This is a genomic window from Bradyrhizobium sp. SZCCHNS3002 (assembly GCF_032377435.1).
In the GTDB taxonomy this organism is placed as follows: Bacteria; Pseudomonadota; Alphaproteobacteria; order Rhizobiales; family Xanthobacteraceae; genus Bradyrhizobium.
In genome coordinates, this window is the sequence record NZ_JAUHHY010000007.1 from 343,609 (window position 1) to 398,428 (window position 54,820).

Annotated in this window: 48 protein-coding genes (1 of these 48 cut by a window edge); 28 read left to right on the forward strand and 20 right to left on the reverse strand. The window is 66.5% G+C overall.

Annotation, left to right across the window (positions count from 1 at the left end; all coding sequences use genetic code 11):
• Positions 1-677, forward strand: the 3' portion of a protein-coding gene (locus QW845_RS17640; protein WP_315802817.1) for a neutral zinc metallopeptidase. It extends 244 nt beyond the left edge of the window; only the last 677 of its 921 coding nucleotides appear in the window; the start codon falls outside the window, past its left edge; its stop codon occupies positions 675-677.
• Between the two features lie 11 nt (positions 678-688).
• Positions 689-1,249, forward strand: coding sequence for a molybdenum cofactor biosynthesis protein B (gene moaB / locus QW845_RS17645; protein ID WP_315802818.1), 561 nt, complete (start codon positions 689-691; stop codon positions 1,247-1,249).
• 40 nt (positions 1,250-1,289) lie between these two features.
• Here moaB and QW845_RS17650 read toward each other — a convergent pair whose 3' ends face one another.
• The 6 genes from QW845_RS17650 to QW845_RS17675 form a co-directional block, all read right to left on the reverse strand.
• A complete protein-coding gene (locus QW845_RS17650; RefSeq protein WP_315802819.1) occupies positions 1,290-1,703 on the reverse strand; it encodes a hypothetical protein in 414 nt (137 codons plus the stop codon).
• Positions 1,704-1,837: 134 nt separating this feature from the next.
• Positions 1,838-2,767: a helix-turn-helix domain-containing GNAT family N-acetyltransferase gene (locus QW845_RS17655; protein WP_315802820.1), complete on the reverse strand. Its 930-nt coding sequence runs from the start codon at positions 2,765-2,767 to the stop codon at positions 1,838-1,840.
• A gap of 66 nt (positions 2,768-2,833) precedes the next feature.
• Positions 2,834-3,406: a glycosyl transferase gene (locus QW845_RS17660; protein WP_315802821.1), complete on the reverse strand. Its 573-nt coding sequence runs from the start codon at positions 3,404-3,406 to the stop codon at positions 2,834-2,836.
• 128 nt (positions 3,407-3,534) lie between these two features.
• Positions 3,535-5,139, reverse strand: coding sequence for a PEP/pyruvate-binding domain-containing protein (locus QW845_RS17665; RefSeq protein WP_315802822.1), 1,605 nt, complete (start codon positions 5,137-5,139; stop codon positions 3,535-3,537).
• Positions 5,140-5,147: 8 nt separating this feature from the next.
• Positions 5,148-7,073: a hypothetical protein gene (locus QW845_RS17670; RefSeq protein WP_315802879.1), complete on the reverse strand. Its 1,926-nt coding sequence runs from the start codon at positions 7,071-7,073 to the stop codon at positions 5,148-5,150.
• A gap of 106 nt (positions 7,074-7,179) precedes the next feature.
• Positions 7,180-9,597 (reverse strand): phosphoketolase family protein, encoded by a 2,418-nt coding sequence (locus QW845_RS17675; RefSeq protein WP_315802823.1) that lies wholly within the window; start codon positions 9,595-9,597, stop codon positions 7,180-7,182.
• A gap of 188 nt (positions 9,598-9,785) precedes the next feature.
• Here QW845_RS17675 and QW845_RS17680 point away from each other — a divergent pair, with 188 nt between their 5' ends.
• From QW845_RS17680 to QW845_RS17695, 4 genes are all read left to right on the forward strand, one after another.
• A complete protein-coding gene (locus QW845_RS17680; RefSeq protein ID WP_315802880.1) occupies positions 9,786-10,964 on the forward strand; it encodes a PA0069 family radical SAM protein in 1,179 nt (392 codons plus the stop codon).
• A gap of 19 nt (positions 10,965-10,983) precedes the next feature.
• The gene (locus QW845_RS17685) at positions 10,984-11,433 is read left to right on the forward strand and encodes a VOC family protein (protein ID WP_315802824.1); all 450 of its coding nucleotides are present in this window, start codon (positions 10,984-10,986) and stop codon (positions 11,431-11,433) included.
• A 76-nt stretch (positions 11,434-11,509) separates the two neighbouring features.
• The gene (locus QW845_RS17690; RefSeq protein WP_315802825.1) at positions 11,510-12,364 is read left to right on the forward strand and encodes a ribonuclease HII; all 855 of its coding nucleotides are present in this window, start codon (positions 11,510-11,512) and stop codon (positions 12,362-12,364) included.
• Positions 12,365-12,572: 208 nt separating this feature from the next.
• The gene (locus tag QW845_RS17695; RefSeq protein WP_315802826.1) at positions 12,573-14,081 is read left to right on the forward strand and encodes a glycosyltransferase family 39 protein; all 1,509 of its coding nucleotides are present in this window, start codon (positions 12,573-12,575) and stop codon (positions 14,079-14,081) included.
• Between the two features lie 147 nt (positions 14,082-14,228).
• Here QW845_RS17695 and QW845_RS17700 read toward each other — a convergent pair whose 3' ends face one another.
• A complete protein-coding gene (locus QW845_RS17700) occupies positions 14,229-15,047 on the reverse strand; it encodes a uracil-DNA glycosylase (protein WP_315802881.1) in 819 nt (272 codons plus the stop codon).
• Between the two features lie 304 nt (positions 15,048-15,351).
• Here QW845_RS17700 and QW845_RS17705 point away from each other — a divergent pair, with 304 nt between their 5' ends.
• The 3 genes from QW845_RS17705 to QW845_RS17715 all read left to right on the forward strand — a co-directional run bounded on the left by QW845_RS17705 (position 15,352) and on the right by QW845_RS17715 (position 20,118).
• Entirely contained in the window at positions 15,352-17,010 is a 1,659-nt protein-coding gene (locus tag QW845_RS17705; protein ID WP_315802827.1) for an electron transfer flavoprotein-ubiquinone oxidoreductase, read from the forward strand.
• Between the two features lie 241 nt (positions 17,011-17,251).
• Positions 17,252-19,048: a tetratricopeptide repeat protein gene (locus QW845_RS17710; RefSeq protein ID WP_315802828.1), complete on the forward strand. Its 1,797-nt coding sequence runs from the start codon at positions 17,252-17,254 to the stop codon at positions 19,046-19,048.
• Positions 19,049-19,215: 167 nt separating this feature from the next.
• Positions 19,216-20,118 carry a 4-(cytidine 5'-diphospho)-2-C-methyl-D-erythritol kinase gene (locus tag QW845_RS17715; RefSeq protein WP_315802829.1) on the forward strand — a complete coding sequence of 301 codons (903 nt, stop codon included), beginning with the start codon at positions 19,216-19,218 and terminating at the stop codon, positions 20,116-20,118.
• 273 nt (positions 20,119-20,391) lie between these two features.
• On the opposite strand, the gene QW845_RS17720 is transcribed toward QW845_RS17715, so the two are convergent.
• Positions 20,392-21,402 (reverse strand): polyprenyl synthetase family protein, encoded by a 1,011-nt coding sequence (locus tag QW845_RS17720; protein WP_315717243.1) that lies wholly within the window; start codon positions 21,400-21,402, stop codon positions 20,392-20,394.
• Positions 21,403-21,557: 155 nt separating this feature from the next.
• On the opposite strand from QW845_RS17720, the gene QW845_RS17725 reads away from it, so the two are divergent.
• The 7 genes from QW845_RS17725 to QW845_RS17755 all read left to right on the forward strand — a co-directional run bounded on the left by QW845_RS17725 (position 21,558) and on the right by QW845_RS17755 (position 28,092).
• Entirely contained in the window at positions 21,558-21,785 is a 228-nt protein-coding gene (locus QW845_RS17725; RefSeq protein WP_315802830.1) for a DUF2007 domain-containing protein, read from the forward strand.
• The gene (locus tag QW845_RS17730) at positions 21,778-22,542 is read left to right on the forward strand and encodes a tRNA1(Val) (adenine(37)-N6)-methyltransferase (RefSeq protein WP_315802831.1); all 765 of its coding nucleotides are present in this window, start codon (positions 21,778-21,780) and stop codon (positions 22,540-22,542) included. Before QW845_RS17725 ends, QW845_RS17730 begins: the two co-directional genes overlap by 8 nt.
• Positions 22,543-22,785: 243 nt before the next feature.
• Positions 22,786-23,688, forward strand: a complete 903-nt coding sequence (locus QW845_RS17735) for a S49 family peptidase (protein ID WP_315802832.1) — start codon at positions 22,786-22,788, stop codon at positions 23,686-23,688.
• 107 nt (positions 23,689-23,795) lie between these two features.
• Complete coding sequence (locus tag QW845_RS17740) at positions 23,796-23,987, forward strand: hypothetical protein (RefSeq protein ID WP_315802833.1); 192 nt, start codon at positions 23,796-23,798, stop codon at positions 23,985-23,987.
• Between the two features lie 129 nt (positions 23,988-24,116).
• Complete coding sequence (locus tag QW845_RS17745; RefSeq protein WP_315802834.1) at positions 24,117-25,055, forward strand: glycine--tRNA ligase subunit alpha; 939 nt, start codon at positions 24,117-24,119, stop codon at positions 25,053-25,055.
• 233 nt (positions 25,056-25,288) lie between these two features.
• Entirely contained in the window at positions 25,289-27,496 is a 2,208-nt protein-coding gene (gene glyS / locus QW845_RS17750; protein WP_315802835.1) for a glycine--tRNA ligase subunit beta, read from the forward strand.
• A gap of 2 nt (positions 27,497-27,498) precedes the next feature.
• The gene (locus QW845_RS17755) at positions 27,499-28,092 is read left to right on the forward strand and encodes a class I SAM-dependent methyltransferase (protein WP_315802836.1); all 594 of its coding nucleotides are present in this window, start codon (positions 27,499-27,501) and stop codon (positions 28,090-28,092) included.
• Between the two features lie 240 nt (positions 28,093-28,332).
• On the opposite strand, the gene QW845_RS17760 is transcribed toward QW845_RS17755, so the two are convergent.
• On the reverse strand, positions 28,333-28,686 hold the full coding sequence (locus QW845_RS17760; RefSeq protein WP_315802837.1) for a DUF1236 domain-containing protein: 354 nt from the start codon (positions 28,684-28,686) through the stop codon (positions 28,333-28,335).
• A 249-nt stretch (positions 28,687-28,935) separates the two neighbouring features.
• On the opposite strand from QW845_RS17760, the gene QW845_RS17765 reads away from it, so the two are divergent.
• From QW845_RS17765 to QW845_RS17775, 3 genes are all read left to right on the forward strand, one after another.
• A complete protein-coding gene (locus tag QW845_RS17765; RefSeq protein ID WP_012042558.1) occupies positions 28,936-29,091 on the forward strand; it encodes a DUF3096 domain-containing protein in 156 nt (51 codons plus the stop codon).
• Between the two features lie 93 nt (positions 29,092-29,184).
• Positions 29,185-32,148 (forward strand): pyruvate, phosphate dikinase, encoded by a 2,964-nt coding sequence (gene ppdK, locus QW845_RS17770; RefSeq protein ID WP_315802838.1) that lies wholly within the window; start codon positions 29,185-29,187, stop codon positions 32,146-32,148.
• Positions 32,149-32,590: 442 nt separating this feature from the next.
• Entirely contained in the window at positions 32,591-34,072 is a 1,482-nt protein-coding gene (locus QW845_RS17775) for a cell wall hydrolase (RefSeq protein WP_315802839.1), read from the forward strand.
• On the opposite strand, the gene QW845_RS17780 is transcribed toward QW845_RS17775, so the two are convergent.
• On the reverse strand, positions 34,069-35,667 hold the full coding sequence (locus QW845_RS17780) for an L-aspartate oxidase (RefSeq protein ID WP_315802840.1): 1,599 nt from the start codon (positions 35,665-35,667) through the stop codon (positions 34,069-34,071). The genes QW845_RS17775 and QW845_RS17780 overlap by 4 nt on opposite strands.
• A gap of 357 nt (positions 35,668-36,024) precedes the next feature.
• Here QW845_RS17780 and QW845_RS17785 point away from each other — a divergent pair, with 357 nt between their 5' ends.
• From QW845_RS17785 to QW845_RS17800, 4 genes are all read left to right on the forward strand, one after another.
• Complete coding sequence (locus QW845_RS17785) at positions 36,025-37,272, forward strand: MFS transporter (protein WP_315802841.1); 1,248 nt, start codon at positions 36,025-36,027, stop codon at positions 37,270-37,272.
• Between the two features lie 64 nt (positions 37,273-37,336).
• Positions 37,337-38,323 carry an MDR family oxidoreductase gene (locus QW845_RS17790; protein WP_315802842.1) on the forward strand — a complete coding sequence of 329 codons (987 nt, stop codon included), beginning with the start codon at positions 37,337-37,339 and terminating at the stop codon, positions 38,321-38,323.
• A gap of 114 nt (positions 38,324-38,437) precedes the next feature.
• Positions 38,438-39,103, forward strand: a complete 666-nt coding sequence (locus QW845_RS17795) for a hypothetical protein (protein WP_315802843.1) — start codon at positions 38,438-38,440, stop codon at positions 39,101-39,103.
• A gap of 176 nt (positions 39,104-39,279) precedes the next feature.
• Positions 39,280-39,513, forward strand: a complete 234-nt coding sequence (locus QW845_RS17800; RefSeq protein ID WP_015668557.1) for a DUF6894 family protein — start codon at positions 39,280-39,282, stop codon at positions 39,511-39,513.
• A 170-nt stretch (positions 39,514-39,683) separates the two neighbouring features.
• Here the strand turns inward: QW845_RS17800 and QW845_RS17805 are convergent, their stop codons facing one another.
• Positions 39,684-39,881 (reverse strand): hypothetical protein, encoded by a 198-nt coding sequence (locus QW845_RS17805; RefSeq protein WP_315802844.1) that lies wholly within the window; start codon positions 39,879-39,881, stop codon positions 39,684-39,686.
• Positions 39,882-40,103: 222 nt separating this feature from the next.
• Between QW845_RS17805 and QW845_RS17810 the strand changes: the two genes are divergently transcribed.
• Together QW845_RS17810 and QW845_RS17815 are read left to right on the forward strand one after the other, a co-directional pair.
• Entirely contained in the window at positions 40,104-41,792 is a 1,689-nt protein-coding gene (locus QW845_RS17810; protein ID WP_315802845.1) for a methyl-accepting chemotaxis protein, read from the forward strand.
• Between the two features lie 200 nt (positions 41,793-41,992).
• Positions 41,993-43,678, forward strand: coding sequence for a methyl-accepting chemotaxis protein (locus QW845_RS17815; RefSeq protein ID WP_315802846.1), 1,686 nt, complete (start codon positions 41,993-41,995; stop codon positions 43,676-43,678).
• A 3-nt stretch (positions 43,679-43,681) separates the two neighbouring features.
• Here QW845_RS17815 and QW845_RS17820 read toward each other — a convergent pair whose 3' ends face one another.
• From QW845_RS17820 to QW845_RS17850, 7 genes are all read right to left on the reverse strand, one after another.
• On the reverse strand, positions 43,682-46,363 hold the full coding sequence (locus tag QW845_RS17820) for a DUF2339 domain-containing protein (protein WP_315802847.1): 2,682 nt from the start codon (positions 46,361-46,363) through the stop codon (positions 43,682-43,684).
• Positions 46,364-46,551: 188 nt separating this feature from the next.
• The gene (locus tag QW845_RS17825) at positions 46,552-47,058 is read right to left on the reverse strand and encodes a tyrosine phosphatase family protein (RefSeq protein WP_315802848.1); all 507 of its coding nucleotides are present in this window, start codon (positions 47,056-47,058) and stop codon (positions 46,552-46,554) included.
• A 116-nt stretch (positions 47,059-47,174) separates the two neighbouring features.
• Positions 47,175-47,423 carry a hypothetical protein gene (locus QW845_RS17830; RefSeq protein ID WP_315802849.1) on the reverse strand — a complete coding sequence of 83 codons (249 nt, stop codon included), beginning with the start codon at positions 47,421-47,423 and terminating at the stop codon, positions 47,175-47,177.
• Positions 47,420-47,659, reverse strand: coding sequence for a hypothetical protein (locus QW845_RS17835; RefSeq protein WP_315802850.1), 240 nt, complete (start codon positions 47,657-47,659; stop codon positions 47,420-47,422). The genes QW845_RS17830 and QW845_RS17835 overlap by 4 nt, the downstream gene beginning before the upstream one ends.
• 1 nt (position 47,660) lies before the next feature.
• A complete protein-coding gene (locus QW845_RS17840; RefSeq protein WP_315802851.1) occupies positions 47,661-48,278 on the reverse strand; it encodes an HD family hydrolase in 618 nt (205 codons plus the stop codon).
• The gene (locus QW845_RS17845) at positions 48,275-48,904 is read right to left on the reverse strand and encodes a DNA-3-methyladenine glycosylase I (RefSeq protein WP_315802852.1); all 630 of its coding nucleotides are present in this window, start codon (positions 48,902-48,904) and stop codon (positions 48,275-48,277) included. Before QW845_RS17845 ends, QW845_RS17840 begins: the two co-directional genes overlap by 4 nt.
• Before the next feature lie 9 nt (positions 48,905-48,913).
• Positions 48,914-49,798: a folate-binding protein gene (locus QW845_RS17850; protein ID WP_315802853.1), complete on the reverse strand. Its 885-nt coding sequence runs from the start codon at positions 49,796-49,798 to the stop codon at positions 48,914-48,916.
• 198 nt (positions 49,799-49,996) lie between these two features.
• Between QW845_RS17850 and QW845_RS17855 the strand changes: the two genes are divergently transcribed.
• Positions 49,997-51,331 (forward strand): dihydroorotase, encoded by a 1,335-nt coding sequence (locus QW845_RS17855; protein ID WP_315802882.1) that lies wholly within the window; start codon positions 49,997-49,999, stop codon positions 51,329-51,331.
• A 173-nt stretch (positions 51,332-51,504) separates the two neighbouring features.
• Here the strand turns inward: QW845_RS17855 and QW845_RS17860 are convergent, their stop codons facing one another.
• Positions 51,505-52,026: a protein phosphatase CheZ gene (locus QW845_RS17860; RefSeq protein ID WP_315802854.1), complete on the reverse strand. Its 522-nt coding sequence runs from the start codon at positions 52,024-52,026 to the stop codon at positions 51,505-51,507.
• A 683-nt stretch (positions 52,027-52,709) separates the two neighbouring features.
• Here QW845_RS17860 and QW845_RS17865 point away from each other — a divergent pair.
• Both QW845_RS17865 and QW845_RS17870 read left to right on the forward strand, forming a co-directional pair.
• Complete coding sequence (locus QW845_RS17865) at positions 52,710-53,153, forward strand: CBS domain-containing protein (protein ID WP_315802855.1); 444 nt, start codon at positions 52,710-52,712, stop codon at positions 53,151-53,153.
• A gap of 221 nt (positions 53,154-53,374) precedes the next feature.
• On the forward strand, positions 53,375-54,028 hold the full coding sequence (locus QW845_RS17870) for a DUF1007 family protein (RefSeq protein ID WP_409997932.1): 654 nt from the start codon (positions 53,375-53,377) through the stop codon (positions 54,026-54,028).
• A 309-nt stretch (positions 54,029-54,337) separates the two neighbouring features.
• On the opposite strand, the gene QW845_RS17875 is transcribed toward QW845_RS17870, so the two are convergent.
• On the reverse strand, positions 54,338-54,820 hold a 483-nt coding region (locus QW845_RS17875), incomplete at its 5' end, for a hypothetical protein (protein ID WP_315802856.1).

Consider the following 54,820-nt stretch of genomic DNA (forward strand, 5'->3'; position numbering starts at 1 on the left):
CCGGCGCGCCGAAGGACGAGATGGGTGACATGATCTCCGGCGTGCTCGGCGAGATCGACGACCGCTGGAGCGAGATCTTCCAGGCCAGCGGCCAGAATTATACCGGGCCCAAGATCGTGCTGTTTCGCAACAGCACCAATGGCGGCCGCTGCGGCATGGCGCAGTCGGCGATGGGGCCGTTCTACTGTCCGCCGGACCGGCAGATCTTCCTCGACACCAACTTCTTCCGCGAGGTCGAGACGCGCTTCCGGGGCTGCTCGGGCAGCGCCTGCAAGTTCACCGCGGCCTACATCATTGCCCACGAGGCGGGACACCACGTCCAGAACCTGCTCGGCATCTTGCCGCGCGTCACGCGGATGCAGCAGCAGTCGGACAACAAGGCCGAAGCCAACGCGCTGCAGGTCAAGGTCGAGCTGCAGGCCGATTGCCTGTCCGGGGTGTGGGTCAATCGTGAGGCCAAGAAGCGTCCGGGCTTCCTCGAGGATGGCGACATCGACGCCGCGCTGACGACGGCCTCGGCGATCGGCGACGACACCCTGCAGCGGAAGGCGACCGGACGCGTGGTGCCGGATTCGTTCACCCATGGCTCTGCCGCGCAGCGCAAGCGCTGGTTCATGGTCGGCTATCAGCAGGGCACGGTGCAGGCCTGCAATACGTTCAGCGCCGGTTCGCTGTAGGAGACGCGCTCATGGCGATCGACGAGAGCAAGAGCTTCATTCCCCTCAACATCGCCGTGCTGACGGTGTCGGACACGCGTTCGCTCGCCGACGACAAGTCGGGCACCACCTTGAGCGACCGCCTGACCGCCGCCGGCCACAAGCTCGCGGCGCGCGAGATCGTCACCGACGATGTCGAGAAGATTCGCGCGGTGGTGAAGTCGTGGATCGCCGACCCCGGCGTCGACGTCGTCATCACCACCGGCGGCACCGGCTTCACCGGCCGTGACGTCACGCCGGAAGCGATCGAGCCGCTGTTCGAGAAGCGCATGGACGGCTTCTCGATCGCCTTCCACATGCTGAGCCACGCCAAGATCGGGACGTCGACGATCCAGAGCCGGGCCACGGCCGGCGTCGCCGGAGCGACCTACATCTTCTGCCTGCCGGGATCACCGGGCGCCTGCCGTGACGGCTGGGACGGCATCCTCGCCGCCCAGCTCGACTATCGCACGCGACCCTGCAACTTCGTCGAGATCATGCCGCGGCTCGACGAGCATCTGCGCCGGCCGAAGGCGCAGGGCGCGACGGCGTAGGGCCACGGCGCGATGCCGCGTCGCGCGTTGATCGCGCGTCTCACTTCGTTGGTACGATCTCGAAGGCGCCGCCGCCTTCGATCGCCGCTCCGATGAGGCCGCCCATCATGCTGGCCGCGAAATTCTGGCCGCGCGGCCCCACGACCATCCGGTAGGTCTTGCCGGGCACGGCGGTGAAACGAATGTTCGACGAGCCCGGCGAGGACCATGTCGACACGGTGATCGTGGTGGCGCCGGGCGCAATCGGGCCGCTATAGCTCTCGCCGCGGCCAAGGCTCGCCACCTTAACGCCATTGATCTCGATCGCCGCCGGCGCCGCCAGATAGAGGAAGTCCGTCGTGCGCGTAATCGCGACCGTTGCGCGCCCTTTGGGCGCGGCGTGCGCCGCCGTCCCAGTCTCGACCCCAAACGCGCCTGCCAGCGCGACAAGCGCCGCAAGCTTCGAACGCATCATCGATTGCATCACTGCCGATACCCGCCCCAGTTTGGCGCGATACTACCGGCGCGCCGGAACTTCGCAATCGGCATGCGCAGCCTGTTGTGGAGGTGATCCTCGGCCCACCGGCGGTTGTTGTGCTAGCCGCGCGGCTACAGCTCCAGCCGCCATGTCTCGCCGGTCAGCGGGACGCCGAACATGGCGTGCGGCTCCTCGGCGATCTTGCGAAACCCGGCGCGGGCATAGATGTCGCGCGCGGCGGTGAGAATGCTCTGCGTCCACAGCTCGATCGTCCTGTAGTTCTTCTCGCGCGCGAAGCGGATGCATTGTTCGGTCAGAGCCCGGCCGACGCCGAGCCCGCGTGCCTTCTTCTCGACCAGCAGCAGCCGCAGCTTGGCGACCTCGTCGCTGCCCTTGACCAGGAAGATCGAGCCGACCGGCTCACCGGCGAGCTCGGCGATCCAGCACTGCTCGCGGGCCGGGTCGTAGCTCCTGATGAACTGTGCGCCGATCTCGGCGACCAGCGCCTCGAACGAGACGTCCCAGCCATATTCCTCGGCGTAGACGGCGCCATGCCGTGAAACCACCCAGCCGATGTCGCCCGGGCGATGGCTGCGCAGCAGCACCGGGGAGCGGCCCGGCTGCTGCGGCTCCAGGGCGGTCGCGATCGTCGTCATTGCACCGACCAGCCGGTCGCGCACGGAGGGCGCCAGCGGCGCCAGCATGGCCGCGATCTCCTTCTGCGAGCTGCGGTCAAGCTTGGCATAGGCCTGCCGTCCCTTCGCGGTCAGGCCGAGCTGCTGCTGCCTGCGGTCGGTTGGCAAAGGCGTGCGGGTGATCAGCCCCTGCTCGTCGAAGCTCTGGACGATGCGGCTGAGATAGCCGGCATCGAGGCCGAGCGAGAGACCGATCTCCTTGGCCGAGATGGCCTCGTACTGTGCGAGCTCATAGAGCACACGCGCCTCGGCCAGCGAAAACGGACTGTCGAGCAGATGCTGGTCCAGTGCGCCGAGCTTCCTGGTGTAGAAGCGGTTGAACGCGCGGATGGCGGCGACTTGGCCGTCGGCTGGGGTGGAATTCATGGGGGCGCCTCCAATATTTGCCATTGTCAACCAATTGGTTGACTTTGGCAAGTATGGTCGTGCCGCTTACACCATCACGATCCGGCTGCGCAGCATCGTCCGCGAGGACCGGCCGAGCTGACGCAGCAGCCGCGTCTCGGCGCGCTTGTGGTCGGGCTTGTATCCGCCGAGCTGCCGGTAGTGATCCCTGGCGATCAGCAGGCCCTGATCGCCGAGCGGTCCGACCAGGACCCGCGCAACCGCGCGCAGCCGGTCGCGCAGGCTGATGGCGGCATAGGGAGACCGGGCATAGCGGAAGACGCCGGCGCGCGGCCGGCCAGCGGCGGCGACGCTCTGGACGAACTGCATGGTTTCGTCGATCCAGCCGGGATCGAGCATCGCGCCGGCGGGCAGAAACATCAGCCAGGGCGCACGCGCTTTCGCCGCCCCTGCCGCAAGGGCAGCGGCCTGGGAGCCCTCGAACTTCATGAAGTGGCAGCCGGCAACGTCGGCGACACGTTCGATCACGCTGGAATCGGGCGAGCGATCGACCAGCAGCACCTCGGTGACGACACCGGCCGCAGCGCCGGGCACCAGCGCCGACAGGGTGGCCACGGCGGTCTGCTCGACACCTTCGGTCGGGATGATCACGCTCAGCATGAACCTGGCATCGTTATCTGTCGCGCCTCCGGCATGATTGTTATCATCTTGTCATAGCCAAATCAGCCCGCTGCGCTGCGGAATTTTGCAGCATGCCGGTTTGGCGGCACGGGGAGGAAAAGGGAGGGTCAGGCGGACAGCCGTTTGTCGGGCTGGGTCGCACCGCTGCGCCAGGCCGCGACCTCGGCCAGCTCGGCGTCGGGTCGAGTCGCCACGATCTCCAGCCGTCCGAGATAGAGGCAGCCTCGATCGCCGTCGATGGTCACCCAGTCGCCGCTTCCGACCGGCGTTCCGGCGAGTGTCGCGCAGCCGGCTTCGACACGCACCTCGAGCGCACGACAGCCGACGATGCAGGGCCGCCCGAGTTGGCGCGCGACCAGAGCGGCGTGGGCGGTGCGTGCGCCGACCGACGTCACGATGCCGGCTGCGACGGCGAAGCCCGCGACATCGGCCGTCGAGGTATCCGGGCGCATTAGGATGACCGGCTCGCCGCTGGCGGCCAGCCGCTTGGCGCCGTCCGCGTCGAAGGCGGCGCGCCCTGTGGCGATGCCGCCGGAGGCACCGATGCCTGTTGCGACCGGGGCGCCGGCCGCGACCAGCGACGTCTCGACCAGCCGCTCCAGATCGATGTCGGCCAGCCGCTCCAGGGCCTCATGAGGCGCGATGACCCGCTCGCGAACCAAATCCACCGCAAACCTCAACGCAGCGCGCGGCGTGCGCTTGGCGGCCCGGGTCTGGAGAATCCACAAATGGCCATCTTCAACGGTGAACTCGACGTCCTGCACGTCGCCGAATGCCTGTTCGAGCTGCCGCAGCACCGCACCGAGCTCATCCCGCAGAGCGGGAAGTGCGCGCGTGATCGCATCCTCGCTGTCCGGCATGCGGCGACCGGAGACGACGTCCTCGCCCTGCGCATCGAGCACGAGGTCGATCATGGGCTGCCGCGCCCCGGTGGAGGGATCGCGCGAGAACGCGACACCCGCGCCCGAACCGAGACCGCCATTGCCGAACACCATCGTCTGCACGGTGACGGCTGTGCCGCGCAGGTCCTCCAGGTTCTGCAGCTTGCGATAGGTCTGCGCACGCTCGCTGCTCCACGAACCATAGACGGCACGCGCCGCGGCCATGAGCTGCGCTTCGGCATCCTCCAGCCAGCCATCGCTGCCGGTCTCGACCAGCGCCTGTTCGTCGGCCGCGAGCCGCGCAATGGCTTCGCTGTCCAGATCCCGGTCGTTGGCAACACCTTCGTGCGCAACCAGCTCGTCGCGCCGCGCCGCGAGCGTCCCGGCATCGAAGCCGAGCACGGTCTCGGAGAAGCTCTCGATGAAGCGCCGGCGACAGTCGAAGGCGAGGCGCGGCCGTCCGGTGCTGCGGATCAGGCCGCGCATGGCAGCCGAGGTGCAGCCGACATTGAGCACGGTGTCGAGCATGCCCGGCATGGATCGCGCAGCGCCGGAGCGGACGGATACAAGCAAGGGCCGGCGATGGTCGCCGAAGACCCGGCCGGTCGTCTGTTCGAGAAACCGGATGCCCGCCCGCAGGCCGTCGCGCAGGCGCCGTTCGGCATCGGCCTGGTTCGCAATGATGTCGGCGCAGAGCTCGACGGGAAGCACGAAGGCCGGCGGCACGGGCAGTCCGAGCGTCGCCATGCGCGCCAGATTGGCGGCCTTGGCGCCGACGGTCTCGGCCGAGCATGGCTCGGTGTTCGTGCCGAAAATGCAAATGATGGACATGGCAGTTCCTAACCCGCGAGATCGATCATGATGTACTGGCGCAGCAGATGTCCGAAGCTCGCCAGGCGGTCGGTCGCACGCTCGATGGCGCGCGCCAGCTCCAGCCCGGACAGCGATGTCGCGACGTCGAAGCCCGCTGTGAACACGAGGGCGGTGATCGCGCGTTCCTGCGCATCGGCCGCGTGTTCGCTGTCCATGAGGCGCAGCACGGCGGCGAGCGCATCATCGGAATCCGCCCGCCGTCCTTCGGGCACCTCGGCAGCGGCGGCGAGGCCGCTCGCGGCCGTCTCGATCCCGCCAATGGCGACCTTGCAGAGCTCGGCCAAGGCCGCCGACAGCGTTGGCGGCATCGCAGCCGGCGCGAGCGAGGCGATGAACGCCGCCTGTTCGAGCTCGTCGACGGCCTCTTCGACCCGGTCGACCAGTTGCGCGATCAGCGGCTCGGCCTTGAGCCGCGTGATCTCCTCGCGGGCCTCGATCGCGATCCGGTCGGCCTTCTGTTCGATCCTGCTGGCGCGTGCGGCCAGCAGCTTGCGGTCGCCGGAAACACCGGACTGCAGCGCACTGAGATCGCGGTTCAGCGCGGCGGCGAGGTCGTGGGCCAGGCCGAGCTGGCGCGTCACGATCGCGAGCAGCGCACCGTCGGCACGATCGAGATGCCGCACCAGATCGGCTTCGATCTGGTCGCGGACCAGCCGCACCGAGCGGCCGGCCTGCAGGCCCTCGGTCGCAGCACGCAACGCGGCCTTGAGAAATTCGACTGCAGCGGTGCGGCCCAGGGCGCGATCCAGACGTTCGCCGAAGCCGATACGATGGGGCGCAGCGTTCCGGACGGCCGCACCCAACAGTTCGTTGCCGCCGAGCTCGAGGAAGGCGCGGTGGCCGATCCGGTTGCGCGCCGCCCAGTCGAGAAGTCTGATCGCATCATCCTTGGACAGCCAGGTCCGCAGCAGTTTCCGGGCCTTGTTCCAGTCGATCAGGAACACCAGCGCGGCGCCGAGTGCCGTGAGGAAATCGTCGCGCGCTTGCGCGGTGTTGCCCTGGAATTGGCCGGTCACCAGGTAGAACGCGTTCTCGTCCGCGAGGTTCGTCCCGGTGTGACGGTCGAGACCGCTCCAGATCGCCGCGAAACCATCGAACAGGCGAACGAAGAACTTCGCGCGGGCTAGGTGAACGTCGGTGTAGTTGACCGTGACCGTCAGACCTAGGACCGCGATCACCATGACATGCGCATCGGTGGTGCCGATGTCGTTCTGGATTAGGAGGCGTTCGCCGGCGCGGGTCGCCATCGTGTCCAGGCCGGGATGGTCGAACTTGAGTGCGCGCGTCGCGTTGAGCCCACGCATGAAGGCGACGACAGCGGGCTTATCGTCAGCGGCGAGCCCGTACACATGAGCTCCGTCGAGCGTGTCCTCGGCGCAGTCGGCCGCGATGCGGTTGAGCGCCTTGTGGAGATCCATCACCAGCCGGTGCAGGCTGTCCGCTTCTTCCTGGGCGCCAGTCAGACGCGCGACGCGCGTGAAATCTATTTCGTCGCCTATCGTCAGCAGGCCCGCGCGTTGCATCGTGCCGAGCCGGCGTTCGGCAGACTGGCCCTCGGAGCTTCGTCCGGCGTTGACCGCGCGGATCATCGCGCGCGTATCGTTTTCGATATCACCGATCAGCGCGGCGAGACCGGGAGCGGCAAGGCGTCCGGTCGCGGTGCGATGCGCGCCGCCGATCAGGCTCGCGAGATCAGCCGGTGCGATGCGCGCGGCGCGGCACTCGGTCGAGAGATCGGTCGGCCGCTGTTCCGGCGCCTGAGCGTGCTGGGCGGCGGCCTGCAGCGCGCTCATGCGCACCTTGACACGGTCGTTGGCAGCGAGACCGTCGGCAATCAGTGACGGCAGCAGGATGTCGGCTTCGCCGAGCTCCTTGATGATCTGGGATTTCATGACGGCATCGATCAGGTTTCCGATGCCGTCACCGTGCCTCAGCACCGCACGCAAGTCCTTGCGTTGGATCATTCATCGAACCGTCATATAAGGTGTGCGGGCGACGTCAGTCGCCTGCCTGTGTCGGCGTGGTGTCGCCGGTGCTGTTCGGCCAGACCCAGTCGCGGATCTCGGGCATGTCCTCGCCATGCGCCCGGATGTAGCGGGCATGCTCGATCAGTGCGTCGCGGAATTTCTGCTTCACATGGGCCGCCGACACACTGAGGCCGGGCACGCGCTCGATCGCCTCGATGGCGAGGTGGAAACGGTCGAGCTCGTTGAGCACGACCATGTCGAACGGCGTCGTCGTGGTGCCTTCCTCGATGAAGCCGCGCACGTGCATGCCGGCATGGTTGGTGCGGCTGTAGGTGAGACGATGGATGAGATACGGATAGCCGTGATAGGCGAAGATCACCGGCTTGTCGGTCGTGAACAGGCTGTCGAAGTCGCGGTCGCTGAGGCCGTGCGGATGGTCCTGCTTCGGCTGCAGGGTCATGAGGTCAACGACGTTGACGACGCGGATCTTGAGGTCGGGCAATTCCTTGCGCAGCAGATCGACGGCAGCGAGCGTTTCCAAAGTCGGGACGTCTCCGGCGCAGGCCATCACCACGTCGGGCTCCTCGTCGGCGGGCTCGGTGCCGGCCCACGACCAGATGCCGATGCCGGCGTCGCAATGGATGGCCGCATCCTGCATCGACAGCCATTGCGGCGCAGGCTGCTTGCCGGCGACGATGACGTTGATGCGGTCATAGGTGCGCAGGCAGTGGTCGGCGATCCACAGCAGCGTGTTGGCGTCCGGCGGGAAGTAGATGCGGACGATGTCGGCCTTCTTGTTGGCGACGAGATCGACGAAGCCGGGATCCTGATGGCTGAAGCCGTTATGGTCCTGCCGCCAGACATGTGACGTCAGCAGATAGTTCAGCGAGGCGATCGGGCGCCGCCACGGCAGCTCGCGCGACACTTTCAGCCATTTGGCGTGCTGGTTGAACATCGAATCGACGATGTGGATGAACGCCTCGTAGCAGGAGAACAGGCCGTGGCGGCCGGTGAGCAGATAGCCTTCCAGCCAGCCCTGGCAGAGGTGCTCGCTCAGCACCTCCATGACGCGGCCGTCATGGGCGAGGTGGACGTCGTAGGGCTCGATGCCCTCCATCCACACCCGCTCGGTGACCTCGAACACGGCATCGAGCCGGTTCGAGGCGGTTTCGTCCGGGCCCATGATGCGGAAGTTGCGTGTCTCTGCATTCAGCGTGATCACGTCGCGCAGGAACTTGCCGAGTTCGCGCGTGGCTTCAGCGATGGTCTGGCCCGGAGAGGACACGTCGACCGCAAAATGCTGGTAGTTTGGGAGCTTGAGCTCACGCTTGAGCAAGCCGCCATTGGCGTGCGGGTTGGCGCCGATGCGCCGCGCGCCCTTCGGCGCCAGCGCCTGCAGCTCCGGCATCAGCCGGCCCTGCGCGTCGAACAATGTGTCCGGCTCGTAGCTCTTCAGCCAGGCTTCGAGCAGCGCGAGATGCTCCGGCTTGCCGCGCGGATTGGCGATCGGCACCTGGTGGGCACGCCAGAAACCTTCGACCTTGAGGCCGTCGACCTCCTTCGGGCCCGTCCAGCCCTTCGGGCTGCGCAGCACGATCATCGGCCAGCGCGGCCGTTGGATCGTTGCATCCGGCTGACGCGCATTCTGCTGGATCGAGCGGATGCTTGCGAGCGCGACATCGAGCGCGTCCGCCATCTGCCGATGCATCGGCTTGGGCTCGGCGCCTTCGACGAACAGCGGCTCATAACCGTAACCTTCGAACAGGCATTTGAGCTCGGCGTCGCCCATGCGGCCGAGCACGGTGGGATTGGCGATCTTGTAGCCGTTGAGATGCAGGATCGGCAGCACCGCGCCGTCATGGGCCGGGTTCAGGAACTTGTTCGAATGCCAGGACGCGGCGAGCGGGCCGGTCTCGGCCTCGCCGTCGCCGACCACGCAGGCCACGATCAGATCGGGATTATCGAACGCCGCGCCATAGGCGTGCACCAGCGCGTAGCCGAGCTCGCCGCCTTCATGGATCGAGCCCGGCGTTTCCGGCGCCGCATGGCTCGGAATGCCGCCAGGGAAGGAGAACTGCCGGAACAGCTTGCGCAGGCCATCGGCATCGCCCGTGATATCCGGATAGATCTCGCTGTATGTGCCTTCGAGATAGGTGTTTGCGACCATGCCCGGACCGCCATGGCCGGGACCGCAGATATAGATGACGCTGAGATCCTGGGCCTGGATGGCGCGATTGAGATGGGCGTAGATGAAATTCAGTCCGGGCGTCGTCCCCCAGTGGCCGAGCAGGCGCGGCTTGACGTGCTCCGCTTTCAGCGGCTCGCGCAGCAGCGGGTTGTCGAGCAGATAGATCTGCCCGACCGAGAGATAATTGGCCGCACGCCAGTAGCGGTCGAGCAGGTCGAGATCATCGGCCGGGATCGTCTGGTGGGAAGACGTGATGTTCATGTAACCTCGCTTGCCGTCCGCTTCGCGCCCGCGGGAGAGTGCATTAGAGTAACGCCGCACCGTCCCGTTCCAGTGCGCTGCGAGGATAGAACGGGAATGTGATGGTTGGCCTTGCGCCGGCTCAGAACCACCGCGCAAATGTTCTCTTTTGTTCTTGTAATGTTCGCTTTGTGTGCTATGTCTTGGCCATGAGCCGAGCATCTTCACATGCCCTCAAGCGCCCGCCGGTCCCGGTGCCCTCCGAGCCGGCGGGCGCGCCTTCTTTCGGTCCTGACAAGGACTTCCCCGAACTCGCGGTCGCCATCGAACGGGGCCGGCGCCGCGGCCGGGGTGCACAATCCAATGCGAGCGGCCGCTACGAGGCGGAGGCGCGCGTTGTCTTCGACGACGGCTGGCAGAGCCTCGAAGATCTGCCGCCGTTCAAGACCACGGTCGCGACCGATACCTCGCGCAAGGTCATCACCCGCAACGACTCGCCGGACATCGGTTTCGATCGCTCGATCAATCCGTATCGCGGCTGCGAGCACGGCTGTGTCTACTGCTTCGCGCGGCCGACCCATGCGTTTCTCGGGCTGTCGCCTGGCCTCGACTTCGAATCCAAGCTGTTCGTGAAGCCGGATGCGCCCGCTCTCCTGGAGAAGGAGCTCGCGGCCAGCGGCTACGAGCCGCGGATGATCGCGATCGGGACCAACACCGATCCCTACCAGCCGATCGAGCGCGAGCGGAAGATCATGCGCGGCATCCTCGAGGTGCTGGAAAAGGTTGGCCATCCCGTCGGGATCGTCACGAAGTCGGCGCTGGTGATGCGTGATGCCGACATCCTGGCGCGGATGGCCAAGAAGAACCTGGCGAAGGTCGCGATATCAGTGACCACGCTGGATCCGAAGCTGGCGCGCACCATGGAGCCGCGGGCGTCGACGCCATCGAAGCGGCTGGAGGCGCTGCAGGCGCTCTCGAAGGCTGGCATCCCGACGACGGTGATGGTGGCGCCGGTGATCCCGGCGCTCAATGACAGCGAGATCGAGCGCATCCTCGATGCCGCCGCCCATGCCGGGGTCAAGGAAGCCTCCTATGTGCTGCTGCGGCTGCCGCTGGAGGTGCGCGACCTGTTCCGCGAATGGCTGCTCGAGCATTATCCCGACCGCTACCGCCACGTCTTCACCCTGATCCGCGACATGCGCGGCGGCCGCGATTACGACTCGCAATGGGGCACGCGGATGAAGGGGACAGGCCCGATGGCCTGGATGATCGGCCGCCGCTTCGAGATCGCCTGCGAAAAGCTGGGGCTGAACAAGCGCCGGACCAAGCTGACGACCGATCATTTCGTCCGGCCGAAGGGCGGCGGGCAGCAGCTCAGCCTGTTCTGACATGTGTGGAGGTGGCGCGATGAGTGCAGGTGCGGTTATCCCGCGGTTCACCGTCATCACACTCGGTGTATCCGAGATGCGGCGGAGCATCGCCTTCTATGCATCGCTCGGCTTCGTCAGAAAATTCCGCGCGACCGGCGAGGAAGTGGCATTCTTCGACACTGGCGGGACGGTGCTGGCGCTGTACCCGTGGAGCGCGCTCGCCCACGACGCGGGTGTGCCGGACACGCCGCGGCCGCAGGCATTCCGCGGCGTGACGCTGGCATGGAACTGCCGTTCGGACGCCGAGGTCGATGCGGCGCTCGCGTCGGCAGTGGAGAAGGGCGCGCTGCTGCTGAAGCTCGCGCAACGGACCGACTATGGCGGTTACAGCGGCTATTTTGCCGATCCGGACGGTCATGTCTGGGAAGTGGTGGTGGCGCCGGGAATCGATGTCGGCGACGATGATCGGGTGCATCTGCCGGCGTAGCCGGTTGCTGGAGAGGGTGCGAATAGCGGGGAATTGAGGTCCGTTCGGGTTGCACCGCCGCGGGCCGTTCCGCACCATGCCGGCCATGATTCGCGATCAGTCAAAGAAACCGGGCAGGGCGAAGGCCGCCAGCGGTGCCGTGGCGAAGAGCGCCGCTGCAAAGGCCGGGACCAAGCCTGCGCCGCAGAGCGCCAAGGGCAAGACCGCCGCCAAGCTCGGCAAGGGCGTCATCGCGGTGGCGCCGCCGAGCTTCCGGCGGGAGCGTGCGCTGCTGAAGCAGGGGATCTGGCCGGTCGCGGGCTGCGACGAGGCGGGACGGGGGCCGCTGGCTGGTCCGGTGGTCGCTGCTGCCGTGATTCTCGATCCCGCGCGCATTCCGAAGGGGCTCGATGATTCCAAGCGGCTGAGCGCGGAGCAGCGCGAGGCGCTGTTCGACAAGATCTGCAAGACGTCTGCGTTTGCGGTGGCCGTCGCCTCGCCGGCCCGAATCGACCGCGACAACATCCTGCGTGCCTCGCTGTGGGCGCTGTCTCGCGCCGTGAGGGCGCTGCCCGAGGCGCCGAAGCACGTGTTCGTCGACGGTCGCGACCGCATCGACGTCGATTGCGCGTGCGAGGCGGTGATCGGCGGCGATGGTCTGGTGATGTCGATCGCGGCCGCCTCGATCGTCGCCAAGGTCACGCGCGACCGGCTGATGTGCGCACTGGCGCAGGACTGCCCTGGTTACGGATTCGAGCAGCACAAGGGCTATGCTGTGCCCGAACACCTCGCCGCATTGGACCGGCTCGGCCCCTCGGTACATCATCGCAGCCTGTTTGCGCCGGTCGTCGCCGCCCGGCGCAAGCATCAGCCCTGGACCGAGGTGCCGGAGCCCGACCTTTTCGCAGAGGTGACCGTGGTCACGTCCACCGAAATCTCGCTCGGGGCCTGATGCTGGTTGCCTCGATCGCGCCGCGGTCTTAAAGCTTGAGATAGCGAACCGGCACGAATTGTCACTCCTCGCAGCGGGGGCGGTTTTGTGCGCCTCGATCATGCGGTATCGATTGCGGGCGTCGGACAGCGAGGCTGCTGCGGATGAGGGACGGTTCTGCCGGCCTCTTCGACGTCCTCAGCGATCCAGCCAAGCGATCCAGCCGTTCATGCGTTTCACGTCACTGGTTGTCGAACTGATCCGCGCAAGGCCGCGGCTGGTCGTCGTCATCGTGGTGCTGTGCCAGGCCCTGATGTGGCTCGGCGTGGCCGTGCTGTTCTATCGCAGCCCGCCCGGCCAGCTTGCCACCACCATCGCGTTCGGACGCGAGTACCAGGTTGGCACCGATCTCGGCCCGCCACTGTCGTTCTGGCTGTCGGACATCGCCTATCGCCTCGCCGGCGATCATCTGCTCGGCGTCTACGTGCTGGCCGTGCTGTGCTCGGCGCTCAGTCTGTGGGTGATGTATCTCCTCGCGGCGGCGATCGTCGGCGGCCAGCAGGCGGTGCTCGCCGTGCTGCTGACCATGACCATCACCGCGTTCGGTGCGCCCACGCTGGAATTCGGTCCGGAGGTGCTGGCGCGTCCGCTCTGGGCGCTGCTGCTGCTCCATAGCTGGCGGATTCTCGGCGAGGGCCGGCGCAACGCCTGGTTTGCCTGGTCGATCGAGGCCGGCCTGCTGCTGCTGACCACGCCGGCCGCCGCCGGCCTGCTGCTGCTGATCGCGGGCTTCGTGGTCTCGACCGCGCAGGGCCGCCGCGTGCTGCGCTCGTTCGATCCGCTGTTCGCGCTGCTTGTGGTGGTGGCGCTGGCACTGCCTTATCTCATTTTCGTGCTGCGTTCCGACAGCGTCGGCCTGCCGGCGCTGCCCGTTCTTGCCGAGCTTCCGGTGCGCGCCTGGCATTGGCTCGCGCTGGCGGGGGGACTGCTGCTGGCGATCTCGGCCGTGCTGCTGCTGGTGGTGCTCGACGCCGGCTGGATCGATCGCGGCGAGACCGATGCGCCGATCATCTATCGCCGCTCGGTGCCGCCGCTCGCGCGCGACTTCGTCTATTGCTTCGCGATTGCACCGGCGCTGGCGGGCAGTCTGATCTCCGCTCTGTTCGGCCTCCCGACCGTGTACGGCGGCACTGCCGTGACCCTGACCATGGTCGGCCTTGCCCTGGTGGTCGCGTCGGGCGATCTGATCTATCTGCGGCGGCAGCGGCTGCTGCGCCTGGTCTGGGCGGTTGCGGTCGCCGCGCCCGCCATCCTCGCGGCGGGCAGCGCTGTGGTGCTGCCGTTGCTCGGCGACCGCGAGGTCGCGACGGCGATGCCGGCCCGCGACATCTCCCGTTTCTTCGTCGAGAGTTTCGAGCGCCGTACCAACCAGCGGCTGCAGGCGGTCGCCGGCGATCCGCAACTCGCCAGCCTGGTCGCGCTCGGCCGCCGCCGCGCGCATCTGTTCCTCGATGCCACCCCGCAGCGGACACCCTGGGTCACGCCGGCCAAATTCGCCGAGAGCGGCGGCGTCGTGGTGTGGCGCGCCTCCGACACGGTCGGCACCCCCCCGCCGGAGATCGCCCAGCGCTTTCCCGGGCTGGTGCCGGAGGTGCCGCGCAGCTTCGACTGGCTGATCAACGGCCGCCAGCCGGTGCTGCGCATCGGCTGGGCGATCGTGCGACCGAAAGGGCCGTAGCGCTTCGCCGCGCTCTCCGTCATTGCGAGGAGCGCAGCGACGAAGCAATCCAGAATCGTGGGCGAGACTCTGGATCGCTTCCGCCTACGCCCAAGAAGGCTTCGGCGGCCAAGTCGCTTCGCTCGCAATGACGGAGGAGACTGGCGCTCAGACCGCCAGCACCGTCGCGATCGCGCGCAGGTCTTGCCAGGACAGCCGCTTGTAGGACGGCGAGCGCAACAGATAGGCCGGATGGAACGTCGCGATCGCGCGGATGGTGCGCTTGCCGGTGTCGTAGTCGCGCCATTTGCCGCGCGTGCGCATGATGCCCTCGGTGGTGCCGAGCAGCGCCTGGGTCGACGGGTTGCCGAGCGTCACCAGCACGTCCGGATCGACCAGCTCGATCTGGCGGCGGATGAACGGCAGGCAGATCTGCGTCTCCTGCGGCGTCGGCGTGCGATTGCCGGGCGGGCGCCATGGAATGACGTTGGCGATGTAGACCTTGCTGCGGTCGAGCCCGATGGCGGCGATCATGCGGTCGAGCAGCTTGCCGGAGCGGCCGACGAACGGCAGGCCCTCGATGTCCTCGTCGCGGCCGGGCGCCTCGCCGACCAGCATGATGCGCGCCTGCGGATTGCCGTCGGCGAACACCAGCCGCGACGCCGTCTGCTTCAGCGCGCAGCCGTCGAAACTCTCCAGCAGCTCGCGCAGCGCCTCCAGGGTCGGCGCTGTCCGCGCCGCCTCGCGGGCCGAGGCGACGGCCGCTTCCGGCGGAGGCGGCGGTTCGCCGCGCGGCGGAATGATCGCCGGCGCCGCCAGCCGGCCGGCCTGCGGCGCCGCCGCCTGACGGGCGGCAGGAGCGGCAGCAGCCGCGGCCTCAGGCTCCACCAGCCTGTTGATCGGCTCGTCGGCGAGCGCGCAATCGACTCCCGCCTCCAGATAGAAGGCGAGCAATTGGCGGACGTCGGGGAGGGGCTCGGGGGTCATCATGATCGATCGCCGCCATAGTGTACGCCGCCTCGGCGCATGGCGGAATGCATTTCGGTGGTTGTCCTGCCCCGAAAAATCGGAAACAAGAGCTTGGAATAACCCAAAAAAGGGACGGAACGCCCTAGTGTTCCGGCGCCAGCCTTCGCTCCCCTCGGGACCTGCCCATCAGCGAACCGCCGGCGCCTCCAGGAACCCTAGTTAAGTCATTGTTGCTGTTGCAGCTCCGGGTTTGACCTTTGCACGCGCCAGGGGGATGCAAAGGCCAGATCCACTGCACCGGCCGGGCCTGAGATTGAGAGACATGAGCACCGAAGAGTTACCTCCGCGCGAATCCATGGAGTTCGACGTCGTCATCGTCGGCGCCGGCCCGTCGGGCCTGACTGCCGCGATCCGGCTGAAGCAGCTCAATGCCGACCTCAACATCGTCGTGGTCGAGAAGGGCTCCGAGGTCGGCGCGCACATTCTGTCTGGTGCGGTGATCGATCCGGCTGCGCTCGACAAGCTCATTCCCGATTGGCGCTCGGACGATGATTGCCCGCTGAAGACCCAGGTCAAGGTCGACAAGTTCTTCTGGATGACCGAAAGCAGCGCGATCCCGCTGCCGGGCTTCGCGATGCCGCCCTTGATGGACAACCATCATTGCTACGTCGGCTCGCTCGGCAATGTCTGCCGCTGGCTGTCGCGCAAGGCCGAGGCGCTCGGCGTCGAGATCTATCCGGGCTTCGCGGCCACCGAGGTGCTGTATGACGAGCAGGGCGCGGTGCGCGGCATCGCCACCGGCGACATGGGCATCGGCAAGGACGGCAAGCCGAAAGCCTCGTTCACGCGCGGCATGGAGCTGCTCGGCAAGTACACGCTGTTCGCCGAGGGCGCGCGCGGCAGCCTGTCCAAGCAGCTGATCGCCAAGTTTGCGCTGGACGCCAAGAGCGAGCCGGCGAAATTCGGCATCGGTCTCAAGGAAGTCTGGCAGATCGATCCGGCCAAGCATCAGAAGGGCCTGATCCAGCATTCGTTCGGCTGGCCGCTCGACATGAAGACCGGCGGCGGCTCGTTCCTGTATCACTATGACGACAACCTCGTCGCGGTCGGCTTCGTCGTCCACCTGAACTACGACGATCCCTATCTGTCGCCGTTCGAGGAATTCCAGCGCTTCAAGACCCATCCCTCGATCCGCGGCGTGTTCGAGGGCGGCAAGCGGCTTGCCTACGGGGCGCGCGCGATCACCGAGGGCGGCTATCAGTCGGTGCCGCGGCTGTCGTTCGCCGGCGGCGCGCTGATCGGCTGCGCGGCGGGCTTCGTCAACGTGCCGCGCATCAAGGGCGTGCACAATGCGATGGGCAGCGCGATGCTCGCGGCCGAGCACGTCAATGCCGCGCTCGCATCCGGCCGCGCCAATGACGAGCTGGTGAGTTACGAGAACGCCTGGCGCGGCTCGCCGGTGGGCGAGGACCTGTTCAAGGTCCGCAACGTCAAGCCGCTGTGGTCGAAGTTCGGCACCGTGCTCGGCGTCGTCCTCGGCGGCTTCGACATGTGGTGCAACACGCTCGGCTTCTCGCTGTTCGGCACCCAGTCGCACGCCAAGCCCGATCGCGCCACGCTCGATCCCGCCAAGGCGCATCAGCCGAAGCCTGCGATGAAGCCGGACGGCAAGCTGACCTTCGACCGGCTGTCCTCGGTGTTCCTGTCGAACACCAATCACGAGGAAGACCAGCCGGTGCATCTGAAGGTCGCCGACATGGCGCTGCAGAAAAGCTCCGAGCACGACGTCTATGCCGGGCCGTCCAACCGCTATTGCCCGGCGGGCGTGTACGAATGGGTCGAGGAGGGCACGAGCCCGCGGTTCGTGATCAACGCGCAGAACTGCGTCCACTGCAAAACCTGCGACGTCAAGGATCCCAACGGCAACATCACCTGGGTTCCTCCGGAAGGCGGCGGCGGGCCGAACTACGAGGCGATGTAGCCTCCGCATGCGCACGATTGCGTGAGTCGGCTGCCCCGGGGAGGGCAGCCGGCCACGATACGGCCATACTGGCGCGGTTTGACGCAGGTCACCTTCGCCAAAGGGGCTCCCGGCTGACCCGAATATCCTGCAAATCCTTGCGGTTGGCCGCCAAACGCGGCATTGTCGGCGCCTTGAAGAGCTGCCGATCGGGTTCGTGTCCGTACCGATCCGTCATTTCCAACAACCAGAGCGCACCGTGATGTTGTCAATTCGCAATCGCTGGACCGCAATTGCCGTTTCTGCCTTGCTGCTCCCCGGTGCCGTCCTGGCCCAGACGCCGGATCATCCTGCGGATAACGCCGCAAAATTTCCGACCAGCGTCGATCTGAAGTCGCTCACCACATCGGGCAGCTATCTGGCGGCCCGCCACGCCAGCGTCGAGCGCGACGCAGCCTCGGCGGCGGCGTTCTACCGCTCGGCGCTACGCAGCGACCCGAAGAACAACGAGCTGCTCGACCGCGCCTTCATCTCCTCGGTCGCCGATGGCGACATCGACGAGGCCGTGAAGCTCGCCGAGCGCGTGCTCACGATCGACAAGTCGAACCGCATCGCGCGGCTCGTGGTCGGCGTGCAGGACATCAAGCAGAAGAAATACGCGGCTGCCCAGACCAACATCAACCAGTCGGTGCGCGGGCCGATCACCGATCTCGTCGCCACCTTGCTGTCGGCGTGGGCCGCGGCAGGCGCGGGCGATTCGAAGACCGCCGTCGCCAATATCGACAAGCTGACCGGTCCCGAATGGTATCCGCTGTTCAAGGACCTTCATGCCGGCATGATCCTGGAGCTGGCCGGCAAGGAGAAGGACGCCGGCACCCGGTTCGAGCGCGCCTACAAGCTCGACGATTCGATGCTGCGCATCACCGAGGCCTATGCGCATTGGCTGTCGCGCAACAAGGATGCGGCGGCGGCGACCGCGATCTATGAAGCCTTCGACAAGAAGCTCGCGCGCCATCCGCTGGTGCAGGAGGGCCTGCGCGAGACCAAGGCCGGCAAGAAGCTGCCGCCGCTGGTCGACTCGCCGCAGGCCGGCGCCGCCGAGGCGCTGTACGGCATCGGCGCCACCTTGAGCCGCCGCGGCGGCGAGGATCTGGCGCTGGTCTATCTGCAGCTCGCGCTGCACCTGCAGCCGAATCATCCGCTGGCGCTGCTGTCGCTCGCCGATCTCTACGAGACGGTGAAGAAGCCGCAGATGGCGATCAAGGTCTATGAGCGGGTGCCGGCGAGCTCGCCACTGAAGCGCAACGCCCAGATCCAGCTCGCCACCGATCTCGACAGCGCCGACCGCAGCGACGAGGCGATCAAGATCCTCAAGGACGTGATTGCCCAGGATCCGAAGGATCTCGAGGCGATCATGGCGCTCGGCAACATCGAGCGCGGCCGCAAGAAGTTCGCCGATTGCGCCAAGACCTATTCGCTCGGCGTCGATTCGCTGCCCGCCAACAACGACAAGGCCAACAGCGTCTATTACTACTATCGCGGCATCTGCCTGGAGCGCTCCAAGCAGTGGCCGAAGGCCGAGGCCGACATGCGCAAGGCGCTCGAGCTGCAGCCCGACCAGCCGCACGTGCTGAACTATCTCGGCTATTCCTGGATCGACCAGGGCATCAATCTCGACGAAGGCATGAAGATGATCAAGCGCGCCGTCGAGCAGCGGCCCGACGACGGCTACATCGTCGACTCGCTCGGCTGGGCCTATTACCGCATCGGCAATTACGAGGAGGCGGTCAAGAACCTCGAGCGCGCGATCGACCTCAAGCCCGAGGATCCGACCATCAACGACCATCTCGGCGACGCCTATTGGCGCGTCGGCCGCAAGCTGGAAGCCAAGTTCCAGTGGGCCCATGCCCGCGACCTGAAGCCGGAGGCCGAGGAGCTGCCGAAGATCGAGGCCAAGATCCAGAATGGCCTGCCCGATGATCCGGCGCCCGCTGCGGCCAGCAACGACACCAAGGACACGCCGTCCGACGCCAAGAAGGACGATGGCAAGGGCGGCTAGTTCGTCCTGATCGCGATATGAGAGCCATCACGGGCTCCTCGGCTTGCCGGGGAGCCCGGATGATTTTGATGAAGGGGTGGCGGTTGTCGGCCACGTCCGTTTCGGCCTGAGCCGCAGCGCGTTGGCAACCGACCTCCACCACCGAACATGCTGGGGGCATTGCGCTGATGTTGGCGTCCACGGTCACCGGCGCGCTGCAGGAGCAAGGGCGCGCCAAGGTCAATCTGACCCTGCGGGTCGTCGGCCGCAGGGTCGACGGCTATCATGATCTCGAAAGCGTCGTTGCTTTTGCCGACTGCGCGGACCAGCTGACGCTGGTGCCGGGCCCGGAGCTGACGCTGACGACGACCGGTCCTCTGGCGGACGCCTGCGGCGAGACCACGGACAATCTGGTGCTGAAGGCGGCGCGGCTGCTGGCGGAGGCCGTTCCCGGCCTGAAGCTCGGCGCCTTCACCCTTGAGAAGGTGCTGCCGGTCGCGGCGGGCATTGGGGGCGGCTCCGCCGATGCGGCGGCGGCGCTGCGGTTGCTGGCGAAACTGAATGGCCTTTCCCTGGACGACCCGCGCCTCGCGGCGGTGGCCTTGAAGACCGGCGCCGACGTGCCGGTTTGCGTGCCCTCGCGCGCCTGCACCATGACGGGCGTCGGCGAGAACCTGCAGCCGCTCGCGCTTCCCGTCCTGCCCTGCGTGATGATCAATCCGCGCGTGCCGGTGGCGACCAAGGACGTGTTCCAGGCGCTTGGTCTCAAGCCGGGCGATCTGCTGATCGGGGTGACGGATGTTCTCACCGCGCCGTCCTGGCCGAAGGCTGGAGCCTCGGTCGGCGGCTGGGTCGATGCACTCGATCAGGTGCGCAACGACCTCGAGCCGCCGGCGCTGAAGGTGCAGCCGATCATCGGCACCGTGCTCGAGGCGCTACGCACGAGCGCGGGCGTGCTGCTGGCGCGGATGTCGGGCTCCGGCGCGACGTGCTTTGCGATCTATGGCAGCAAGGCCGACGCGAAGGCCGCCGGCGCCGCGATCGCCGCCGCGCATCCCGAATGGTGGGTGCATGCGGGAACGCTGAGCTAACTCATCAGCATCTGCGAAACGAGTGCCCAATACAGCGCCCTCGCCCCCAAGGCGAAGCGAAGCTTCGCCAGGGTGGGAGAGGGCATTTAGGACGGAGCGACAAGATCGGTTGGGTGAGGGGTATGCTTCCGCACGCGCGATGTTCGCGGAGAAATACCCCTCACCCAGCCGAGCACGTGGATGGGCCGGCGATGCCCTCTCCCACCCTGGCGAAGCTTCGCTTCGCCTTGGGGGCGAGGGCGCATTCACGAGCACCGCAGTCGCTAGAAGCAACTAATGCGACCTGGCCAGACAGAACGCCACCACCTGCTCCAGCGCGGTCTTCATCGGTGAGGCCGGGAACAGCGCCAGCGCATCGACGGCCATCGCGCCATAGTGATGCGCGCGGCTGATCGTGTCCTCCAGGGCGCGGTGCTTGTTCATCAGCCCGATCGCATGGTCGAGATCGTGATCGCTGATCTCGCCGCGCTCCAGCGCCTTGATCCAGAAGGCACGCTCGCTGTCGCTACCGCGGCGGAACGCGAGCACCACCGGCAGCGTGATCTTGCCCTCGCGGAAATCGTCGCCGACATTCTTTCCGAGCTTGGCGGCCTTGCCGCCATAGTCGAGCACGTCGTCGACGAGCTGGAAGGCGATGCCGAGATTCATGCCGAAGGACCGCGAGGCGGTCTGCTCGGCCTTGGGCCGATCGGCGAGCACCGGCCCGACCTCGCAGGCGGCGGCGAACAGCTCGGCGGTCTTGCCGCGGATCACGGCGAGATATTCGTCCTCGGTGGTGGCGGTGTTCTTGGCGGCGGCGAGCTGCATCACCTCGCCCTCGGCGATGGTGGCGGCAGCGGCGGAGAGAATGTCGAGCGCGCGCAGCGAGCCGACCTCGACCATCATGCGGAACGCCTGGCCGAGCAGGAAGTCGCCGACCAGCACGCTGGCCTCGTTGCCCCACAGCATGCGCGCGGACAATTTGCCGCGGCGCATTTCGCTCTCGTCAACCACGTCGTCATGCAGCAGCGTCGCCGTGTGCATGAACTCGACGGCCGCGGCGAGCTTGACGTGACCGTCGCCGGTGTAGTCGGTGAGATGAGCCATCGCCAGCGTCAGCATCGGCCGCAGCCGCTTGCCGCCGGAGGAGATCAGGTGGTTTGCGACCTCCGGGATCATCGTGACGTCCGACCCGGTGCGCGACAAAATCGTAGCGTTGACCCGTTCCATGTCGGCTGCGACCAGCGCGACCAGCCCATCGATGGAGGCTCCCGATGGACTCTCGAAAGGTACGATAACCGCCACTCTGGTCTCCGATTTTGCTATGCTCGAAACGACAATAGAAACTGCGGCCGCAGGCGGCAAGGGCAGACACGGAACCTTGACCCAGGCCTTGTTGACCCAAGCCTTCTTCTTGACCCAAGCCCTTCTTGACCCAGGCCCGCATGGAGACATAACGATTGAAGGAATTGGTTCGGACCAATGATATCGTGCTGGTTTCGGCGATAGGGGCGCTGCTCGACGGCGCCGACATCCATCACCTCGTGCTCGATCAGAACATGAGCATCATCGAGGGCTCGCTCGGCATCCTGCCGCGGCGGATCCTCGTGCATGAGGACGACATTCTCCAGGCCCGGCGGCTTCTCACCGACGCCGGTCTGGCGCATGAACTGCGCCCTGATGAGTGACGCTGTCGACATTTCGGAGGACGCCGTGCTCGGCGGCCAATTGCGGCTGCGGCAGCCCACGACGGGCCATCGCGCCGGCCACGACGCAATCCTGCTGGCGGCGGCGACGGCCGCGCGTTCGGGCGATCGCGTGGTCGATCTCGGTGCCGGCGTGGGGACGGCCGGGCTGGCCTTGGCCCGGCGCGTGGGCGGTCTCAGCTTGACGCTGGTCGAGCGCGAGCCGGATCTGGCGCGGCTCGCGCGCGACAACGCACGCGCCAATGCGTTGCCGGCGGAGGTCGTGGCGCTGGACGTCGCCGCGGACGCGGCTGCTTTCGCTGCCGCAGGGCTCGGGCCCGATAGTGTCGACGTCGTGCTGATGAATCCGCCGTTCCACGATGTTGCCCGTCACCGTGCCTCGCCCGACGCCGCGCGCGCGACCGCGCACATGGCAACGGCGACGACGTTGGAGATCTGGACGCATGCCGCGCGGCGGATGCTGAAATCCGGCGGCGTGCTGACCTTGATCTGGCGGGCCGATGGTTTGAGCGAGGTGGTCGCGGCGCTGGCGCGCGGCTTCGGCAGTCTTGCCGTTCAACCGGTTCATGGCCAGGCGGGCAAGCCGGCGATCCGTATCCTGGTCCGGGCCGTTAAGGGAGGGCGGGCGCCGACCCAGATTCTCGCCGGAGTGGTGCTGAATGAGGTGGCAGGTGTGCCGAATGACGAGGCCGTGCGCGTGCTGTCGGGGCAGGGGGCGCTGGCCTTGAGCACCCCCTGAACGGTTGATCGTGGTCGGGCGTTATTGCGTCTGAGCTTCCGACTGGCGTTCGGTTACCGTCGTGAAACGGATCGCAGTCAATAGAGTACCGATCAGCAGCATCAACAGGTAGACCTTCATGTATTCCTCCGCCGCACTCTGCACCTTGTGCTCGCCGTGCAATTGCCCAGGGCATTGCAAGGCTCGTTCCAGCCCTTTGGATGGCAGCGGCGCGATAAAAAATGGTAAATCCGAGGTAACTGAATGGTGGACAATTTGACACAACCCAGCGATGCAGCCGGGCTATTCGATCGGCTGAAGGCGCTGCTTCCGGCGCGGCTGCGCGGCGTCCCGGTGGTGCCGGTCGTCCGTCTGTCCGGCGTGATAGGCGCGGTGACGCCGTTGCGGCCGGGGCTGACGCTCGCGGGCGTCGCCAAGGTGCTGGAGCGGGCGTTCTCGATGCGCAACGCCAAGGCCGTGGCGCTGGTGATCAATTCGCCGGGCGGCTCGCCGGTGCAGTCGCGCCAGATCTACTTGCGCATCCGCCAGCTCGCGGCGGAGAAGAAGCTGCCGGTGCTGGTGTTCGTCGAGGATGTCGCGGCGTCCGGCGGCTACATGATTGCGTGCGCCGGCGACGAGATCTTCTGCGATCCGTCCTCGATCCTCGGCTCGATCGGCGTGGTCGGCGGCTCGTTCGGGCTGCAGGACCTGATCAAGAAGATCGGCATCGAGCGCAGGCTCTATACCGCCGGCGAGCACAAGGCGATGCTCGATCCGTTCCTGCCGGAGAATCCCGACGACGTGGCGCGGCTGAAGAAGATCCAGCGCGAGATCCACGCGCTGTTCATCTCGCTGGTCAAGGAGAGCCGCACCACCCGGCTGAAGGGCGCCGACGATGTGCTGTTCACCGGCGAGTACTGGGCCGGCGACAGCGCCGTCACGCTGGGGCTGGCGGACGCCATCGGCGACCTCCGCGCGGTGCTGCGCGCCCGCTTCGGCGACAAGGTCGCTATGCCCGTGGTGGCGCCCGCCGGCGGCCTGCTGTCCGGGCTGCTCGGACGGCGGGCGGCAGGCGCCGGGAGCCTGGGGATCGGTTGGACCGGGCTAGCGGAGGAGCTGATCTCCGCGGTCGAAACCCGGGCGATCTGGGCTCGTTTCGGGTTCTAGAACCCGGGGGGCGCGCCATTTCGCCCCTCGCAATCCGATTGCGGGGGGAACCGGGATCGGCGACAATGGGAATCGGGGTGGCTCTGTTCATGAACGAGGATCGACCAATGCCGCCGTTCGTTGCTTTCGCGGGTATGCTGGGCGGGCTAGCCGTGGTTCGCTGGGCCTACAAGGCCGCGCAGAAGATCAACCGCGAGCTCGAAGAGGCGCGGCTGTCACGCGTCGCCGAGGCCGCGCGGGCCGCCGAGATCAAGACTCTGCGCCGCGATCCCGTCACCGGCGCCTACCGGCCGGGCTGACACGCTCCGCCGACCTTCGAACGACGGGACGTCGCCGTCGTTTCGAGGGCCCTATTGCCTTGATTCCTGATGGCCCCGCCGATACGGTCCGCGCGCTTTTCCGACGCCTGCGAAAGACCGATACCGACGATGGACTCGCTGCCTCTGCACATGCGCCCCGAACGTTCGTTCCAGGGCTTCATCCTGGCCCTGCAACGGTTCTGGGCCGAGCAGGGCTGCGTGATCCTGCAGCCCTACGACATGGAGATGGGCGCCGGCACCTTCCACCCGGCGACGACCTTGCGCGCGCTCGGGCCGAAGCCGTGGAATGCCGCCTACGTGCAGCCGTCGCGGCGGCCGAAGGACGGCCGCTACGGCGAGAATCCGAACCGGATGCAGCACTACTACCAGTTTCAGGTGATCATGAAGCCGTCGCCACCGAACCTTCAGGAATTGTACCTGAAGTCGCTCGGCGCCATCGGCATCGACGCCGCCGTGCACGACATCCGCTTCGTCGAGGACGACTGGGAGAGCCCGACGCTCGGCGCCTGGGGTCTTGGCTGGGAGTGCTGGTGCGACGGCATGGAAGTGTCGCAGTTCACCTATTTCCAGCAGGTCGCCGGCTTCGAATGCGCGCCGGTCGCGGGCGAGCTCACCTACGGCCTCGAGCGCCTGGCGATGTACGTCCAGGGCGTCGACCGCGTCTATGACCTCAACTTCAACGGCCGCGACGGCGACGCCAAGGTCACCTATGGCGACGTCTTCCTGCAGGCCGAGCGCGAATATTCGCGGCACAATTTCGAGCATGCCGACACCGACATGCTGTTCGAGCAGTTCAAGATGGCCGAGGGCGCCTGCCGCAAATATCTCGACGCCGGTTGGCGTGACGGCAATCGCCGGGAGCACCAGATGGCGCTGCCGGCCTACGACCAGTGCATCAAGGCCAGCCACGTCTTCAACCTGCTCGACGCCCGCGGCGTCATCTCCGTCACCGAACGCCAGAGCTACATCCTGCGCGTCCGCGAGCTCGCCAAGGCCTGCGGCGAGGCCTGGCTGCATACGGAAGCGGGCGGGGCGGGCGCTGGTTAGAACGAACGCGGCTGCGTCCGGGGCCTCATGGTTCGAGACGCGCCGCCTGCGGCGCTCCTCACCATGAGGGTCTTTCGGATCTCGCCGCAAAATCAGACCTCGTCCTGAGGAGCCCGCCTTCGCCGGGCGTCTCGAAGGACGGTGGGAGGCAAGCTGCTTTCCACGAGTTTAGCAATTCGCGATGGCCTGTCCCTCCAGGGGAAGGTGGTTCTTCGTGCAGAGAGACTTGAGACATGCCCGACCTTCTCCTCGAACTGTTCTCCGAAGAAATCCCCGCGCGCATGCAGGCCAAGGCGGCCGACGATCTGCGCCGCATGGTCACCGACAAGCTGGTCGCCGAAGGGCTCGTCTATGAAGGCGCCAAGGCGTTCGCGACGCCGCGGCGGCTGGCGCTGACCGTGCACGGCATTCCCGCGCGGCAGGCTGACTTGAAAGAGGAGCGCAAGGGTCCGCGCGTGGGCGGCGCTGACGCGGCGATCCAGGGATTTCTGAAAGCAACCGGCCTGTCCTCGATCGAGGAGGCCACGATCCAGCGCGATCCGAAGAAGGGCGACTTCTACGTCGCGCTGATCGAGAAGCCCGGCCGCGCCACGCTCGACGTGCTCGCCGAGATGCTGCCGGTGATCGTGCGCACATTCCCGTGGCCGAAATCGATGCGCTGGGGCAAGCGCTCGGAAAAGCCCGGCGCGCTGAACTGGGTGCGTCCGCTGCACGCGATCACCGCGACCTTCGGCCTGGAAACCGAGGAGCCCGACGTGATCAGCTTCGCGGTCGACGGCATCGAGGCGGGACAGACCACGTTCGGCCACCGCTTCATGGCGCCCGCGCCGATCTCGGTGCGCCGCTTCGAGGATTATGAGGCGAAGCTGCTCGACGCCAAGGTCGTGCTCGATCCTGACCGCCGCAAGGACACCATCGTCACCGACGCCAAGCAGCTCGCGTTTGCGCAAGGCTATGAGCTGGTCGAGGACCCCGTATTGCTCGATGAGGTCGCGGGCCTGGTCGAATGGCCGGTGGTGCTGATGGGATCGTTCGATCCGGAGTATCTGAAGGTCCCCGGCGAGGTGATCCGCGCCACCATCCGCAACAACCAGAAATGCTTCGTGGTCCGCGATCCCAAGACCGGAGGTCTCGCGCCAAAATTCATCCTGACCGCGAACATCGAGGCGACCGACGGCGGCAAGACCATCATCGCCGGCAACGAGCGCGTCATCCGCGCCCGGCTGTCGGATGCGAAGTTCTTCTATGAGACCGACCTCAAGACGAAGCTCGAGGACCGGCTGCCGAAGTTCGAGCAGATCGTGTTCCACGAGAAGCTGGGGACGCAGGCCGCGCGTATCGCCCGCATCGAGAAACTGGCAGCCGAGATCGCGCCTACTGTCGGCGCCGATGCCGCGAAGACCGCGCGTGCGGCCAAGCTCGCCAAGGCCGACCTGCTGACCGAGGTCGTCGGTGAGTTTCCGGAAGTGCAGGGGCTGATGGGCAAGTACTACGCGCTGGCCCAGGGTGAAGATGCGTCGGTCGCTGCCGCTTGCGAAGAGCACTACAAGCCGCAGGGGCCGGGAGATCGTGTGCCGACCGACAAGGTCGCGGTGGCCGTGGCGCTCGCGGACAAGCTCGATACGCTGGTCGGCTTCTGGGCGATCGACGAGAAGCCGACGGGCTCGAAGGACCCGTATGCGCTGCGGCGCGCGGCGCTGGGCGTGATCAGGCTAGTCTTGGAAAGCGATCTTCGCATATCAATTGGTACTCTTGTTAGTCCGCTTTTTGAGAAGATAGATCTCGCCAATGTCATGCGGGATATACAGGCTCGAGACGAGGCCTCAAAAAAACTTGGCATCACCATTGGAGCGATTGCTAGCGGCGGACACCGCAGTGAGGTTTCTTTCGGTGGGCGATTCTTGGATGAGAGGGCCGTTAACCTCCTCTCCTTCTTCGCCGACCGCCTCAAGGTGCAACTGCGCGAGCAGGGCGCCCGCCACGATCTCGTCGACGCCGTGTTCGCGCTCGGCGGGCAGGATGACCTGCTGATGGTCGTCCGCCGCGTCGAGGCGCTCGGCAAGTTCCTTGACAGCGACGACGGCAAGAACCTGCTCGCTGGCACCAAGCGCGCCTCCAACATCCTCGCCATCGAGGAGAAGAAGGACAAGCGCAAGTTCGAGGGTGCGCCGGATGCCGCGCTCTACAAGCTCGACGAGGAGAAGGCGCTGGCCAAGGCGATCGGCGAGGTCGCTGCGGAAGCGGGCGCCGCCGTCGCCAAGGAGGACTTCGCCGCGGCGATGCGTGCCATGGCGAAGCTGCGTCCGGCGGTCGATGCGTTCTTCGACAAGGTGAAGGTCAACGACGACGACGCAGCCATCCGCGAGAACCGACTCAGGCTGCTGAACGAGATCCGTAGCGCTACGCGCGCGGTCGCGGACTTCTCCAAGATCGAGGGCTGAGGATGGACCACCCGACGCTCGCCGCCTATGACCGTGAGGCGGCGGCGTTCGCGGCCGACTGGCATGCGCAGCCGGCGCCGGCCGATCTCCACGCCATCATCAGGCGCTGCTTCGTGTCCGGTGGCCGCACCGCGGACATCGGCTGCGGCAGCGGCCGCGAGGTCGGCTGGCTGAATGCCAACGGGTATCCTGCGGAAGGTTTCGACGCGTCGGAGGGACTGCTGGCTGAAGCCCGCACGCGCTATCCGAACGCGTCGTTCACGCATGCCGAACTGCCTGCCCTCGCCAGCATCGCGGATGCAAGCTTCGACAATTTGCTGTGCGAGACCGTGCTGATGCATCTCGATCGCAGCGACGTGGTGCCGTCGGTGCGGCGGATGCGCGCGATCACGAAGCCCGGTGGCGTCCTGTATTTGAGCTGGCGGGTGACGGAGCAGGCCGATCAGCGCGATGGGCACGGCCGGCTCTATGCGGTGGTCGACCTCGCAACCATCCGCGCGGTCTTTGCAGGAGATACGACGCTGCTCGACAAGCAGGTCGTCAGTAAGTCCTCAGGCAAGATCATTCACCGCATGGTGGTGAAGAAGGCCGGTTGAGTGCAGGCGCGCCGCGCTGCATCCTCTGGCTCGTCATTGCGAGGCGCTCTTGCGCCGAAGCAATCCAGGGGCTCCGACGGCAGACTGTCTGTGTGGCGCCTGGATCGCGTCGCTGCGCTCGCGATGACGACCAGAAGCGGTATCCCACAAAAGTAAGCCCCGCCCGGCGGGGGGAACCGGGCAGGGCCTTTTACATCTGGCCGCTTGCGGGGGCGTTGGCGACCAAATGCAGCTCTATAACTACTCAACCACCTGAATGATCCGCCGGGATCGCGGCTCGACGAGAACAGTTTCGCCGTTCACCACGGTGTATCGGTAAGGTGTCGCGCCGAAGCGCTGCGGAACGTCGTAATATGTAACACCGGACTCCGGAAGCACGGCGCCAACAACTACGCGATCGGGGATCACATAGTTGGGAACGCGCTCGCGGACGACATATTCGCGAAACTCCGGCCGGCGCTCGACCGTGATCACTGGAGCGTCGTCCTCGACCACGACGCTGCGGCCGACGCCCGTCGTGTAGGATTGCGCCTGTGCGGTCGCCGGAATCACGACTGCGGCCACGAGGGCAGCAAGGGTGAGATGGGTTCGCATGGACGGGACTCCTGAGCTGTTGATCGCTGAGAGAGACCGGCGCGTGCCGGCACCTGCTTCCCAATGCCCGCAACAGATCATCGTTCCGCGCGGCGGACCGTGGAACCGGCGGCATTTTTGCGGCAGATCCGGTGGTGGGGGAACCGGAACTCGTGCCGTGCGTCTCCTATTCCGCCACGATGGGCCAGGATAAAGTCCGGCCAAATCGAATCGCCCCAGCCTCGTCCTTCAATCAATCAGAGCTCGTCGATGACCCTGACCGTTGCCCATATCTCGCCGATCATGTCCGTGATCGCCGGCGTCCTGATCCTGATCATGCCGCGCCTGCTGAACCTGATCGTTGCGATCTTCCTCATCCTGAACGGCCTGATCGGCATGGGCCTGCTGAAGTGGCTGCACTTCTAGTCCCAAGGTCGGGAACCCCCGAGCTTGCGCCGCAGCGCCCAAAGTGGTGTAAGGCGCGCGATTTCTCCTCCCATTTGCGGATCGAAGCACCTCATGGCCAAAGCGGTAGCGAAGTCTAAGAAAGTTACAGCGAAATCAAAGCCTTCCAAGCCGGGTAAGGCCAAGACCGCAGCACTCGCTCCGCCGCGCAAGGCGCTCAAGACGGCGTCGAAGCCCGTTGCCAAGGCCCCGGCCAAGGTCGCGCCCAGGTCTGCACCGAAGGCGCCGGTGAAAACCGCTCCGAAGAAGCCGGCCAAAACGGCTGCCAGGCCGGTCGCCAAGGCTGCGAAGGCGTCGGCGGCAAAGGCCCCGGCCAAGAGCGCGGCCACCGCGATCAAGCCGAACAAGTGGGTCTACACCTTCGGTGACGGCAAGGCCGAAGGTAAGGCCGGCCTGCGCGATCTGCTCGGCGGCAAGGGCGCCAATCTGGCCGAGATGGCCAATCTCGGCCTGCCGGTGCCCCCGGGCTTCACCATCCCGACCTCGGTCTGCACCTACTTCTACGCCAACGACAAGACCTACCCGAAGGAGCTGCAGTCGCAGGTCGACAAGGCGCTCGACTACATCGGCAAATTGACCGGCAAGAAATTCGGCGATCCGGAGAACCCGCTGCTGGTCTCGGTGCGCTCCGGCGCCCGCGCCTCGATGCCGGGCATGATGGACACCGTGCTCAATCTCGGTCTCAACGACCAGACGGTGGAGGCGCTGGCGTCGCTGTCGGGCGATCGCCGCTTCGCCTTCGACAGCTATCGCCGTTTCATCACGATGTATTCGGATGTCGTGCTCGGCTTCGAGCACCATCATTTCGAGGATATCCTCGACAGCTTCAAGGACGCCCAGGGCTATCAGCTCGACACCGATCTCTCGTCCGAGGATTGGGAGATGCTGGTCGGCAAGTACAAGGAAGCCGTCGCCACCGAGACCGGCAAGGACTTCCCGCAGGACCCGCATGACCAGCTCTGGGGCGCCATCGGCGCGGTGTTCTCATCCTGGATGAACGCGCGCGCGGTGACCTATCGCAAGCTGCACGACATCCCGGAATCCTGGGGCACCGCCGTCAACGTCCAGGCCATGGTGTTCGGCAACATGGGCGACACCTCGGCCACCGGCGTCGCCTTCACCCGCAATCCCTCGACCGGCGAGAGCAAGCTCTACGGCGAGTTCCTGATCAATGCGCAGGGCGAGGACGTCGTCGCCGGCATCCGCACCCCGCAGGACATCACCGAGGATGCCCGCGTCGAATCCGGCTCCGACAAGGCGTCGATGGAAGTCGCGATGCCCGACGCGTTCAAGGAGCTGACCCGCATCTACACGCTGCTCGAGCAGCACTACCGTGACATGCAGGACATGGAGTTCACGGTCGAGCGCGGCAAGCTGTGGATGCTGCAGACCCGCAGCGGCAAGCGCACCGCCAAGGCGGCGCTGCGCATCGCCGTCGAGCTCGCCAATGAGGGCCTGATCTCGGAGAACGATGCCGTGCTCCGCGTCGACCCGGCCTCGCTCGATCAGCTCCTGCACCCGACCATCGATCCCGCCGCCAAGCGCGATGTGGTCGCGACCGGCCTGCCGGCCTCGCCGGGCGCGGCCTCGGGCGAGATCGTGTTCTCCTCGGACGAGGCCACCAAGCTGCAGGCCGACGGTCGCAAGGTGATCCTGGTCCGCATCGAGACCTCGCCGGAGGATATCCACGGCATGCATGCCGCCGAGGGCATCCTGACCACGCGCGGCGGCATGACCTCGCACGCCGCCGTCGTCGCGCGCGGCATGGGCAAGCCCTGCGTCTCCGGCTGCGGCACGATCCGCGTCGACTACGGCCGGGGCACGATGAGCATCGGCTCGCGCACCTTCAAGACCGGCGACGTCATCACCATTGACGGCTCCGTCGGCCAGGTGCTGGCCGGCCGCATGCCGATGATCGAGCCGGAGCTGTCCGGCGAGTTCGGCACCCTGATGGGCTGGGCGGACGCCGTGCGCGAGACCGGCGTGCGCGTCAATGCCGACACCCCGGAGGATGCGCGCACCGCCATCAAGTTCGGCGCCGAGGGCATCGGCCTGTGCCGCACCGAGCACATGTTCTTCGAGGAGACGCGCATCCGCACGGTGCGCGAGATGATCCTCTCCGAGGAAGAGCAGGAGCGCCGCGCCGCGCTCGCCAAGCTGCTGCCGATGCAGCGCGCCGACTTCGTCGAGCTGTTCGAGATCATGAAGGGGCTTCCCGTCACGATCCGTCTGCTCGATCCGCCGCTGCACGAGTTCCTGCCGCACACCCAGGCCGAGGTCGAGGAAGTCGCGCGCGCGATGAACACCGATCCGCGTCGCCTGGCCGACCGCGCCCGCGAGCTCTCCGAGTTCAACCCGATGCTCGGCTTCCGCGGCTGCCGCCTGGCGATCGCCTATCCGGAGATCGCGGAGATGCAGGCGCGCGCGATCTTCGAGGCGGCGGTCGAGGCCGAGAAGCGCACCGGCGAGGCCGTCGGCCTCGAGGTGATGGTGCCGCTGATCGCGACCAAGGCCGAGTTCGATCTGGTCAAGGCGCGCATCGACGCGATGGCGCAGGCGGTGATCCGCGAGACCGGCGCCAAGCTGGAGTACCAGGTCGGCACCATGATCGAGCTGCCGCGTGCCGCGCTGATGGCCGGCCAGATCGCGGAAGCCGCCGAGTTCTTCTCGTTCGGCACCAACGATCTGACGCAGACCACCTACGGCATCAGCCGCGACGACGCCGGCAGCTTCCTCGGCGCCTACGTCGCCAAGGGCATCCTCGAGATCGATCCGTTCATCTCGATCGACCGCGAGGGTGTCGGCGAGCTGGTCAAGATCGGCGTCGAGCGCGGCCGCGCCACGCGGCCCACGCTCAAGGTCGGCATCTGCGGCGAGCATGGCGGCGATCCGGCCTCGGTGGCGTTCTGCCACAAGGTCGGCATGAACTACGTCTCGTGCTCGCCCTACCGCGTGCCGATCGCGCGCCTCGCCGCCGCGCAATCCGCGCTCGGCAAGGAGATCGCGAGCCAGGCCTGATCTTGCTGCGATCGATCTGATCTGATGAAGGCCGGCACATGTTGCCGGCCTTTTTCATTGCTGAGGGTTCGTCACCATGGGGCGCACACGTGACGCAAGCTGCACTCCTTCTCCAACACTGCCGTCATTCTGGGGGCGCTCCGGAATGACGAGTGGAGAGAGCAACGGCGCAGGTCCGATGGAACACTCCGCCGCCGTCAATTATGCGCAGATGATTTTCATTCACCGCGTTCGTTGACCGAATGTTCACCGTTCTCGTCGGCGCGCTGTTTACCACACATATCGATCGCAAAACGCTCTGCAACTTCCCCGCTTGCCTGTCTCACGATTGCAACGCGGATTAACTCCTCGGCAACCTAAACCCGATACGAAGAGAGAAGATCGAATTGCACGGAAGCACTGTTGTTCGGTCGATCCAGTAAGCGTTGCGTTGAGCGTACCGATGTTAGTTCTGCGTCCCGGTCCGAAGGGCGCGCGATATGCGTCCTTCGGACTCGGTCTCTGCGTCTTCGCTCTGATGCCGACAGAGACCGGGTATCAAGACATCGCTTCTCTGCTCGCCCGCCAGCCGGGCGTCGCCGAGCGTTGGCAGAAGCGCGTGTTCTCGGCTGCGGCCTCCATTCAGCTCGCTACCTACAGTTTCGGCCGTCCGATCGGAACCTCGGCGCCGCAGGCGGGGAGCATCCGCCTCGCGAGCCTCGATGGCCGCGGCCTCGACATCACCGGGTCGACGCCGCGCAATCCGGTGCTGCAGGTTCCGCCGCGCTACCAAGCCTCCGACTTTCCCAAGGTCGATCGCACGCTGAAGGGCGATCGTCTCGTCGTGCGCCCGCCGACGCCGTCGGCGCAGCCGACCGAATCGGCCGCGCCCGTCGAGCCCGCGCCGTCCGAGCCCGCGCCAACGCCATCGACACAGCCCGATTCGAACTCCTCGGTGTTCGGCGCCAAGACGACGGAAGCGCCGGCGCAGGCGCCGCTCCCGCAGCGCGCTGCACTCGATCCCGAATTGCAGGAGGCGCTGAGCGCGCCGCCGCTCGCGCAATACGACGCGACGAAGTCCGAGATCCAGCCCTCGGGCGAGCTGAAGCCTGCAACCGATCAGATCCTGGTGGACGGCGCCGTCAGCTATGACGGCCTCAACGTCAAGACGTCCAATCTCTATTTCGGCACGTCGTCGCTGGGCGGTGCTGCCGGCACCATGGAGACATGGCTGCCGGGCGAGGCGCCGCTGATCGTGATGCCGGATCCGGACCTCAAGCCGATGGCGGTGCTGTCACAGCCGGCCGACGATGCTGCCAAGGCCGGTGATGGCGGCGAGAGCATCGCGCCGAAAGGCGAGGTCAACGCCGACAATCAGCGCGACAGGACTCCGGCTGAACGCCTGGGGCTCACCGACGAGAAGGCGCGCTTCAAGTCCGAGAAGTGCCTCGCTGAAGCGGTCTATTTCGAATCCCGCGGCGAGGCGGTGCGCGGCCAGATGGCCGTGGCGCAGGTCGTGCTGAACCGGGCGTTCTCCGGCTACTATCCCACCACGGTGTGCGGCGTCGTCTACCAGAACAAATACCGCCACTTCGCCTGCCAGTTCACCTTCGCCTGCGACAACAATCCGGAGGTCATTCGCGAGCCCGAGATGTGGGACCGCGCCAGGAAGATCGCGAAGGCCATGCTCGACGGCCAGATCTGGCTGCCGGAGGTTGGCAAGTCGACCCACTATCATGCCTATTGGGTGCGGCCATCCTGGGTCGCCGAGATGAAGCGGATGTACAAGTTCGGCGTCCACACCTTCTACCGGCCGAAGAAGTGGGGCGACGGCAGCGACGCGCCGAGCTGGGGCACGCCACAGCAGACGGCGGCCATTTCGGCCGAGCTCACCGAGGCCGCCAAGAGCGAGGCCGAGATCAATCCGAACTGGACGCGGCGCTAGGCGCTGAGCGAGCGTGGCAGGCGCACCGTCGGCCGCGCGCTGAGCTCGTCGGCGATTTCGCGCGCCGCCGTGAGCGTCGTCATCGTCCGCTGCGCAAAGCCCGGATTCTCGGCCGGGCAATCGGCGCGGCAATGCGCGCCGCGGCTCTCGCGCCGGCTCCAGGCCGCGGTGGCGATCAGCAGCGCGGCGCTCGCCATGTTGCGCAGCCTCGGGCTGCCGGCGTCGCGCTCCATCCTGGCAATCGCGGCGATGGCCTCGGCCAGCCGCTCCTCGTCGCGGATGACGCCGAGCTGGCTCGTCATCATCTCGCGCAGCGACACCTCCGCAGCGCCCGCACAGGATCCGGCCGGATCGGCGAACGCAACGTGCTGCAGGGTGGAGGAGGCGGTGAACGTCCGGCCGGAGATGTCGTCGGCAATCCGCCGGGCGAACACCAGCGCGCCGAGCAGCGCGTTGCCGGCGATGTGATTGGCGCCATCCGTTGCCGTCGCGGCGACTTCACCTGCCGCCCAGAGCCCCTCGATCGTGCTGCGGCCCCGCGCGTCGACCGCGATCCCGCCCATGTGGAAATGCGCCGCCGGCGCCACTGGAATCGGCTGGCGGGTCGGATCGAGCCCCGCGGCGGCGCAGGCCCGATGCAGCATCGGATAGCGCTCGGCGACGTCGTCATCGAGCACGTCGCGCGCATCGAGAAAGGCGCCGCGTCCGGCGATGATCTCGGCCATGACGCCGCGGGCCACCGTGTCGCGCGGGGCAAGATCGACCAGCGGATGGCGCGGCAGCATGAAGCGCTGGCCGCGCCGGTTGACCAGGATCGCGCCGGCGCCGCGCAGACTCTCGCTCACAACCGGCGCCGGATCGCGACCGGTCATCATCGCGGTCGGATGAAACTGCACGAACTCCGGATCGGCAATCACCGCACCGGCGCGCGCGGCGATGGCGAGACCGATGCCGGTGGCGTGCGGCGGATTCGTGGTCGCCGCGAACAGCCGGCCGATGCCGCCGGTGGCCAGCACGATTGCCGGCGCTGCGATCAGCATCGGCGCGGCCGCGTCGTCATCGGTCGGCCGCAGTTGCAGGCCACGCACCGCGCCGTCTTCCGTCAGCAGCGCGTCGGCGACGTGGCCCTCGATGATGCGGATCGAGGGCGTCGCGCGCACGGCTTGCGACAGCGCGGTGATGATCGCCTGTCCGGTGAAGTCCCCGCGAACGCTGAGAATCCGTCGCGCGGCGTGCGCAGCCGCACGAGACGTCGCCAGCCTGCCGCCGTGATCACGATCGAATGTCACGCCGAGGCGGACCAGGTCCTCGATCGCGGCCGAAGCATCGCGCGCGAGCGCCAGCGCAGCCGTCGCGTCGACCAGGCCGCCACCCGCAGCGATCATGTCGGCGGCGTGGGTATCGGGGCTGTCGCCGGATGACACCGCTGCCGCGATGTCGGCCTGCATCGTCGTGCCGAACGAGGCTTCACCCAATGAGGTCGCGGAGATCAGCGTGACCGGCTGCGGGGCGAGCTTCAGCGCGCAGAACAGTCCGGCAACTCCGGCGCCGACGATCACGACGTGGCCGGATGTCTCGATCTGATCGTGGTCCATGTGCTGTCCAAATTCCACATTCCGTGCCCATGTGTACCGCGGTACCTGTTAGTTCTTCTTCAGAGACTTCCTTCGCTGTTTATTGGTGTTTGGCGACAAATAGCGGCCGTTCTGAAGGTCGCTCCCGCGCAGGATGAATCATCGTTTGCGACTCGCGCATCAGGACGTTTCGCCCCCGGGACAAAGACGCATGAGCGGGTTCCGCCGCTGGAACTCGCTTCGGATGACACCTGTTCATGGCTGGCCGCCGCATCGAAATTTTTCATGGCTGGGTTCCGCTTTTGAGCTTGGGAGTTCAATGCAAATGCATTAACCGGAGAGGCGCGGCGGACAGCGACCGCGGCAGGGAGGACACGGATGTCGGTACAGGCAGGCGATCTCGGCACGGTGTCCCGCAGCCAGAGCTGGCGCACGCCGGTGGTCATCATCGTGTGCGGCTGCGCGATTGCGCTGCTGAGCTTCGGTCCGCGCTCCAGCCTCGGCTTCTTCGTGCAGCCGATGAGCCGTGAGTTCGCCTGGGGGCGCGACGTGTTCGCCCTTGCCGTGGCGGTGCAGAATTTGTTGTGGGGGCTCGGTCAGCCGCTCGCCGGCGCGATCGCCGATCGTTTCGGCGTGATGCGCGTGATCTGTGTCGGCGCGCTGCTCTATGCCGGCGGCCTGCTGATGATGCGCTATTCCAGCTCGCCGCTGTCGCTGAACATCGGCGCCGGCGTGCTGGTCGGCTTCGGCCTGTCGGGCTGCTCGTTCAACCTCATCCTGTCGGCCTTCAGCAAGCTGCTGCCGCCGGAGCGGCGCGGCATCGCGCTCGGCGCCGGCACCGCGGCCGGCTCGCTCGGCCAGTTCCTGTTCGCGCCCTTCGGCGTCGCGCTGATCGACCAGTTCGGCTGGCAGAGCGCGCTGATGGTGTTCGCAACCCTGATGCTGTTCATCGTGCCGCTGTCATCAGCCGTGGCGACGCCGCCGGCCGCCGAGGCCAAGCCGTCGGAGGCCGAGCAGCAGTCGTTTACGACCGCGCTGATGGAGGCGTTCGGCCACCGCTCCTACGTGCTGTTGGTACTCGGCTTCTTCACCTGCGGCTTCCAGCTCGCCTTCATCACCGTGCACCTGCCGGCATTCCTGGTCGATCGCGGCCTGTCGGCGCAGACCGGCGGCTGGGTGATCGCGGCGATCGGGCTGTTCAACATCATTGGCTCGCTCAGCGTCGGCTGGCTGCAGAGCCGGCTGCCGAAGCGCTACATCCTGTCCTTCATCTATTTCACCCGCGCGCTGGCGACGCTCGCCTTCATCTCGTTCCCGGTGACGCCGGCGACGGCGATCGCGTTCGGCGCGGTCTCCGGGCTCGCCTGGCTGTCCACGGTGCCGCCGACCTCGTCGCTGGTCGCGATCATGTTCGGCACCCGCTGGCTCGCCACGCTCTATGGCTTCGCCTTCGTGAGCCACCAGGTCGGCGGCTTCCTCGGCGTCTGGCTCGGCGGCGTCGTGTTCGAGCGCTACGGCTCGTATACGCCGATCTGGTGGCTCTCGATCCTGTTCGGCGTGCTGTCGGCGCTGATCAACCTGCCGATCGTCGAGAAGCCGGTCGCGCGTGCCGTTCCCGCGACCTGAGTTGCGCTGCCGATCCGATCGGCTAAACATGGCGTGAGACGAAGAAAGCGCAGGGAGTGCGGCTGTGGGAACGTTCAAGGCGATCCGGATCGACAAGGCGGACAAGGGAACGACCGCGACGCTGACGCAGTTCGATGAAGCCGAACTGATGGACGGTGACGTCACCGTGAAGGTCGAGTGGTCGGCGCTGAACTACAAGGATGGGCTGGCGCTGACCGGCAAGGCGCCGGTGGTGCGCCGCTTCCCGATGATCGCGGGGATCGATTTCGCCGGCACGGTCGAGCAGTCCAGCCATTCCGCCTGGAAGCCGGGCGATGCCGTGATCTGCACCGGCTGGGGCATGGGCGAGACTCATCTCGGCGCCTATGCCGAGAAGGCGCGGGTCAAGGGCGACTGGCTGGTCGGCCTGCCGCAGGGGCTGTCGGCCCGCGATGCGATGGCGATCGGCACCGCCGGCTTCACCGCGATGCTCGCGGTGCTGGCGCTGGAGAAGCACGGGCTGACGCCGGCGAGCGGGCCGGTGGTGGTGACCGGCGCGGCCGGCGGCGTCGGCTCGGTGGCGACGGCGGTGCTCGCCAGGCTCGGCTACCACGTGATCGCCTCGACCGGCCGCCTGGCCGAGGCCGACTATCTCAAGTCGCTCGGCGCCGCCGAGATCATCGACCGCAATGAGCTGTCCGGGCCGGCCAAGCCGCTGGCGAAGGAGCGCTGGGCGGGTGGCATCGACAGCGTCGGCTCCAATACGCTCGCCAACCTGCTGGCGATGACTCAATATGGCGGCGCCATCGCCGCCTGCGGCCTCGCTGCCGGCATGGATTTGCCATCGTCGGTGGCGCCGTTCATTTTGCGCGGCGTGTGCCTCCTCGGCATCGATTCGGTGATGTGCCCGCTGCCGGCGCGCAAGGCGGCCTGGCAGCGCCTCTCGACCGATCTGGATCGCGCAAAACTAGCTGAAATCACTCACGAAATTGCCCTGGACCAGGTCGCGTCGCTGGGTCCGCAGATCCTCGCGGGCCAGGTCCGCGGCCGTACGGTGGTAAGAATATCCTGAGGACGTTCAGACTTTTCAAACCATGCTGCTCCATTGTTGCCATGGTTGGTATGGTAAGCATGGGGTAAAGATACCGCCTTACCCGCTGCGTGGGGTTAAGTGGGAGTTTGATGCATGCTCGCGCGTATATTGCTGGGGACCGTGACTGCCGGTGCCGTGATTGCTCCCGCGATCGCGGGTTCGATGACCGCCGACGAGGCCCGCAAATTCGTCGCCGGGAAGGTGTTCGCCTTCACCTGTGTCGACGGCACCCGTGGCGCGGGCCGCATCCTCGACGACATGGGCGCCGCCGGCGCGGTGCAGTTCTCCGGCTCTGGCCCGGTGCGTCACATCCGTCTGCCCGGCAATACCCTGCAGATTCGCGGCCAGAATGTCTGCGCTGCCATCAAGGGCATGCCGTTCGAGCCGTGCTTCAACCTCGACAAGAAGGACGACCGCAGCTTCCGCGGCTCGGTCTCCGGGCTGGGCGCCTTCGCCTATTGCGATTTCCAGCACCAGGGCGGAGCCACCATGCTGATGGCGCGCGCCGTGGCGCGGCCGCGCGCACGCGCTGCTGCGCCCGCGGCTGACGGCTCGCACACCGAAGTCGCGGCGCGGGTCGAGACCCCGCGGGTGGAACGCAGCAAGGTTGAACCCTTGAAGGCAGATGCTGCGAAGGCCGCCAAGGCGGACAGTTCCAAGACTGAGAACATCAAGGCCGAAAACGCGAAGGCTGAGATGACCAAATCCGATAACGCGAAGTCGGATGCGGCGCCGGAGCTGCGTCGCTCGACCGATTAGTTGTTAGTTCACCGATCATTGAAAAACCAGCTCCCTATTAACATAGAGCAATATTTTAAGCTGACCGCACGTTAGTGGTCATTGCGCCGTAGTCGTACGGAATCTTAAATTCATGCCTCGGTAGCGACTCGTGTGCAGTTTGCGACCAGGGGGGTGGCCCATGAGAAAGGGTCGTTATGTCGCTTTATTTCTTCCGGATCAGCCAGGGCCGCTATTCTGGCGCTGCTGACCAGCCTTATGAATTCGCCAACCGGGAAACCGCCTGGAACGAGCTGACGGCTGTCTGCTCCGACCTGATCGGTGGGATCTCGAAGTCGTTGCAGCAGGGGGCCGAGTGGCAGATGGAACTGCTCGACGAAGCCAAGCAACCGGTGTTCCGGATTCGCCTCGTGTCCGAAGCGGTCGGCTGAGGTCCGGCTGTCCGGGTGATTGGGTTGTGGGCCGTCGGAGCCCGGTCCGGTTTGCCGTGGCGCCGATCGCTCGTGCGGGGCATCTTTCGATGAAGTCTGCGTCCACTCCGGGCGGGTCGGCCGCAACCCGGTAGAGTTCGGCCCTGGCTCCGCGTCGTGCCGCGGCCACCTCATCTCCGATAGATACGCACGATGATCAGCGTCGTCGGTAGCTGCGGCGCCTGCCAGTGCGGGTGGCGGCAGTGATCGCCCTTTGCCCGGCGCACCGTTTGAAGCTCCTGCTTCGACGCAATCCTGCAACGGTATCGGGAGACCTGGTCCAGCGCGGGCCGGTTTCGGAGCACCGCGTCGTTGCGCACGATGATCATTTTATGCGGTTTGTCCGTAATCTTACGGTTCCCGCATTAACCTCCGATAAGCCTGTTTCGCGCCCAATGAGTTCCGTCAGCGACGACGTGCGGGTCCGGAATTTTCGGAGTCTGCCGATCTCCTGACCTTCGACCGCGCAGCGCAGCGCAGACCTGAATGTTCGGGCCGTCCGTTGGCGCTGGCAGAACGCGGCCGAACCACGCAGTCAGCTGGGGTCCTCCGTGTCAACAATGTCCATCCGTACGAAGATCATATCGGTCATCGCCTTCATGCTCGTCACCATGTGCGGGCTCGGCGTGCTCGCTGTCACCAGCCTGCAGTCGATCAATGCCAACACGGTCGACATCGCCCAAAACTGGCTGCCGAGCGTACGCGCGATCGGCGAGCTGCGCGCCAACATCAACCTGCTGCGCATCGCCTTGCGCGCGCATGTGATGTCGGAGACGGCCGAGACCAAGCAGTCCGCGGAGAAGCGCGTCAACGGAATCCTCGAGACGATCAACAAGGACCGCAAGACCTATGAGCCGATGATCACCTCGGCCGAGGAACGTGCGATCTACAACAACTGGGTGCAGTCCTGGGAGAAGTACGTCGTCGCGGTCAAGCAGGTGATGGACGAATCCAACAAGAGCGTCGGCAAGATCCCGCACGAAGCCACCGAAATGCTGGAAAAATCGGCCGCCGCGATCGCGCGCGACGCCGACAAATACTTCATCCAGGACATCGAGTTCAACAACAAGGGCGCCGACAACGCCACGCGGCAGGCTGCCGAGAGCTACTCGCGGGCGATCTGGCTCGTGGCATCGATCATTGCCGCGGCCGTCATTGCCGGCATCGCCGTCGGATTCTATCTCGTGCAGAACGTCTCGTCCGGCATCGCCTCGATCATCAAGCCGATGCAGGAGCTCGCCAAGGGCGATCTCGGCGCGGAGGTGACGCATCGCGGCGAGCCGACCGAGATCGGCGCCATGGCCGATACGCTGCAGGTGTTCAAGGAGGCGCTGATCGCCAAGAAGGAGGCCGACGAGCTCGCGGCCCACGATGCCGAGGCCAAGATCGAACGCGGCCGGCGCGTCGACAACATCACCCGCCAGTTCGAGGCGACGATCGGCGAGATCGTGCAGACGGTATCGTCGGCCTCGACCGAGCTCGAGCATTCCGCGGGCGCGCTGTCATCCACGGCGACGCGCTCGCAGGAGATCTCCACGATGGTCGCGGCGGCCTCCGAGGAGGCCTCCACCAACGTGCAGTCGGTTGCCTCTGCGACCGAGGAGCTGTCGTCCTCGATCACCGAGATCAGCCGCCAGGTGCAGGAATCGGCCCGCATGGCCAACGAGGCGGTCGAGCAGGCGCGTACGACCAATGATCGTGTCGGCGAGCTGAGCAAGGCGGCCGCGCGCATCGGCGACGTGGTCGAGCTGATCAACACGATTGCAGGCCAGACCAACCTGCTGGCGCTGAATGCGACCATCGAGGCGGCGCGCGCCGGCGAAGCTGGCCGCGGCTTCGCGGTCGTCGCCTCCGAGGTGAAGGCGCTGGCCGAGCAGACCGCCAAGGCGACCGACGAGATCGGCCAACAGGTGTCCGGTATCCAGGCCGCGACGCAGGAATCGGTCGGCGCCATCCGGGCGATCTCCACGACCATCGAGAAACTGTCGGAAATCTCGTCGGCGATCGCGGCGGCCGTGGAAGAGCAGGGTGCCGCCACGCAGGAGATCTCGCGCAACGTCCAGCAGGCATCGGAGGGCACGCAGCAGGTTTCCGTGAATGTCGTCGACGTGCAGCGCGGCGCCACCGAGACTGGTACGGCTTCCACGCACGTGCTGGCCGCGGCGCAATCGCTGGCCTCGGACAGCGACCGGCTGAAGCGTGAGGTGGCGACGTTCCTGGAGTCGGTGCGCGCGGCCTGATCTGTCCGACGAGCGGGATTAGATCGCGTCCCGTAGTCATACGACGTTCAGCATTAACGGAACTTTGCGGTAATCGGCGGCACCCTGCTCCCCAGCAGGTGCCGCTTTTTCGTCTCCACCGCGGCGCGGTCGGTCACCGCGGAAGCCGGCCTCCCTCCAGGCGGCCGACAGCGAGATGCTTTCCCTCGGAGGATCAGGACGTGTCCAGGCTTTCCATTCGTCTGAAGATCATCGCGGTCATCGCCTTCATGCTGGTGGCGATGTCAGGGCTTGGCCTGCTCGCGGTGCGCAGCATGCAGTCGATCAACGTCCGCACCGTCGACATCGCCACAAACTGGCTTCCCAGCGTGCGGGTGCTCGGGGCGCTGCGTGCCGACATCAACGTCTACCGGCTCACACTTCGCGCCCACGTGATGGCGCTGTCGGCGGAGGCCAAGGCGAACGTCGACAAGCGAATGGCGGCCATGCTCGACAACGTCAGGAAGGACATCCGGACCTATGAGCCGCTGATCTCGGACCCCGAGGAGCACAGGCTGTACGAGGCCTGGAAGAAGGCTTGGGAAAAATACACGGTTGAGGCCGACAAGGTCCTCGATGTCTCCCGCAACAGCGTCGGCCGCCTGCCTGATGACATCGAGGGGCTGTTCAGGGGCACCGGCGTTGCGTCGGCCGAGTCCGAGAATCTTCTGATCAAGGCGATCGAGTTGAACGACAAGGGCGCAGCAACGGCAACTCAGGAGGCTGTCGATGGCTACAACAGCGCCTTCTGGATCATGGCAACCATCCTGATCGCGACGATCGCTGCGGGCATCGGCGTCGGCTTCTACCTCGTGCAGGACGTCTCGGCCGGCATCGCCTCGATCATCAGGCCGATGCAGGCGCTCGGGCAGGGCGATCTTTCGGCCGAGGTGCCACACCGCGGCGAGCCGACCGAAATGGGTGCGATGGCCGACACCTTGCAGGTGTTCAAGGAGGCCCTGATCGCCAAGAAGGAGGCCGACGAGCGCGCCGCCGCCGACGCCGAGGCCAAGATCGAGCGCGGCCGCCGCGTCGACAACATCACCCGCCAGTTCGAGACGACGATCGGCGAGATCGTGCAGACGGTGTCGTCCGCCTCGACCGAGCTCGAGCACTCCGCCGGCGCACTGTCATCGACCGCGACCCGCTCGCAGGAAATTTCTACCCAGGTCGCGGCAGCGTCCGAGGAAGCCTCGACCAACGTGCAGTCGGTGGCCTCGGCCACCGAGGAGCTGTCGTCGTCGATCACCGAGATCAGCCGCCAGGTGCAGGAATCGGCGCGGATGGCGCAGGAGGCCGTCTCGCAGGCCCGCCAGACCAATGATCGCGTAGGCGAGCTGTCGAAGGCAGCGGCACGCATCGGCGACGTCGTCGAGCTGATCAACTCAATCGCCGGCCAGACCAACCTGCTCGCCTTGAACGCCACCATCGAGGCGGCCCGCGCCGGCGACGCCGGCCGCGGCTTCGCGGTGGTCGCCTCCGAGGTCAAGGCCCTGGCCGAGCAGACCGCCAAGGCGACCGGCGAGATCGGCCAGCAGATCGGCAGCATCCAGGCGGCAACGCAGGAATCGGTCGGCGCCATCCGCGACATCTCCGGCACCATCGAGAAGCTGTCGGAAATCTCCTCGGCGATCGCGGCGGCCGTCGAAGAGCAGGGCGCGGCGACGCAGGAGATCTCGCGCAACGTCCAGCAGGCCGCGCATGGCACGCAGCAGGTGTCGTCCAACGTCGTCGACGTGCAGCGCGGCGCCACCGAGACCGGTTCGGCGTCCTCGCACGTGCTGAGCGCCGCCAAGTCGCTCGCGACCGACAGCGACCGCTTGAAGCGCGAGGTCGCCTCGTTCCTGCAGTCGGTCAGGGCCGCCTGATCGTCACTGCGCCGGCTGAGCAGGCGGCGCCTGCTGCTGCCGCCGGAACAGCACCTTCTGGTACAGCCAGCCGATCGCGACCAGCACCAGGCCGAGTCCGATGAACGACAGTGCGCGCCACACGCCGGTCAGCGCCGACATGTCGACCAGGAACGCCTTCAGGATCGTCAGCGCGATCACGATGGCGGACGCCAGACGCGCGCGCTGCGACTGCACGATGAGTCCGATCCCGAGCAGCACCACGCCGAAGGCGAGCCAGGCGATCGAATAGGTGTACTGCTCGGCGGCGCTGGTCGGCCCTGCCGTCAGATCGGGGCCGTGATAGATCCGGCGGATCTCGAGGCTGACATAGGACAGCGCCAGGATCAGCGCGCCCGCGGCCAGCGTATTGCCGTAGCCGGGCGGACGGCGGCCTGCGACCGCGTAGGACAGCAGCAGCATCAGCACCGCCGGGAAGGCATAGGCCAGGATCAGGATGTTGAGCAGGCCGCCCTTGATCGCGACATCCGAGATCATCGGGTTCTCGAACATCAGCAGACCGAGCACGGTGGCGCCGCCGGCGAATCCGGCGAGGATCACGGCGCCGATGTTGTGCACGATGCTGCCGCTGCGCTCCCGCAGCCGCTCCAGGCCGATCGCCAGCGCCAGGGCCACGCAGACGTCGAGGCCGATCTCGGCGAGCGACGGCACCGCCAGCATGTCGCCGTCATTGACGGCGTGGCGGATCTCCAGGAAGGCGAGCAGGGTCGTGAACAGGATCGCGGCGGCCTCCACCGCCCGTAAGGGGGCGTCGTCGCCGTGGCGGCGCATCAGATAGCTCGCGCCCCAGAACGACGCCGCCGGAACGCCATAGCCCCACAGCAGCCAGTTGAAGATCGGCGTGGTGCCGACATCGGCGCCGACGATGCGCGGATCATGGCCGATGCGCAGCACCACGAGCCCGGCAAAGACGGCCGCGAGCGTGCGCAGGAATGGGATCGGCCGGCTCTCGTAGATCCAGGCGGTGCCGAGCGACATCAGCGCCAGCGCGATCGTCAGCCAGCCTTTTTCCAGCGCGAAGGTCAGCGCCAGCGCCAGCGCGGCCAGCGTGCCGGTCGCGAACAGCGCGATCGAGACACCGAGGCCGGGACGCTCCTCGCGCCGCGTCAGCGCCTCGGTGGCGACGGCAAACGCGGCGGCGAGCACGACGGCGACGATCGCGAACGGGATCGAGCGGTCGAGATGGGCGATGCGCGCGTAGAGCGCGACCAGCAGCGCCAGCGGCGTGAACACGCCGGCCGCCGACCACACCACCGGCACGGCGGCGTTGTGCGAGCGTCCCTGCGCGAGGAAGCCGGCGCCGCCGAAGCCGAGCGCGAAGATTGCCGCCGTGACCAGATGCGAGGTGACCGATGCGCCGAGCGGGTTCGGTCCCATTCCCGGCAGCGCGCCGCCGGGCAGCACCAGCAGGTCCGGATTGTCGCGCAGCGCCCATTCGGCGAACACGAGGAACACGGTCGCAGCGGCGGCGGCCACCGCGCCGGCTGCGCTCGGCGCGCGCCAGGCGACCGCCAGCGTGGCCGCGACCAGCAGCGTGAAGCCGATCAGCGCCAGGCCGTCATGGAAGCTCGCGAGCACAACCAGCATGGCGCCGAGCAGATAGACGGCGAGCCCCACTGACGAGATCGGCTCGACCTCGTCATTGTCGGCTGCGGGCCCGAACATGAAGCCGCAGACCACGATCAGCGCGGCCAGTGCAAGGCCGGTGACGACATGGAAGACGTGCGGCGCCACCGTCTCGATGCCCGCGTCGAGTCCGGGCAGGGTCCACAGGAACGACAGCCCGATCGTGGTCATCGCGAGCCAGCGCCACAGCCGCACGCGCGCCAGCGCGAACGCGGCTGCGGTGACGATGGCGAGGTAGATGTAGAGCGCCCAGTAGTTCGGCTCGCCGGTCGACACCAGCACCGGCGTCGTGAATGCCGCGACGAGGCCGAGCCCGGCCAGCGCCGGGCCGTGCAGCAGCGCCGCCGCCAGCGTGCCCAGCGCGACCACGCCGAGCAGCACGAAGGCGATCGCGGGCGGCAGGAAGTCGTAGAGTGCGTAGGCCGCGTAGATGGTGGCGAAGGCGACCGCCGTGCCGGCCGCGGTGAGGATCGCCGGGATGTTGGCGATCGGCAGCGCCGCGATCTGCGAGATGCTCTCCCTGCGCCGCGTCCATTCGCCGGCCGCGAGCAGCGCGGCCGCAAACAGCGCGCCGAGCGCGACGCGCACCTCGGGGCCGACGAGGCCGGCCTCGATCGAGTAGCGCACCATGAAGAAGCCGCCGAGCGCCAGGGTCAGCCCGCCGATCCACACCACCCAGCGGGTGCCGATGCGCTCCTCGAAGCCGGCCGCGGGCTGCGGCACGGGTGGTGGGGACACGAGCGGCGGCTGATCGGCCGCTGCGTCGCTCGCCAGCGCCGCGGGCTGGAGAGCAGGCTCGGTCAGCTCCGGCAATGGAGGCGGCATTGGCGGGGCTTCAGCGGGCTCCTGAAGCGGGCTGAGCGGCGGCGCGACCACCGGCGCGGCCGCGATCGGGGGGGCGGCCTCGAGCTTGGCCAGCCGTGCCTGCACCTCGGCCAATCGGTCGGACGTCCGTCGCGCGAAGGCGAGCGCCGCGAACGCCACCAGCAGGGCGATCCAATCCAGGGGCCAATCGAACATCACGCGGAAATCCTGAAATCGATGCCGCCGGGAGGCGTCACGGGTGGAGGGAAGCTGCGAGCCCTTGCGGACCCCGGCGAATCGGCCAACGGCCCCGGCGGGCCGCACGATGGCCGTCGTTCCCTCTGTGTCAAACCGCGGAACATAAGTTCAAAGCGCGCCGGTATGCGGCTACGCAGCGCCGCAACTCAGTCCAGATCGATCCGGAACGGCGCGCTGTCGACCATCATGGCGCCGGGCCCGATCGCGTCCAGCGCGCGCACCATGCGGCCGTTGCGGCCCAGCGCCCTGTCGGCCAGGCTGACGATCAGCCGGTTCGGCGAGGCGATCGGCGAGGCCTGCCGGATCGCCCAGGCGATATCGAGCTCGTCGCGATGGGGGTTGAGCGCGCAGGCCGCGGCGAAGGCGCTCGCGGTGGAGCGGCTGATGCCGGCATAGCAGTGGATCACCAGCGGCGCCGCACGATCCCAGCCGCGCACGAACTCCAGCACCTGGGCGACGTGATCCTCGCTCGGCGCCATGAAGCCCGGCAGCTGCTCGGTGATGTCGTCGACCGAGACCCGCAGATGGTTCTCGGGGCGGATGGTCTCCGGCCGCCGCACCTGCTCGACATTGGCCATGATGGTCAGCACGTGGCTGGCGCCGGTCAGGCGCACGGTCTCGGGCAGGGCGGCGAGTGAGCAGACGTGGATCATGGCGAGCCTTTGAACGCCCGATTATACGAATGGGGGCACAAGGGCAAAAGCGCGTTTTGCAAAAGCGCGTTTTGGATGTCTGCCGTCGGGCTGGCGCATGTGTGCGCCGACAGCCCTCAGCGCGTGTTCTTGAGCTGCCGCAGCTCCTGGCGAACCAGATGGGCCTTGCCCTCGATCTCCGCGTTGAGCCGCTCGATGTGGTCCACGAGACCGTCGCGCAGACCCTCACGCCGTGCCTGTGATGAATGGACCGGCTGTCGAGCGCCCGTCTCTGCCCACGGACGCCGCAGGATGAGAGCGTACAGCGCCACCATCGCGGCCACCGCGAGCGGCATGCTCAACGCATAGATCTGGCCCATCGTCATCGGAGCCCTCCAAGGACCCATTGCCCCACCAAATGTAGGATCAAACCGGCCATGAAGCAAACCGGGGCCGACACATAGATCAGCGTCGGGTCGGTATTTTGCGGCAGGAAGCCATAGATTTCCTGTCCAATCGGCACGAAAACGCCGACCGAAACGATCGCGGTCGCCAGCGTGTTGGCCCAATTGGCCAGCAGCTTCAGGCGCTCGTTCTGGCGCTCTTCGGGCGTCAGCGGCATCTCAGCACGCCCCCAGCACCGTATTGAAGCGAGTCAGGAACCGCTTCTCGGCCTTGGCCGCGCTCCAGGGCGTCAGATAGTCGGTCACGGTGGCGTCCGGCAGGCCGGGATCGCGGCCGAACAGCTTCTTCGCCTCGCTGTCCGAGAAACCGGCGAGGCGCGTCGCCTCCAGAAAAGCGGCGCCGCGGTCGGCCGCCTTGATCTGGCGCTCGATCTCGGGGGCAATCTCGGCCGGCAGGCCGAAGCGGATGTGGATCGCCCCGAGCAGCCGCTTCTCGACCGATTTGTAGCTGCCGCCGAGCACCGCCTTGAACGGCGAGATCATGTCGCCGATGACGTATTCCGGCGCGTCGTGCAGCAGCGCGGCGAGCCGCAGCTTCGCATCGATGTTGGGCTTGCGCGCGCGCATCACCGTCTCGACCAGCAGCGTGTGCTGCGCGACCGAGAAGATGTGCGCGCCGGTGGTCTGGCCGTTCCAGCGCGCGACGCGCGCGAGCCCATGGGCGATGTCGGCGATCTCGACATCGAGCGGCGAGGGATCGATCAGGTTGAGCCGCCGGCCGGACAGCATGCGCTGCCAGACGCGGTCGTGCCCGCTCGGGGCCTTGTCAGTCGTCATTTGGGAGGCTTGAGGCGCGGGGCGCGGCGCTTGCCGCTGCAGGTCTCGTGGCAGAAGCAGGTGACGAGATGGTCGTTGACCATGCCGGTCGCCTGCATGAAGGCGTAGACGATCGTCGGCCCGACGAACTTGAAGCCGCGCGACGACAGCTCCTTGGAGATCTTGATCGACAGCGGCGTCGAGGCCGGCACGCTGGCGGTGGTCTTGAACGTGTTGACCTTGGGCGCGCCGTCCACGAAGCCCCACAGCAGCTTGGAGAAGCCGGGACCCTTGTCCTGGATGTCGAGCCAGGATTTCGCGCTGAGAATCGTGCCTTCGATCTTGGCGCGGTTGCGGACGATGCCGGCATCGTTCATCAGCGCGTGGATCTTCTTGTCGGAGTAGCGCGCGATCTTCTCCGGCTGGAAATCATCGAAGGCGCGGCGGAAATTGTCGCGCTTGCGCAGGATCGTGATCCACGACAGCCCGGCCTGGAAGCCGTCGAGGATCAGCTTCTCATACAGCGCGCGGTCGTCATATTCCGGCACGCCCCATTCGGTGTCGTGATAGGCGACATAGAGCGGATCGCTGCCCGGCCACGGGCAGCGCGTCAGGCCATCGGGATGGACGACAGCAGCGCGACCCATGAGACCGGCTCAGGCGACCGTCTGCTTGGGCGCGCCCTGCAGCGCGTCGGGATCGGCGATGCGCAGAACGAGGCCGCCCGCGGTGAGCGGCGTTCCCGCCTCCAATGCCTCGGCGGCGCGGTCGATGCGCAGTAGCGCCATGCCCTTCTGCGCGGCGGCCGAGCCCATCGTGCCGACGGTCTTGTCGCCGGCCAGAATCGGCGTGCCGGGCTCCGGACCCGGCCCGTCGAGCAGCACCTTCGCCGCGCGTGTGCGCGTGGTGCCGCGATGATGCATGCGGCTCACGACCTCCTGGCCGACATAGCAGCCCTTGCCGACGTCGACGCCGTGCAGCCGGTCCATGTTGGTCTCGTGCGGGAAGGCGTCGCCATACATGAAGTCGAGGCCGCCGCGCGGCACGCTGCAGTCGATGCGATGCGCTTCATAGGCGGCGGAATCGACGTGCTCGGCGCCGAGCCGCGCGGCGATCTCCGCCAGCGCCTCCTGCGGCGCAATGACGCGTGCGCCGAGGCTCTCGTGACGCGGGTCGGCGAAGCTCGGCTCCGGCGTGGCGCCGATGGCGCCATCCCAGACCGCGATCACGCCGACCTGGTCGGACAGATTGCTGACCGCAACCTTGGCCCTGAGCTTGTAGAGATTCAGCTTGTCGGTGAGCGCCTGTGCGAGCGCGCGCGGACAGTCGAGCAGGAAGCGCTCGCCGGCGTCGGCCGCCGCCACCTGCGCCACCAGGAAATCAACGATGATCTTGCCCTGCGGCGTCAGCAGCGCGCCAAACCGGGCCTCACCCGGCTGGAGCTTGGTGACATCGGTGGTGAAGAGACCGTTGAGGAACTTGCGTGCATCCTCGCCGCTGACCTGGACCACGCCCCGGTCGTCGAGAAACGTCGCCTTCATTCGAAAAACCTCTTGCGACAGGCCGCACTGAAACGTAAGCCGCCCTGGCATAAACCACAAGGCTGAAACGCCGCCGCGCGGTGGCTTCATTCTAAAGATCGGGACTCGCGTGCCGCCGGAGGCCAGCAAATGGGCAGGCGCGCAGCATGATCGATCTGTCTTGGGGTTGTCAGGAGAATGAAATCCTATGAGGGCTTCATGAGCGCGCGGTTCGACGTCATTCTGAAATCCGGCACCGTGGTCAATCAGGACGGCGAGGGTGTCCGCGACGTCGGCATCTCCGCCGGGCGCATCGTCGAGATCGGCAATCTCGGCGCCGCCTCGGCCGCCGAGATCATCGACTGCACCGGCCTGCACGTGCTGCCCGGCGTGATCGACACCCAGGTGCATTTCCGCGAGCCTGGCCTCACTCACAAGGAGGACCTCGAAACCGGCTCGCGCAGCGCCGTGATGGGCGGCGTCACCGCCGTGTTCGAGATGCCCAACACCAATCCGCTGACGGTGACCGAGGAGGCGTTCACCGCCAAGGTCGAAGCCGGCCGCCATCGCATGCATTGCGACTTCGCCTTCTTCATCGGCGGCACCCGCGAGAATGTCGAGCAGCTCCCCGTGCTGGAGCGCGCCGAGGGCTGCGCCGGCGTCAAGGTGTTCGTCGGCTCCTCCACCGGCTCGCTGCTGGTCGAGGACGACGACAGCCTGCGCCGCATCTTCCAGGTGATCCGCCGCCGTGCCGCGTTCCACGCCGAGGACGAGTACCGCCTCAACGAGCGCAAGGACCTGCGCGTCGAGAACGATCCGCGCTCGCACCCCGTCTGGCGCGACGAGGAGGCGGCGCTGCGCGCCACGCAGCGTCTCGTCAATCTCGCGCACGAGACCGGCAAGCGCATTCACGTGCTGCACATCTCCACCAAGGAGGAGATCGTGTACCTGCGCGACCACAAGGACGTCGCCACCGTCGAGGCGACGCCGCACCATCTCACCCTGGCCGCGCCCGAGTGCTACGAGCGGCTCGGCACCTATGCGCAGATGAATCCGCCGGTGCGCTCGGCCGATCATCGCGACGTGATCTGGTGGGGCGTCCATCAGGGCATCGTCGACATCCTCGGCTCCGACCACGCGCCGCACACCGCCGAGGAGAAGTCCAAGACCTATCCGGCCTCGCCCTCCGGCATGACCGGCGTGCAGACCCTGGTGCCCATCATGCTCGACCACGTCAATGCCGGCCGGCTGTCGCTGCAGCGTTTCGTCGACCTCACCAGCGCCGGCCCCGCCCGCATCTACAACATCGCCCGCAAGGGCCGCATCGCCGCCGGCTACGACGCCGATCTGACCATCGTGGACCTCAAGCGCAGCGAGACCATCACCCACGAATGGGTTGCCTCGAAAGCCGGCTGGACGCCGTATGATGGTGTGCGCGTCACCGGCTGGCCGGTCGGCACCTTCGTGCGCGGTCAACGCGTGATGTGGCAGGGCGAGCTGCTGACGCCGGCCACGGGCGAGCCTGTCAGCTTCATGGAGACGCTGCGGCCGTAACGGCGCTGCGTGCTAGTTTGCTCCGCTATGACGGGCTGCCAGACGCCAGATGCAGCGCCCGCTCCCCTTAAGGGGAGAGGGCGCATAGCCCGGTCGCTGCGTTCGTCCGGGCTGCGAGATTGGCTGAGCTGCGCCGCCCGATCTGATCGTTGGCCCGCGACATCCGAGGCCGTTCAAGCAAACAGCTTGTCGATATCGTCTTGCGAAATCGCCACGCCCACCCGCTTCGGGCCCTCCAGCAAGTCCGGCTCGGTGCTTGGGGCGGCGACCTCGGCGGCGAGCCGGGCCAGTTCCTCTTTTCCCCACATCCGGACCAGCCTGTTGATGTGGTCCTCCATGAACTTCAACGACTTGACTACGCGCGTGATCCGCTGCCCGGTGAGGTCCTGAAACGCGCACGCCTCGAACACCTTGTTCGAGCTGTCGAGGATCTCGTCGCAAACCGCTGCGGCCGTCGGGTCCTTGACCTTCTGCAACTTCGTGACGCTGGTGCCGATCGTCTCCATGCTTTCGAGGATCGCGTTCCCGGCCACCTCCGTATTCTCGACGATCGCGTCGAGGGTGTCCGCCATCGTCGCGAAGTTGTTCTTGCTGTCGCCTTGAAGAGCTGCGAATTCCCGCCGCATGCTGTTGATGTGGGCGAACATCTCGACCAGGAGCGTTTTCAGCATCCTCTCTTCTTCTGGCGCAATCATCCGAAATCCCCGACTCTTCCTTAACGTTTCCTTACTAATTCTTCACGCGACAGCTACGAGCCCCGGTCTGCCCTTCAGGCAAGGGATTTCGGTTCTGCGGGACCAGCTCGCGACACGGCTATCGAGAGTCCCCTTGAGCTCGAAAAGGTACCGCGGTCAGCGAGGTGAAGACTAGCTCCCCATCTTTCCCTGATTTCGTTAAGAGCGCATTTTCATTGACGTCAGAAGCCTTCAAATGGTGAAGGGTTTCGGACGCGACATGGCTGCCAAGGGCTGCCGTTGGGCAGTTCCTCGTCCGCTGTCGGATCCCAGCGCTACGACTGCCTTCGAGCCTGAATGAGCGCGTGGGGCTCGGCCAATGAAGGCGAATGTCCGCCGCCAGGGGCGATGCGGACGTGGGGGAGGAGCTGCGGTACGCCACCGCTGTCCACCTGACCGCCAGGGTCGATCGACATACGCTTGCCGAGCAGCAATTTGGGCGGCACCCGACGGTTCCACCCTCTTGGTAGGCCCCGGCGTCTGCAATCCCCAGGGATCAAGAGGCCGCCCCTTACCCAGACGTCGTTCGGTTCACGGGCCGGCGCTCGGCCTCGGCAGCGGTGCTGACGCGGCCAGGCAATTCGACTATCCTTCGAGGCGGACCATCAAGGCGGGGCACGACAGGGGTCCACGAGGGGACGTCGATGAGCATAGTAAGAAGCGCGCTGGCCCAGAAGAGTAGCGCCGTGATCCATGTTCGTTCCGGCGACATGGTCGTCGAAGCCTTGCGCAAGATGCGCGACAACCGGGTCCGGTCGGTGCTGGTCATCGATGACGGCGTGCTGGTCGGCATCGTGACGCAGGGGGACTGCGCCATCAAGGTGCTGCTGCCCGGGCTCGATGCGAAGCAGACGCCGGTCAGCCAGGTGATGACGGCCAACCCGGTGACGGTCAGGCCGGACCACCGGCTGGACAGTTGCATGGCCATGATGTCGCAGCGTGGTTTTCGCCATCTGCCCGTGCTTGACGCGGGCAAGGTCGTGGGCGTGATCTCGATCGGAGACGTGGTCAAGAACATCATCCGGGATCTGGAGCACGACGTGGACGACCTGATGGGCTACATCATGAAGGACGGCCCCGGCGGCTGACGGACGAACCCGGTGTCGTTGCCCTCCACCTCTGCTTGGTCCGTCACGGGCCCGGTCGCCAGCTCGCGTGAAGGTCTGCTTCCGATGCGCAACCGTAAGCAGGTGTCCGGGACGCCGGTCGGCCGCTTGTGACCCGAAGGCGACATGGGCGGCGCAACATGATAGACGACAATTGGTACCTCTGATGTGCCAGTCGTATTCAACATTCTCGGAGCCATAACGTGCGTCTGCTCAGGTACTTCAGATCGGCGGCACTTGCGCTGTTCACCAGCGCGCTCCTGGTCAGCGGCAGCGCGGCGGAGGCCCATCCTCATATTTGGGTCACGTCAACAAGCGAACTGGTCTATGCGGCCGATGGCTCGGTCACCGGCGTACGACACGCCTGGACCTTCGACGACATGTTCTCCAGGCACGCGCTGCTGGGTATCGAGACCAAGGGCGCCTATACCCGCGAGGAGCTACAGCCGCTGGCGCAAATTAACATCGAGATGCTGAAGGAACACGCTTACTTTACATCTCTGAAGGTAACCGAGAAGCTCACGTTTGAAGCGCCAATCGATTATTTCCTCGACTACACGGACGGCCGCCTCACTCTTCATTTCACGCTGCCACTGAAGACGCCTGTAAAGTCGAAAACCTTTCTCCTTGAGATAGTTGATCCTTCCTACTTCATCGATTTTCAGATGGCAAAGGACCATCCGGCCAAGCTCGTGGGTGCCCCCGCCAGCTGCGAGGCGTGGCTAGGCCGGCCGATGGGCGACGATCGCGACCGCAAGATGGCGCAGGGTGCGAGCGAGGACTCCTTTAAGGAGGGCGGCGCGAACGTCAGTATCGGCCTGCTGTTCGAGAACAAGATCATGGTGGAATGCCGATGATGCCACTCGTCCGTGCCCGCCGCTGCCCGTGATGCGTGGCGCTCCAGCGCAAAGATGAAAGGTCACGGCGCAAGTTCGATTTCCGCATATGGCCCATGGCTGGCGACTTGCGGCACTGCGGCAAGTCGGCAGTTATCTGGGATACACCGACCGTGGCGCCGACCCGTTTCAGAAGGACAACCCATGGCCCGGCAGAGAGAGCCGTCAGGGCCGTGCCATGTCGGTTATTCGAGGTTGTGCAGAAGAAATTTGCTCGGCATGAGATTTTCAGTCTTTGACCCAAACCCGACGCGCGGTCGCTAGAGAGTATCACGGAAAGAGCTCCACAAATTCTCCGATCGCTCGCGTGGTGGCCTTCATCTTCGTGTCGTAGTCCGGGTCGCTCTTGAAAGGTATGGATTGAACGATGACGTCAAGCGCTTGCTTCATGTCTTCGTAGGCTCGACGCGCATCCTCCTTTTCGGAGAAAAAGCGAGTGTGCACCATCCAACCGTATATGCCGCAGGTGATCGCGAACGGCGCAACCCCGCCGTCACGTTCGAGGGTGATCCTAGCCCCCTCACAGTGTTCCTCATCGAGCAGAATGACACCCGCCTCTGAACCGGATTGTCCGATCGTTCGTCCTTGAACAAATGGCTGCCACATCGAGGTCTCGATTCCCCAAATTGTCGCTGACTGGAATCGACCTGAATCGAGACGAGCACAAGTCGGCATTTGTGAAGGGTTTCGGATGCCGGCCGCATGATTGACGGCGCGGCATATTCGGGCGGCCGGCGTCCGAAAGCCTCCAAG

Coding starts and splice junctions, on each gene's coding strand:
- QW845_RS17690 (WP_315802825.1), top strand. CDS start 11,510: ATGCCGGCCATGATTCGCGATCAGTCAAAGAAACCGGGCAGGGCGAAG.
- moaB (WP_315802818.1), top strand. CDS start 689: ATGGCGATCGACGAGAGCAAGAGCTTCATTCCCCTCAACATCGCCGTG.
- QW845_RS17775 (WP_315802839.1), top strand. CDS start 32,591: ATGTTAGTTCTGCGTCCCGGTCCGAAGGGCGCGCGATATGCGTCCTTC.
- QW845_RS17665 (WP_315802822.1), bottom strand. CDS start 5,139: ATGTCCATCATTTGCATTTTCGGCACGAACACCGAGCCATGCTCGGCC.
- QW845_RS17865 (WP_315802855.1), top strand. CDS start 52,710: ATGAGCATAGTAAGAAGCGCGCTGGCCCAGAAGAGTAGCGCCGTGATC.
- QW845_RS17855 (WP_315802882.1), top strand. CDS start 49,997: ATGAGCGCGCGGTTCGACGTCATTCTGAAATCCGGCACCGTGGTCAAT.
- QW845_RS17850 (WP_315802853.1), bottom strand. CDS start 49,798: ATGAAGGCGACGTTTCTCGACGACCGGGGCGTGGTCCAGGTCAGCGGC.
- QW845_RS17820 (WP_315802847.1), bottom strand. CDS start 46,363: ATGTTCGATTGGCCCCTGGATTGGATCGCCCTGCTGGTGGCGTTCGCG.
- QW845_RS17655 (WP_315802820.1), bottom strand. CDS start 2,767: ATGAATTCCACCCCAGCCGACGGCCAAGTCGCCGCCATCCGCGCGTTC.
- ppdK (WP_315802838.1), top strand. CDS start 29,185: ATGGCCAAAGCGGTAGCGAAGTCTAAGAAAGTTACAGCGAAATCAAAG.
- QW845_RS17670 (WP_315802879.1), bottom strand. CDS start 7,073: ATGAAATCCCAGATCATCAAGGAGCTCGGCGAAGCCGACATCCTGCTG.
- QW845_RS17860 (WP_315802854.1), bottom strand. CDS start 52,026: ATGATTGCGCCAGAAGAAGAGAGGATGCTGAAAACGCTCCTGGTCGAG.
- glyS (WP_315802835.1), top strand. CDS start 25,289: ATGCCCGACCTTCTCCTCGAACTGTTCTCCGAAGAAATCCCCGCGCGC.
- QW845_RS17735 (WP_315802832.1), top strand. CDS start 22,786: ATGGTGGACAATTTGACACAACCCAGCGATGCAGCCGGGCTATTCGAT.
- QW845_RS17675 (WP_315802823.1), bottom strand. CDS start 9,597: ATGAACATCACGTCTTCCCACCAGACGATCCCGGCCGATGATCTCGAC.
- QW845_RS17825 (WP_315802848.1), bottom strand. CDS start 47,058: ATGATCCACGTCTGCTCACTCGCCGCCCTGCCCGAGACCGTGCGCCTG.
- QW845_RS17840 (WP_315802851.1), bottom strand. CDS start 48,278: ATGACGACTGACAAGGCCCCGAGCGGGCACGACCGCGTCTGGCAGCGC.
- QW845_RS17830 (WP_315802849.1), bottom strand. CDS start 47,423: ATGACGATGGGCCAGATCTATGCGTTGAGCATGCCGCTCGCGGTGGCC.
- QW845_RS17765 (WP_012042558.1), top strand. CDS start 28,936: ATGACCCTGACCGTTGCCCATATCTCGCCGATCATGTCCGTGATCGCC.
- QW845_RS17795 (WP_315802843.1), top strand. CDS start 38,438: ATGCTCGCGCGTATATTGCTGGGGACCGTGACTGCCGGTGCCGTGATT.
- QW845_RS17660 (WP_315802821.1), bottom strand. CDS start 3,406: ATGCTGAGCGTGATCATCCCGACCGAAGGTGTCGAGCAGACCGCCGTG.
- QW845_RS17680 (WP_315802880.1), top strand. CDS start 9,786: ATGAGCCGAGCATCTTCACATGCCCTCAAGCGCCCGCCGGTCCCGGTG.
- QW845_RS17780 (WP_315802840.1), bottom strand. CDS start 35,667: ATGGACCACGATCAGATCGAGACATCCGGCCACGTCGTGATCGTCGGC.
- QW845_RS17650 (WP_315802819.1), bottom strand. CDS start 1,703: ATGATGCGTTCGAAGCTTGCGGCGCTTGTCGCGCTGGCAGGCGCGTTT.
- QW845_RS17760 (WP_315802837.1), bottom strand. CDS start 28,686: ATGCGAACCCATCTCACCCTTGCTGCCCTCGTGGCCGCAGTCGTGATT.
- QW845_RS17730 (WP_315802831.1), top strand. CDS start 21,778: ATGAGTGACGCTGTCGACATTTCGGAGGACGCCGTGCTCGGCGGCCAA.
- QW845_RS17740 (WP_315802833.1), top strand. CDS start 23,796: ATGCCGCCGTTCGTTGCTTTCGCGGGTATGCTGGGCGGGCTAGCCGTG.
- QW845_RS17715 (WP_315802829.1), top strand. CDS start 19,216: ATGTTGGCGTCCACGGTCACCGGCGCGCTGCAGGAGCAAGGGCGCGCC.
- QW845_RS17685 (WP_315802824.1), top strand. CDS start 10,984: ATGAGTGCAGGTGCGGTTATCCCGCGGTTCACCGTCATCACACTCGGT.
- QW845_RS17785 (WP_315802841.1), top strand. CDS start 36,025: ATGTCGGTACAGGCAGGCGATCTCGGCACGGTGTCCCGCAGCCAGAGC.
- QW845_RS17745 (WP_315802834.1), top strand. CDS start 24,117: ATGGACTCGCTGCCTCTGCACATGCGCCCCGAACGTTCGTTCCAGGGC.
- QW845_RS17805 (WP_315802844.1), bottom strand. CDS start 39,881: ATGATCATCGTGCGCAACGACGCGGTGCTCCGAAACCGGCCCGCGCTG.
- QW845_RS17710 (WP_315802828.1), top strand. CDS start 17,252: ATGTTGTCAATTCGCAATCGCTGGACCGCAATTGCCGTTTCTGCCTTG.
- QW845_RS17705 (WP_315802827.1), top strand. CDS start 15,352: ATGAGCACCGAAGAGTTACCTCCGCGCGAATCCATGGAGTTCGACGTC.
- QW845_RS17800 (WP_015668557.1), top strand. CDS start 39,280: ATGTCGCTTTATTTCTTCCGGATCAGCCAGGGCCGCTATTCTGGCGCT.
- QW845_RS17695 (WP_315802826.1), top strand. CDS start 12,573: ATGCGTTTCACGTCACTGGTTGTCGAACTGATCCGCGCAAGGCCGCGG.
- QW845_RS17700 (WP_315802881.1), bottom strand. CDS start 15,047: ATGACCCCCGAGCCCCTCCCCGACGTCCGCCAATTGCTCGCCTTCTAT.
- QW845_RS17755 (WP_315802836.1), top strand. CDS start 27,499: ATGGACCACCCGACGCTCGCCGCCTATGACCGTGAGGCGGCGGCGTTC.
- QW845_RS17845 (WP_315802852.1), bottom strand. CDS start 48,904: ATGGGTCGCGCTGCTGTCGTCCATCCCGATGGCCTGACGCGCTGCCCG.
- QW845_RS17835 (WP_315802850.1), bottom strand. CDS start 47,659: ATGCCGCTGACGCCCGAAGAGCGCCAGAACGAGCGCCTGAAGCTGCTG.